This is a genomic window from Yinghuangia seranimata (genome assembly GCF_029953285.1).
Taxonomy (GTDB): Bacteria; Actinomycetota; Actinomycetes; order Streptomycetales; family Streptomycetaceae; genus Yinghuangia; species Yinghuangia seranimata.
In genome coordinates, this window is sequence record NZ_JASAOI010000050.1 from 1 (window position 1) to 57,671 (window position 57,671).

48 protein-coding genes and 2 tRNA genes are annotated in these 57,671 nt (G+C 72.5%); 19 read left to right on the forward strand and 31 right to left on the reverse strand.

The window, feature by feature from the left end:
* The 7 genes from QI554_RS29885 to QI554_RS29915 all read left to right on the forward strand — a co-directional run.
* Positions 1-2,510 (forward strand): vWA domain-containing protein (locus QI554_RS29885; RefSeq protein ID WP_281474216.1); only part of this gene is annotated, 2,510 nt, incomplete at its 5' end.
* A 48-nt stretch (positions 2,511-2,558) separates the two neighbouring features.
* The gene (locus QI554_RS29890; RefSeq protein WP_281474218.1) at positions 2,559-5,777 is read left to right on the forward strand and encodes a tubulin-like doman-containing protein; all 3,219 of its coding nucleotides are present in this window, start codon (positions 2,559-2,561) and stop codon (positions 5,775-5,777) included.
* Positions 5,771-8,209, forward strand: a complete 2,439-nt coding sequence (locus QI554_RS29895; RefSeq protein ID WP_281474220.1) for a hypothetical protein — start codon at positions 5,771-5,773, stop codon at positions 8,207-8,209. The genes QI554_RS29890 and QI554_RS29895 overlap by 7 nt, the downstream gene beginning before the upstream one ends.
* Positions 8,206-9,246 carry a protein kinase family protein gene (locus QI554_RS29900; RefSeq protein WP_281474221.1) on the forward strand — a complete coding sequence of 347 codons (1,041 nt, stop codon included), beginning with the start codon at positions 8,206-8,208 and terminating at the stop codon, positions 9,244-9,246. Before QI554_RS29895 ends, QI554_RS29900 begins: the two co-directional genes overlap by 4 nt.
* Positions 9,243-10,343, forward strand: a complete 1,101-nt coding sequence (locus QI554_RS29905; protein WP_343230824.1) for a hypothetical protein — start codon at positions 9,243-9,245, stop codon at positions 10,341-10,343. The genes QI554_RS29900 and QI554_RS29905 overlap by 4 nt, the downstream gene beginning before the upstream one ends.
* A 5-nt stretch (positions 10,344-10,348) precedes the next feature.
* On the forward strand, positions 10,349-12,457 hold the full coding sequence (locus tag QI554_RS29910) for a hypothetical protein (protein WP_281474223.1): 2,109 nt from the start codon (positions 10,349-10,351) through the stop codon (positions 12,455-12,457).
* Between the two features lie 114 nt (positions 12,458-12,571).
* Positions 12,572-13,072 (forward strand): nuclear transport factor 2 family protein, encoded by a 501-nt coding sequence (locus tag QI554_RS29915; protein ID WP_281474225.1) that lies wholly within the window; start codon positions 12,572-12,574, stop codon positions 13,070-13,072.
* A 387-nt stretch (positions 13,073-13,459) separates the two neighbouring features.
* On the opposite strand, the gene QI554_RS29920 is transcribed toward QI554_RS29915, so the two are convergent.
* The 6 genes from QI554_RS29920 to QI554_RS29945 form a co-directional block, all read right to left on the reverse strand.
* Positions 13,460-15,673 carry a LuxR family transcriptional regulator gene (locus tag QI554_RS29920; RefSeq protein ID WP_281474227.1) on the reverse strand — a complete coding sequence of 738 codons (2,214 nt, stop codon included), beginning with the start codon at positions 15,671-15,673 and terminating at the stop codon, positions 13,460-13,462.
* A gap of 91 nt (positions 15,674-15,764) precedes the next feature.
* The gene (locus QI554_RS29925; RefSeq protein ID WP_281474460.1) at positions 15,765-16,751 is read right to left on the reverse strand and encodes a zinc-binding dehydrogenase; all 987 of its coding nucleotides are present in this window, start codon (positions 16,749-16,751) and stop codon (positions 15,765-15,767) included.
* A gap of 139 nt (positions 16,752-16,890) precedes the next feature.
* Positions 16,891-17,280: an SH3 domain-containing protein gene (locus QI554_RS29930; protein ID WP_281474229.1), complete on the reverse strand. Its 390-nt coding sequence runs from the start codon at positions 17,278-17,280 to the stop codon at positions 16,891-16,893.
* 166 nt (positions 17,281-17,446) lie between these two features.
* A complete protein-coding gene (locus tag QI554_RS29935) occupies positions 17,447-18,250 on the reverse strand; it encodes an ABC transporter permease (RefSeq protein WP_281474232.1) in 804 nt (267 codons plus the stop codon).
* Positions 18,243-19,094, reverse strand: coding sequence for an ABC transporter permease (locus QI554_RS29940; protein ID WP_281474234.1), 852 nt, complete (start codon positions 19,092-19,094; stop codon positions 18,243-18,245). Before QI554_RS29940 ends, QI554_RS29935 begins: the two co-directional genes overlap by 8 nt.
* The gene (locus tag QI554_RS29945) at positions 19,091-19,819 is read right to left on the reverse strand and encodes an ABC transporter ATP-binding protein (RefSeq protein ID WP_281474236.1); all 729 of its coding nucleotides are present in this window, start codon (positions 19,817-19,819) and stop codon (positions 19,091-19,093) included. Before QI554_RS29945 ends, QI554_RS29940 begins: the two co-directional genes overlap by 4 nt.
* Before the next feature lie 156 nt (positions 19,820-19,975).
* Between QI554_RS29945 and QI554_RS29950 the strand changes: the two genes are divergently transcribed.
* The 3 genes from QI554_RS29950 to QI554_RS29960 all read left to right on the forward strand — a co-directional run bounded on the left by QI554_RS29950 (position 19,976) and on the right by QI554_RS29960 (position 23,535).
* Positions 19,976-21,154, forward strand: a complete 1,179-nt coding sequence (locus tag QI554_RS29950; protein ID WP_281474238.1) for a sensor histidine kinase — start codon at positions 19,976-19,978, stop codon at positions 21,152-21,154.
* Entirely contained in the window at positions 21,151-21,933 is a 783-nt protein-coding gene (locus QI554_RS29955) for a response regulator (RefSeq protein WP_281474240.1), read from the forward strand. The genes QI554_RS29950 and QI554_RS29955 overlap by 4 nt, the downstream gene beginning before the upstream one ends.
* A gap of 75 nt (positions 21,934-22,008) precedes the next feature.
* Complete coding sequence (locus tag QI554_RS29960; protein WP_281474242.1) at positions 22,009-23,535, forward strand: cytochrome P450; 1,527 nt, start codon at positions 22,009-22,011, stop codon at positions 23,533-23,535.
* Here QI554_RS29960 and QI554_RS29965 read toward each other — a convergent pair.
* The 3 genes from QI554_RS29965 to QI554_RS29975 form a co-directional block, all read right to left on the reverse strand.
* Positions 23,532-24,047, reverse strand: a complete 516-nt coding sequence (locus tag QI554_RS29965) for a pyridoxamine 5'-phosphate oxidase family protein (protein WP_281474462.1) — start codon at positions 24,045-24,047, stop codon at positions 23,532-23,534. The genes QI554_RS29960 and QI554_RS29965 overlap by 4 nt on opposite strands.
* Complete coding sequence (locus QI554_RS29970; RefSeq protein ID WP_425528078.1) at positions 24,047-25,066, reverse strand: ADP-ribosylglycohydrolase family protein; 1,020 nt, start codon at positions 25,064-25,066, stop codon at positions 24,047-24,049. The genes QI554_RS29965 and QI554_RS29970 overlap by 1 nt, the downstream gene beginning before the upstream one ends.
* A 229-nt stretch (positions 25,067-25,295) precedes the next feature.
* Positions 25,296-25,523, reverse strand: a complete 228-nt coding sequence (locus QI554_RS29975) for a hypothetical protein (RefSeq protein ID WP_281474246.1) — start codon at positions 25,521-25,523, stop codon at positions 25,296-25,298.
* Positions 25,524-25,754: 231 nt separating this feature from the next.
* Between QI554_RS29975 and QI554_RS29980 the strand changes: the two genes are divergently transcribed.
* Positions 25,755-26,342 carry a histidine phosphatase family protein gene (locus QI554_RS29980; protein WP_281474248.1) on the forward strand — a complete coding sequence of 196 codons (588 nt, stop codon included), beginning with the start codon at positions 25,755-25,757 and terminating at the stop codon, positions 26,340-26,342.
* Positions 26,343-26,824: 482 nt separating this feature from the next.
* Here QI554_RS29980 and QI554_RS29985 read toward each other — a convergent pair whose 3' ends face one another.
* Positions 26,825-27,073, reverse strand: a complete 249-nt coding sequence (locus QI554_RS29985; protein WP_281474249.1) for a hypothetical protein — start codon at positions 27,071-27,073, stop codon at positions 26,825-26,827.
* A gap of 200 nt (positions 27,074-27,273) precedes the next feature.
* Between QI554_RS29985 and QI554_RS29990 the strand changes: the two genes are divergently transcribed.
* Positions 27,274-27,621, forward strand: coding sequence for a hypothetical protein (locus QI554_RS29990; RefSeq protein ID WP_281474250.1), 348 nt, complete (start codon positions 27,274-27,276; stop codon positions 27,619-27,621).
* Between the two features lie 529 nt (positions 27,622-28,150).
* On the opposite strand, the gene QI554_RS29995 is transcribed toward QI554_RS29990, so the two are convergent.
* The 6 genes from QI554_RS29995 to QI554_RS30020 form a co-directional block, all read right to left on the reverse strand.
* Positions 28,151-28,702: a tetratricopeptide repeat protein gene (locus QI554_RS29995; protein WP_281474252.1), complete on the reverse strand. Its 552-nt coding sequence runs from the start codon at positions 28,700-28,702 to the stop codon at positions 28,151-28,153.
* A 514-nt stretch (positions 28,703-29,216) separates the two neighbouring features.
* Complete coding sequence (locus tag QI554_RS30000; RefSeq protein WP_281474254.1) at positions 29,217-29,549, reverse strand: hypothetical protein; 333 nt, start codon at positions 29,547-29,549, stop codon at positions 29,217-29,219.
* Between the two features lie 53 nt (positions 29,550-29,602).
* Entirely contained in the window at positions 29,603-29,917 is a 315-nt protein-coding gene (locus tag QI554_RS30005; RefSeq protein ID WP_281474256.1) for a hypothetical protein, read from the reverse strand.
* A gap of 212 nt (positions 29,918-30,129) precedes the next feature.
* Complete coding sequence (locus QI554_RS30010) at positions 30,130-30,750, reverse strand: hypothetical protein (protein ID WP_281474258.1); 621 nt, start codon at positions 30,748-30,750, stop codon at positions 30,130-30,132.
* A 58-nt stretch (positions 30,751-30,808) separates the two neighbouring features.
* Positions 30,809-30,884, reverse strand: a tRNA-Arg gene (locus QI554_RS30015).
* 487 nt (positions 30,885-31,371) lie between these two features.
* Positions 31,372-31,462 (reverse strand) — tRNA-Ser (locus QI554_RS30020).
* 146 nt (positions 31,463-31,608) lie between these two features.
* On the opposite strand from QI554_RS30020, the gene QI554_RS30025 reads away from it, so the two are divergent.
* On the forward strand, positions 31,609-35,214 hold the full coding sequence (locus QI554_RS30025) for a PAS domain-containing protein (protein WP_281474260.1): 3,606 nt from the start codon (positions 31,609-31,611) through the stop codon (positions 35,212-35,214).
* A gap of 102 nt (positions 35,215-35,316) precedes the next feature.
* Here QI554_RS30025 and QI554_RS30030 read toward each other — a convergent pair whose 3' ends face one another.
* Both QI554_RS30030 and QI554_RS30035 read right to left on the reverse strand, forming a co-directional pair.
* Entirely contained in the window at positions 35,317-36,960 is a 1,644-nt protein-coding gene (locus QI554_RS30030; RefSeq protein WP_281474261.1) for a long-chain fatty acid--CoA ligase, read from the reverse strand.
* A 32-nt stretch (positions 36,961-36,992) separates the two neighbouring features.
* Positions 36,993-38,693, reverse strand: a complete 1,701-nt coding sequence (locus QI554_RS30035) for an MDR family MFS transporter (RefSeq protein ID WP_281474263.1) — start codon at positions 38,691-38,693, stop codon at positions 36,993-36,995.
* A 204-nt stretch (positions 38,694-38,897) separates the two neighbouring features.
* Between QI554_RS30035 and QI554_RS30040 the strand changes: the two genes are divergently transcribed.
* Complete coding sequence (locus QI554_RS30040; protein WP_281474264.1) at positions 38,898-39,275, forward strand: hypothetical protein; 378 nt, start codon at positions 38,898-38,900, stop codon at positions 39,273-39,275.
* Here QI554_RS30040 and QI554_RS30045 read toward each other — a convergent pair.
* The 6 genes from QI554_RS30045 to QI554_RS30070 all read right to left on the reverse strand — a co-directional run bounded on the left by QI554_RS30045 (position 39,212) and on the right by QI554_RS30070 (position 45,097).
* Positions 39,212-40,009 (reverse strand): glycoside hydrolase domain-containing protein, encoded by a 798-nt coding sequence (locus tag QI554_RS30045; RefSeq protein ID WP_281474265.1) that lies wholly within the window; start codon positions 40,007-40,009, stop codon positions 39,212-39,214. The two genes, QI554_RS30040 and QI554_RS30045, sit on opposite strands and share 64 nt — an antisense overlap.
* A 189-nt stretch (positions 40,010-40,198) precedes the next feature.
* Entirely contained in the window at positions 40,199-41,380 is a 1,182-nt protein-coding gene (locus QI554_RS30050; protein WP_281474267.1) for a lipid-transfer protein, read from the reverse strand.
* Positions 41,377-41,799: a MaoC family dehydratase gene (locus tag QI554_RS30055; RefSeq protein WP_281474270.1), complete on the reverse strand. Its 423-nt coding sequence runs from the start codon at positions 41,797-41,799 to the stop codon at positions 41,377-41,379. The genes QI554_RS30050 and QI554_RS30055 overlap by 4 nt, the downstream gene beginning before the upstream one ends.
* Positions 41,796-42,926: an acyl-CoA dehydrogenase family protein gene (locus QI554_RS30060; RefSeq protein WP_281474271.1), complete on the reverse strand. Its 1,131-nt coding sequence runs from the start codon at positions 42,924-42,926 to the stop codon at positions 41,796-41,798. The genes QI554_RS30055 and QI554_RS30060 overlap by 4 nt, the downstream gene beginning before the upstream one ends.
* Before the next feature lie 3 nt (positions 42,927-42,929).
* On the reverse strand, positions 42,930-43,919 hold the full coding sequence (locus QI554_RS30065; protein WP_281474273.1) for a bifunctional MaoC family dehydratase N-terminal/OB-fold nucleic acid binding domain-containing protein: 990 nt from the start codon (positions 43,917-43,919) through the stop codon (positions 42,930-42,932).
* On the reverse strand, positions 43,916-45,097 hold the full coding sequence (locus tag QI554_RS30070; protein ID WP_281474275.1) for an acyl-CoA dehydrogenase family protein: 1,182 nt from the start codon (positions 45,095-45,097) through the stop codon (positions 43,916-43,918). The genes QI554_RS30065 and QI554_RS30070 overlap by 4 nt, the downstream gene beginning before the upstream one ends.
* Positions 45,098-45,324: 227 nt before the next feature.
* Here QI554_RS30070 and QI554_RS30075 point away from each other — a divergent pair, with 227 nt between their 5' ends.
* Together QI554_RS30075 and QI554_RS30080 are read left to right on the forward strand one after the other, a co-directional pair.
* Entirely contained in the window at positions 45,325-46,503 is a 1,179-nt protein-coding gene (locus tag QI554_RS30075; RefSeq protein WP_281474277.1) for a hypothetical protein, read from the forward strand.
* 104 nt (positions 46,504-46,607) lie between these two features.
* Entirely contained in the window at positions 46,608-47,435 is an 828-nt protein-coding gene (locus tag QI554_RS30080) for a hypothetical protein (RefSeq protein WP_281474279.1), read from the forward strand.
* Between the two features lie 3 nt (positions 47,436-47,438).
* Here QI554_RS30080 and QI554_RS30085 read toward each other — a convergent pair whose 3' ends face one another.
* On the reverse strand, positions 47,439-48,089 hold the full coding sequence (locus tag QI554_RS30085; RefSeq protein WP_281474281.1) for a DUF4291 domain-containing protein: 651 nt from the start codon (positions 48,087-48,089) through the stop codon (positions 47,439-47,441).
* Between the two features lie 289 nt (positions 48,090-48,378).
* Here QI554_RS30085 and QI554_RS30090 point away from each other — a divergent pair, with 289 nt between their 5' ends.
* Positions 48,379-49,224, forward strand: coding sequence for a phosphotransferase (locus tag QI554_RS30090; RefSeq protein WP_281474282.1), 846 nt, complete (start codon positions 48,379-48,381; stop codon positions 49,222-49,224).
* 12 nt (positions 49,225-49,236) lie between these two features.
* Here QI554_RS30090 and QI554_RS30095 read toward each other — a convergent pair whose 3' ends face one another.
* Complete coding sequence (locus QI554_RS30095) at positions 49,237-50,736, reverse strand: DUF2079 domain-containing protein (protein ID WP_281474284.1); 1,500 nt, start codon at positions 50,734-50,736, stop codon at positions 49,237-49,239.
* 14 nt (positions 50,737-50,750) lie between these two features.
* Positions 50,751-51,575 (reverse strand): DUF1838 family protein, encoded by an 825-nt coding sequence (locus QI554_RS30100; protein WP_281474286.1) that lies wholly within the window; start codon positions 51,573-51,575, stop codon positions 50,751-50,753.
* A gap of 232 nt (positions 51,576-51,807) precedes the next feature.
* Here QI554_RS30100 and QI554_RS30105 point away from each other — a divergent pair, with 232 nt between their 5' ends.
* Positions 51,808-52,617 carry a cyclase family protein gene (locus QI554_RS30105; protein WP_281474287.1) on the forward strand — a complete coding sequence of 270 codons (810 nt, stop codon included), beginning with the start codon at positions 51,808-51,810 and terminating at the stop codon, positions 52,615-52,617.
* Positions 52,618-52,632: 15 nt separating this feature from the next.
* Here the strand turns inward: QI554_RS30105 and QI554_RS30110 are convergent, their stop codons facing one another.
* From QI554_RS30110 to QI554_RS30120, 3 genes are read right to left on the reverse strand one after another with little or no spacing between them, the layout of a single operon-like run.
* Positions 52,633-53,514 (reverse strand): 1-aminocyclopropane-1-carboxylate deaminase/D-cysteine desulfhydrase, encoded by an 882-nt coding sequence (locus tag QI554_RS30110; RefSeq protein WP_281474464.1) that lies wholly within the window; start codon positions 53,512-53,514, stop codon positions 52,633-52,635.
* Between the two features lie 44 nt (positions 53,515-53,558).
* Positions 53,559-54,440 (reverse strand): RNA polymerase sigma-70 factor, encoded by an 882-nt coding sequence (locus tag QI554_RS30115; RefSeq protein ID WP_281474290.1) that lies wholly within the window; start codon positions 54,438-54,440, stop codon positions 53,559-53,561.
* Between the two features lie 23 nt (positions 54,441-54,463).
* On the reverse strand, positions 54,464-55,378 hold the full coding sequence (locus tag QI554_RS30120) for an NAD-dependent epimerase/dehydratase family protein (protein ID WP_281474292.1): 915 nt from the start codon (positions 55,376-55,378) through the stop codon (positions 54,464-54,466).
* A gap of 214 nt (positions 55,379-55,592) precedes the next feature.
* On the opposite strand from QI554_RS30120, the gene QI554_RS30125 reads away from it, so the two are divergent.
* A complete protein-coding gene (locus tag QI554_RS30125; protein WP_281474294.1) occupies positions 55,593-55,805 on the forward strand; it encodes a hypothetical protein in 213 nt (70 codons plus the stop codon).
* A gap of 106 nt (positions 55,806-55,911) precedes the next feature.
* Here the strand turns inward: QI554_RS30125 and QI554_RS30130 are convergent, their stop codons facing one another.
* Positions 55,912-57,411: an SPFH domain-containing protein gene (locus QI554_RS30130; RefSeq protein ID WP_281474296.1), complete on the reverse strand. Its 1,500-nt coding sequence runs from the start codon at positions 57,409-57,411 to the stop codon at positions 55,912-55,914.
* Positions 57,412-57,671: the final 260 nt, after the last annotated feature.

The window sequence follows — 57,671 nt, forward strand, 5'->3', positions numbered from 1 at the left end:
GGCGCGGGGACGGCCCGGCCCGCGCGCCCGGCGCCGGACGGAGGGCGCGTGCGGTGTCCCGCGCGGGGGCGCCCCGGCCCCGCGCGGGAGGCCCCACGCGCCGACGTGTCGCGGCACGGGCCGCCGGACGCGCGAGCGTCGCGGCGGCCGCCGTGCTGGCCCTGCTCGCGGCGGCCGCCCCCGGCTCGGCCGCCGCGTACCAGGCCGCGGACGGCACGTCGGCGGCACGTTCGGCGTACGAAACGGCGGCGCGACGCGCGCCCAGCGACAAGAACTCCCCGATCGACATCGCCGTCGTCGTCGACGAGTCCGGCAGCCTGAGCGCGGACGACGTGGTGCGCGAGCGCCAGGCCGCCAAGCTCGTCGTGCAGGGCGAGATCGCCGACGAGTCACGGGCGTTGATCCTCGGGTTCGGCAGCGCCGACCGCGACGGCAACACCGCCGTCCACGAGGTGTGTCCGCTGACCGTGCTCAACGGCGCGGGCCGCGAGGCGATCAGCGCCTGCGCGGGGCGCGCGGACGGCCCCGACGCGATCCACAAGCGCGCCGAGACCGAGGGCAACGGCACGGACATCCCGAACGCGATCGGCGAAGCGGTGTCCCGGCTGCGGAACGCCGGTGGAAACGAGCGGCCCAGGCTGGTCTTCCTGCTCACCGACGGCGTCACCGACGTCAGCGACAGCCCCGGCTACGGCCCGCCCGGCACGGACCGCACCGCGGCCGCGCTGCGGCGGCTCAACGACCTGGTGCTTCCCGACGCGGTGAAGGCGCACGTGCAGATCTGGCCGCTCGGCTTCGGCCAGGCGGACCTGAACGCGCTGTCCGCGATCGCCGCGGGCGGTTACCAGCAGCCGTGTTCGCAGCGCCCCGACTCCAAGCCGCACGCCAGCGTGGTGCGGACCGCTGTGGAGGCGACCACCGCGCTGGAGCAGGCGCTCGCGGTCGCCCGGTGCGCGGACGTCGTCATCGGCGACTCCGGCACCGTGCCGACCGAACTGAGCGTCACCATCCCCTCGGTGGCCACCGACGGCACCATCCAGGTGCTCAAGCCGGACGACGCCCGGGTCACCTACATCGACCCCGACAACAAGGAGATCCCCGCCGACAAGCTCGACAAGGGCGACTTCGAGGGATCGCACTTCGAGGTGACGGGGAAGATCGGCTCGGTCGAGTCGCTGCGTGTCCGCGACCCCAAGCCGGGCACCTGGCGGGTCCGCATCGCACCGGCGCCGGGCACGAACGGCGGCGGCCAGGCGAGCGTGACGGCGATCTGGCAGGGCGTCCTGCAGTCGCAGGTGTACGTGAACCCGACCGCGCCGACCGCCGGCGAGGACGTGCTCGTCCGCGTCGCGCTGCTCACCCGCCGCGGCGTGTCGGTGCGCGGCGCCAAGGAGTTGCGCGCGATCCAGGTCGCGGTGAAGCTCACCGGCGGCTTCCAGACCGTGTCGGCCCCGGCCGCCGACGACGGCAAAGATCCCGACGACGAGGCCTCGGACGGCACCTTCACCGCCAAGCTGACGGTTCCCGTCGGGGCGTCCGGCGCGTACACCGCGACCGCGGACGTGAGCGCGCCGGGCATCGTCGGCGACGTCCGCACCGCCCCGGGGCAGATCTCCGCGGACCGCGCGGTCGTACGGGCCGTCGGCGTGACCCGGTACCTCAGTGGCGAGCAGGGCGACTCGGTGTCCGGCCAGGTCGCCGTCACGAACGGCACCGACCAGCCGCACCGCGTCCGCGCGGAGGTCGTGAACCCTCGCGACAACCAGCATGTCCGGGTCACCGCCGCGGAGTTCGACGCGCAGCCCGGCAACAGCACACACAAGGTCACGCTCGAGCTCGACGGCGACGCACGCACGGGCGACTGGCAGTTCACCCTCAAGTACGTGGACGCCGCGAACGGGCAGCAGATCGGCAGCGCGCCGGTCACGATCCACATCGACGCGCGGCCGTCCGCCTTCACGCTCTGGTGGCGCGACTGGGGCACGCTCGTGATCATCGGCGTCGTCGCGCTGTTCGTCGCCGTGATCGTCGTCGCGATCGCGACCCGCAGGCGGCGCGACGCGCGTGACCCGCGCGGGCACGACCTGGTGCTGCGCCGCGAGGGCCGCGAGGTCGAGCGGGTGACCATCCGGCGGTCGGTCAACGGCGAGGCGACGTTCCGTATCGACGGGGTGCGCACCCCGCGGCCGCGGGTGGTGCTGTCGGCGACGGCGCCGTGCTACCGGATCAGTCGGCTGCAGGACGGCGGGTTCGCCGTCCGCACGCCGGAGGGCCGGACCGAGAACCTGCGGCGCGGCGGCGCGTTCCCGGTCGGCGAGGACTGCGAACTGCTGGTGGACAAGGGCCGCTCGCGGCTGTTCGGCGGCCGCGCGCCCGGCGGTCAGGGCCGGACGACACGGCGGCAGGCGCCCGGCGCCGACGCCCCGGGACGCGGCCGACCGGTCGGCGGCCCCACCGCCGCGCCGGTCGACGTCGAGGCCCCGCCGACCCCGTACGACTCCGAATGGTGAGCCCGGTGACGCACCGCCGACCGCCGACGGCGGAAGGGAACGAGTGAGATGAAGATCTACCAGCCCATGATGTTCGTCGGACTCGGCGGCACCGGCTGCCTGGTCGGCACCGAGCTGGAACGGCGGCTCCGCGAGGAGCTGTGCGGCCCGGACGGCAAGGCGCTGACCGAGCGGGGCGACAAGCAGCCGTTCCAGCTGCCCGGGTTCCTCCAGTTCGTGTACGCCGACTTCGACGAGACCTCGCTCAAGAGGCTGCCGCACCTGAGCGCGAAGGACCCGCAGCGCGCCGCGCTGCGGGAGACCGCGCGCGCGACGCACGACCTGCTGCCGCGGTTCGACAGCTCGCCCGAGGTAAGCCGCATGCTCCGGGTCGAGACCGATCCCGAGCTGCGCTCGTGGCTGCCCGAGCGGGCCGGCGAGCCGAAGGTCGCGCCGCTCAGCGACGGCGCCGGCCAACTGCCCACGGTGGGTCGGGCGGCGCTGTTCCAGACCCTCACCAACGGGCTCAGTCCGGTCGTCGACCCGATCCGCGAGGCGATCGGGCGCCTCAACCGCTCCAACGCCGACCTGATGAACCACAGCGGCCAGCACATCCACGGCTGCGATGTTTTCGTCGCGTTCTCGATCGCGGGCGGCACGGGCACCGGCATCTTCTACGACTACCTGCACCTGATCGGCCAGGAGTTCCAGCAGGCGGACTACCAGGGCGTGAAGATCTATCCGCTCGTGGTCATGCCGTCCGCGTTCCCGGAGGGCCGCGGCGGCGGCCGTGACGCGCGGCTGAACGCGGGCCGCGCCGTGGTGGACCTGTTCCGCCTCGTCGACGACCAGAACGTCCCCGACGCCGACGCCGAGCTCGGCGAGGGCAGCCGGCAGGGCAAGCTGTCCGTCACCTACCCGGGGGTGTCCCGCACCCCCGTGCGGCTGCGCACCTCGACGGTGCAGACCGGCTTCCTGTTCAGCGGCCGGGCCGGTGTCGAGCAGGAGGACCTGCGGCGCTCCATGGTGTCGCTGATCATCTCGCTGATCGGCACCGAACTCAGCGGCGACCGCTACCAGAACGACGACTACCAGACCTTCGCGGCCAGCTTCGTGAACAAGGGCACCGCGCGCGCGGCGCGCGCCCCGTCCGGCATCGGGCACTGCGGCGTCTCCACGAGTCTGGTCGCGTCGATGACCGTGCCGGTCGACGAGCTCGCCGAGCTCATCGCCGGACGCCTGCTGCGCCGGGCGATCGGCCGGCTCACCGATCCGCGGCGGCCACGCGGGCAGGACGACCGGCTGCTCGTGCAGCGGCTGTTCGAGGACTCCGGGATCGGCCGCATCTGGACGCGCGACCCGGAGGAGCCCACTCCCGGCGAGCCGTCGCAGGTCCCGCGCGGCGGAGCGGAGATCGTCCAGGCGCTGTCGGACCGGATCGAGGAGATCCGGCACCTGGTGCACCGCATGGACGGCTTCCTCGGCGTCACCTGCGCGCAACTGACCAAGGGCTTCCAGCCGCGCCGCGGCGCCGAACAGTCGCTGCGCGCGATGGACCTGTTCCGGCTCGCGCGCCTGGTCGTGGGCTCCCCCGAGGACCCGGACCCGGTGGTCCGCGAGGGCTTCGCGGGCATGGTCGGGCGGCGCGCGGTGCCGCCGCCTCCACCGCCGGGCCTCGACCCGAACCCGCCGCGCATCCCCGACATCCGCAACCGGATGCTCGGGATGAGCAAGGCGCGCTGGGGCGACGGAGCCGTGCTCGGCGTCCTGGAGCACCAGGACGAGTGGTACCGGTGGCAGGCGCGGGTCAAGTGGGCCGAGGCCTGGCGCGAGCAGCAGAACCAGTGGCGGCCGCCGGTCACCCGGTTCGCGAACGAGATAGCGGCGCTCGTCGAGGAGTTCGCGTCGTTCGCGGACAGCGAGGCGGTCGAGTTCAAGAACCGCACCGAGGCGCTCTATCGCGAGCGCACCGGGGTGTCGTACCTGCTGCCCGCGCGCCGGTCGCTGAAGGACTTCTACAACGACGTCGTGCGCAGGCTGCTCCAGGACGAGGCGCTCAGCGACCAGAACGACGAGTCCGACCTGCTGTTGCGCCTGATGGGCGCGGACGGCTGGCGGCAGGTCTACGAAGGCGGCCGCCAGCAGAGCGGGTTCGCCGTCACGCACGTCAAGCGGATCATCAAGGAGCGTGTCAAGCTGCTGTTCGTGGCCAGCGGCCCGCACGGAGAGAAGCCGCTGCTGCCGTCGCTGGCCGACGTGCTCGCGGTGGCCGCGGGCGGCGAGCAGTCCGGGCTCGCCGTCGACGAACGCACCAGCGAGGTCTTCCAGTCCGCGCTGGCCGGCCTGCTCCCGCGCGGCTTCGTCCCGGAGGGCTCGGGACGGCTGCACATCCTGATCGTCTACCCGGCCGACAGCCGCGACGAGGGCATCGAGGACTTCCTCGAGCACGAGCTGCTGCTGCCGCGCGAGGACGGCGTGATCCGCGAGTTCCGTGCGGTGCCCGCCGAGTCGCTGGCCGTCGTGCAGCTGCGCAGCTCGATGAGCCTGGCCGAGGTCCCCGAGGTGCGCTCGGTCATGCAGGAGTGGGTGCAGGCGCAGGACGAGGACCGGATCGAGGACCACCTGACGTGGCGGCAGCGGCTCGGCTACCGGGAGGACTGGCTGGCCAGCACGCCCGACGACCGCGGGTACATCCTGTTCCGGCTGCTGTGCGCGCTCTACAACGGGCAGATCGACGTACTCGGCGACCCGTCGTCGCCCGACGAGGTGCGGCTGCGGATCCGGGACGCGGACGCCGCGGTGCTGACGCTGCGGCTGCCCGAGTACCCCGAGGGCGTCTCGTCGTGGGGCGGGCTTGTGCAGGCGTACGAGCGGCGCATGCTGCTCGGCACCGACGCCACCACCAAGGCGTTCGCCGCACAGCTGATGAACACCCACCCCACCGGACCGCCGTCGCCGCAGTTCCGCGCGCTGTTCGCGGACGTGTACGAGGACCAGCGCGGCCTGCTCGACGAGCTCGAGCGCGAGCTGACGTCCGGCTCGGACGCCTGGCTGCGCGTGCCCCGCGAGTTCTGGGGCGAGACGTGGAACGCCGCCGTGCACCGCCCGGTCGGGCGGCAGGGCACGCGGGCCGGCGGCACGCTCGCGGAGATCGCGCGCAACGCGCTCGGCTCGGGCGGGTTCGCCGACGACATGGGCGACGACCCCGACCCGGTCAGCCCGTTCCGCCGCCGGACGCGCAAGCCGCGCGGCACCGCCCGGCCGACCCCGGAGGAGGAGACGTGGTGACCGCGGGCCTCGCGCCGGTCGTCCTCGACCTGCGGCCGGAGGGCCGGCCGCACGCCGTCGCGGACGACCCCGACGCGGGCGGGACACCGGCCGACGCGACCGCGCAGCTGCGCGCCCCGGAGGACCCCCGCGCGCGGGTGCTGCGCTACCTGGTGATCGACACGCCGACCGGCGTCCTGAAGCACGCGGACGTGTACCAGCGCATCAGGACGATCACGGCCGGCGGCGCCGCCAACGTCGAACTGGTCTGCCTGGTCGTGCCGTCCGGCGACGACCCCGCGCCCGACCCCGTCGCGAAGGGCGACGACGCACCCGTTCTGGCGCTGCCCGCGGTACTGAAGCCGCCGGGCAGCGGCGTGCTGTGGGTGCGCGACCTGTCCGGCGGCGCGGGCGGCCGCCCCGACGATCCGCTCGCCCTCCAGCAGCTGGTCGAACTCCTCTGCACACCTGAGGTGTTCGACGCGGTCTTCGAGGAACTCATCACCATGCCGTACGCGGTCGCCTGCCCGGGGCTGCGCGTGCTGCGCTTCGGATTGGCCGACGGCGTCCTGGCACAGGCCAAGCGGTCCGCGCTGGCGGCGGTCTCGGGCGACACGGCGACGGCGGGCCGCGGGGCACCCCCGGCGCTCACCGGAGTCCTCGCCGACCTCGCCGCGCTCGCTTCCGGTCAGGCCGGCCCCGGGCCGCGCGCGAGCTGCCGGGCGGCCGGCGGCCCGCTCGACGTCGCGCACCGCAGGTGCGACGACCTCCTGGCCCGCGCCGCCGACGCCCAGGTCGGCGTCGCGGGCGTACGCGGGCTCATCGGGCAGGCCGACTCCACCGTGCTCCCCGGCATGCTGCGCTCGGTCGCCGACGCCCTCCACGACTACCGCAACGCCGTCGAGCAGGCGCTGGACGAGCGCGTCGAACCGGGCGACGACGGCATGCAGCGCGCCGTCGCACTGGAGGCCGTCGGCGTGGTGCTCCCCACCGAGCACTCCGTCACCAACGCGCGCATCGACCGCGAACTGCACGTGTCCGTCCGCGAACTGTGCGAGGCCCGCAAGGCGTTGCGGGAGACCGCGGCGATGCTGGACGACTACGCGGGCCGGGTGGGACCGTCCGCGAGCTCCGAACGGTTCGCGCGGCTGGCCCAGTTGTGCCCGAAGCCGCTGCTCGCCGCGCTGCGCACGCCGCAGCCGTTCCTGCTGCGCACCGCGGCCCCCGGGCGGGTGGCCGGCACCGCGGTCGGCGTCGCGCTGGCCGCGTTGTGGCCGCTGGTCGGGCTGGTGCTGGGCCCGCTCGTCATGCTTGCCGCGCTGGCCGGCGCCTGGCTCGCGCAGAGCAACCGCCCGGGCCGGTTCGACGGCGAGCGCGTCGACATCGGCTTCCCCGGCCTGATCGTCGCGGGCGTCGCGGGCGCCGCGGCGGGCACGGGCGTCGCGCTGTCGCTGGAACCACCCGCCCTGGTCGGCGCGTTCGGCGCCGTCGTCGGGCTCGGGCTCGTCGCGGCGCTCAGCGTGCGCCAGTGGCGGGCCGCCGTGGACCGCTGGTGGATCGCCACCCAGGCGCCTACCGCGCTGGGCGTCCCGCAGCGGCTGGACGCCCTGGTCACCGACGTCGTGATCAACGAGTGGTACCTCATCGACGAGCGCACGCACGCGAGCAACGTCGCGCGCCGCGCCGCGCTGCTGCTGCGCCTCGTTGCGGACAGCCTCGACGAGACCTCGCGCGCTATCGGCGTCGCGAACGCCGAGGGCGCGGCCGGGGACGAGACCGCGCCGCGTCGCCCGCTGTGGCTCACCCGCCAGGTGGCGCACGGCAGTCCGGCGCTGGCGGGGACGCTCACGCAGACGGTGTCGGCCACCGTCGTCCGCGTCGTCCTCGACCTGTGGGACGGCGCCGTGTACACCCGGACCGGCGCACTCCCCGACCTGGTCGCGGAGTACACGGGAGAGCTGGTCTCCGAGACCCTCGCGGAAGCCGGGGACCGCGACATCGGCGGGCTGTCCGCGACCGACACCGCCGACGCCCGCGATCTGTCGTACGACCTGCTCGGCGCCCGCGCCGACCTGGTCCGGCGGCTGCTGGGCGGCGACGAGGGACCGGGCGACGACCGCCCGGTGCTGCTGACCGACATGCTGGGCCGACGCGCCCTGTCGCGCGACCCCGTCGCGGCGCGGACCGTGCGGTTCGCGCCGGCCGCGTGCGCGGGCATCCAACTGCGCCTGCCCGAGGAACGGCGGCGGCTGGTGTGGAGCGCGGCCGGATCGTTCGTCGGCGTCGTCCAGCTCACACCGTGCGGGTCGGGCGCGGTGGAGCTGTTCCGCGACACCCTGCCCCCCGAGGAGGACGAGCTCGGCGACCGCCGCGACGGCGGGCAGGACCAAGGGCGCGGCGAAGACACCCGGGGCGGACGGGACTTCCGGAACCGGCAGCGGAGGACCCCGTGAGCTCTCCCTCGTGGCTCGGCTACAAGCAGTCCCTGTCGTTCTGGGGCACCGACGGCGTGCGCGTCGACTCGCTCGCGGAGATGGGCACCGACGTCGCGACCGTCGGCGCGTGGCGGCGGCGTGCGGCCACCGTCACCGTCGCGGACGGCTCGCAGCGGCGCTGCGTCTACCACCAGCTGTCGGCGGAACAGGGCGACGCCCAGCAGCGCACCGCGCTGGAACGCGAGGTCGCGGCGGCGATGCTCATCGCGCGCTCCTTCGACGGCACCGTGTGGGAGCGCTCGTTCACCTCGCTGATCGGCTACAACACCGTCGCCCGCGAGCCGTTCGTGATCTACGCCGCCGCGGACGCGCCCGCGCTGGCCGGCCTCAACGCCCTCGCGATCCGCGAACAGAACGCCGTCGCCGCGGCGCTGGTGCGCCTGGTCCGGCTCCTGGAGGCCGTCGGCATCGCGCACCGGGGCATCGACCCGCACACCACCACGTGGGACGGCGCGACCGTCACGCTCGGCCGCCCGTCCGCCGCCGACCGCATCGGCCGCAGGCGCCGCCCGTCCGGGCTCGGCCCGTGGGCGTCGCCGGAACAGCGGGCCGGGTCCGGGCGGGTCGACGCGCGCGACGACCTGTGGAGCGTCGGCCGGATCCTGTACCGGCTCGACACCGGCCAGGACGGGCCCGCCGACCGCGCGCCGCACGACCTCGAGCGGCGCGGCCAGCTCAGCGGGCCGCTCAGCAGGCTCTTCGAGGTGCGCGCCGAGCACCGGCCGGGCACCGCCGAACTGCTGCGCGCACTACGGGTCTCCGATCCGGTGGACGAGTACCGGCGGCCGTTCGACCCGCTGGACGAGGGCCGCAAGGCGTACGACGACCTGGTCGCGCAACGGCTCGGAGGGCGGTCGGGCGGGCACCGCGCGCACCGGCCGGGAGGCACGCCGCCGACGGGGACGCCGATCCCGCCGAGGCCGGCCGATCCACCGGCCGCCGACCCGCCGACGCAGGGCACTGGCCTGTTCAAGTGGATGAGGCGGGACGGGTGACGGACATGAACCACGACGGCGGCGGCGAGCGCTTGCGGATCACCTGCCCGCACTGCCTCGACCCGGTGGCCTACGACGAGAGCGCGCTCTACGAGATCACCGGCAAGGGCGAGCACAAACCCCTCGACATCAGCCGCGAGTTCAACCCCAAGCGGCGCGACGACACACTGCGTCGCGCCTATCAGCGCTGCCCCGACACCGGTGGGGTCGGCACGCACTACCTGCCGGTCCCCTACCTGCGGCACGGCCCCGGCCTCACGATCGCCATGGTGGGCGGGTCCAGCGCCGGGAAGACGCACCTGCTGACCGCCATGGTCTCCGCCGTCGACGGCGGAGACCTCGACGCGTTCGGCATCAAGTGGCGCTCCGCCAACCCGGAATGGCACCGCCGCTTCCTCGACGACGCGATCCTGCCGCTGCGCCGCGGCGCAACGCTGCGGCGCACCGACCCGCTCGGCGGCGACGGCGTCGTCGAGTTCGCGGACGCCCTGCTCCTGACCGGCCCGCGCGGGCAGCGCCGCTCGGTGACCTTCTTCGACCTCGCCGGTGAGGACCTGGTGACCGACTCGCGGACCACCACGTTCCTGGTCGGCGTCGACGCGTTGATCTTCGTCGTCGACCCGCTGACCGCCTTCAACCTGCCGCAGCTCGACGAGCCCCGCAAACGGGCCGGAGTGCCCGGCACGCTGACCGCCGACCCGGCGTTCGCCAGCATCCTCGACCGCATGCCCCAGGCCGACGGGGCACTCGACGCCGCCGTCGCCGTGGTCGTCAACAAATGCGACCTGATGCCCTACGAACCGCCGGTGGACCGCTGGCTGTGGGAGGAGGACGGCACCGTCCTCGACCCGGTCATGCGGCACGCCGAGAACCGCGACGTCTACGCGTTCCTGCACCGCCACGCCGAACCGTCCTGGCTGCGCCCGGTCAAGGACGCCCGGCGCTGCTCGCTGCACTTCGTCTCGACGACGGGGGCCCCGCCGGGCCCGGACACCTCGGACGGCATCCGGCCGCGCCGGGTCCTCGAACCGCTCCTGTCCGTCTTCGGGATGTGCGGGCTCATCGACGGCTCACCGTCCGCCGCGGGAGGTGGCTGACCGCCATGCCGGAATCCGAGTTCCCGTACCACCATGGCGATCCGCCGGATCCGGGCGGGCCGGGCCACGAGCCGCCGGAGTGGGTGCCGGTCGACCAGATCGTGTTCCGGTGGGACCCGCGCAACGCGGCCCGGACCACGGGCTTCGGGCCGGTCGCGTACTCGACCGACGCGCAGTACGCGGCCGACCTGTACCAGGAGCTCAAGGGCATCGTCCGGCACCCGGGCACCGAGCCGCGGGCCAGCCTCGCGCGGGTGCGGCTGGAGGGGGAGAAGGGACGTGCCGCGATCCTGCACCGGCGGCTGCTGCCCGGCGGCGACACATCCCACGAGACCCACGCGCTCATCGGGCCGTCGGCCGAACTGTCCGCGCACGCGGGGCTCGGTCTGTTCACCGCCGGGTGGCCCAGCCTCGACGACACCGCGGACGGTTCGCCGCATCTGCCGGTCCTCAACGGCCGCGAGATCACCGAGGGCTGGCACCAGTCGTTCCAGCCGCACCGCGACGCCGTCCCGGAACGGACGTCGCTCGTCACCAACATGATCGCGCAGGTACTGCGCACCCCGAGGCGCCGGCTGCTGGTGCGTACGGCGAACGCTGGCGACGTGTTCCCCGTGCTCGCCGTCCTCATCGACATCTTCGGTGCGACGGGCACCGTGGTCGACCAGTACTGCACCCACACCACGGTGGAGTCGGCCTCGTTCGGCCTGGCGTTCGTGCGGCGCTGGCCGCCTTCCGGCGCGTCCGGGAGCAAGTCCCTGCACGTCGATCCGACGCACGCGATCGCGGGCCCGGAGGACCGGCTCGCCCACGCGATGATGGAGTCTTGGGTCCACCAGAAGTTCCTGGCCTACGACCGCCTTTACGAGTGCCTCAAAGAACAGACCGACCTGTGGTCGATGCCGGCGCCCGACCGCATGGCGGTGCTGGCGCCGTTGTTCGGGCTCGCGACGTCCGCCCCCATCGTGTCGGCGCCGACGCGGTCGCCCCAGGCGCCGACGCGTTCTTCGGAATCGCGGGCCGCCGCCGGACCGGCCTCGGGCGGCGTCCTGCCGCCGCATCCGCAGAGCCCGCCGGCGGGCACGCCGCCAGTGCCGCCTGCCCACCGGCCTCCGGCGCAACGGATGCACCCTCCGACTTCCGTGCAGCCGGCCGTGGTTCCGGACGCGGAGGGGCCCGAGGGGAAGGTCGTACCGCTGCCTCCCCCGAAGGACGCGGCCGCGAGTGCGGCGGACGCGGACCAGGTCCTCGACAACGCCGTCGTGTGGTGGCGGGCCTGCGCCGCAGACCTCCACCAGCCGCCGCGGCCGCGTTCCGCCGTCACCGCCGGCATGACCGCGTTCCGGCACAGCGTGGCCCGCGGCGTCCGCGGCCAGCGGGTCGGACGCTCCGTGCCGCCGGACCCGCAGACCGTCCGCGAGGTCTACCGCGACCTGGAGGAGTGGACCGCCCACGGCTACGCCACCAAGCTGTGGGCCCAAGCCCGGCACGCGATGCGGCGGATCGACACGGCGACGCTGCGGAGCTGGCTCGCCTTCCAGGAGCTCCCGTTGCCCGTCGCCGCCGTCGTCCTGCGCGAACTGCGTGCGCGGTGGCCGCGCTTGATTATTCCGGAACGCGACGAACTGTGCGTCGAGACCATTTCGGCGGGGTTGTACTACGAGCGCTGGGAGCTGCGGAACGCGGCGCCCGACGAGGTCGCGTACGACGTGTACCGCAGCCTCGTCGCGCCGCACCTGCGCCTCGTGCCCGACGGCCACGCGGAACAGGTGGTCGCGTGGCTGTGGGAGCGCGACCCGGTCGGACACCACGTACTGCGCCGGGTCGTCGCGCGCGAACCCGACTCCGGGCTGCCCGAAGCGGGGTGGCGACGGCTCGTCGAACGGGCCACCGGGTGGCCACCCCTCGACGAGCAGCGCGGCGCCGCGTCGCTGGCCAGCCTCGCCCTGTCGGTCGCCGACGCGGCCGCGCCCGAACCGGCGTCCCGGACCCGGCGGAAGCCCCAACGCCCCCAGCCCGGAACACTCCACGGCATGGTGTGGGGTGTCGTCCTGCTGCTGGCGCTCGCCGCGCTGGTGGTGTTCTTCCTGACGGTGCTGAAGAGCATGGGCTAGCTCATCCGGATCACCCCTCTCACCCCCTGCTCTCACCCCTCCCCACGACGGACGCTTGACGGGACGGCGGCCGCACCCGCGGCCGCCGGAAGCCCACTCCACCGGGAGCCCGCCATGCACGTCACCCGCCCCAACGCCCTCGCCGCCACCGAGTCCGACGCCGTCGTCCGCGAACTGCGCGACCGGGCCGAAGTCCTGGACGCGCTCCTGCGCTTCGGCCTCGGCTTCGACATCCAGGACCGCGACCTCTTCCAGTCCGCCTTCGCCCCCGGCGCCGAGTTCGACTTCCGGCCCGCGGCGTCCGCGATCGGCCTCGAGGTGCCGGTCATGGTCGGCCTCGACGTCATCACCGCCGTGCACTTCAACCCCGACGTGCGGCTGGACACGACGCACACCGTCACCAACGCCCGCATCCGTATCGACGGCGACCTCGCCGGGCTCACGGCGCTGGTCGAGGCCCAGCACCTCCCGCACGGCGACCACTCCCGGCACCTGCTGCTCAAGAACCGCTACGCCGTCGCGGCGGTCCGGGACGGCGACCGGTGGGTCATGGACCGGCTGTATGTGGAGAACATCTGGCACACGGGCGACCCGAAGGTGCTCATCGGCGAGTGAGTCGTCTGGGGCCTGTCCGGGGGGATCGTGTCGGCGCCGGGCCCGGAGCCGTCTTGCAGCCATCCCGCGCCGTCTCCGGCGTCGAGTGATCGTTTGGCGTCGACCGCGTGGTGTCTGCCGGTTGCCGGCTCGTACACCGCGACCTCAAGCCGTCGCCCGGATACATGTCGCCGGACCAGGCACGAGGGAGCGAGGTCGGCCCGGCGTCCGACGTGTCCGCGCTCGGGGCCGTGCCGGCGTACGCCGCGACCGGCCGCGAGTCGTTCGGCGGCGGTTCGGGACCTGACGTGTTGTACCGCGTCGTGCACGAGGAACCGGATATCGACGGCGTGCCGGACGAGTTGGCCGCGATCGTGGCGCAGAGCACGCTCGCGGGCTCGGCCACGTTCACCCCCCGGGCGCGTCGACCGCTGCCAGCTCCGTGCGGTTCGCGACGCCCAGCTTCCGGTACACGTGCCTTGCGTGCGTCTTGACCGTGTTGACCGAGATATACAGGTCGGCGGCGATCTCCGGCAGGGTCAGGCCGCTGCGCAGGTAGCGCAGGATCGTGACCTCCCGCGCGCTGAGGCCCGCGTCGGCGGGCGACGGCTCCGCGGCCGTTCCGCCCGTCAGACCTGCCGCGACCTCGTTGCGCAGATCGGTCAGGCCCAGCGGGCTTGGGCAGCGCGCCAGGCGGGTGTCGGCCTCGGCCAACCGGGCTCGGGCGTCCTGGTGTTCGCCGCGTGCGGCGTGTGCGCCCGCGAGCAGGAGTGCCGCGAAGGCGGCCATGGAGTGGTCGTCGCCGACGCCGGGTGAGACGTCGAGGAACGCGGCGGCCCGGGCGTGGGCGTCGCCGTCGCGCTCGTTCTCCAGCAGTGCGGCGAGCAGGACGTACTCCGGCATCGCGCGTGCGTTCGGCGGGTGCACGGACGCGGCCAGCCGGCGTCCGGCGGCCGCCGCGTGGTGCTCGGCCTTGCCGTCGTCGCCGGCGAGCCGGGCCGCGAGCCCAGCGATGCCGTGCGCGAGGACGGCCAGCTCCGGCGGCAGGTCGTCGGCGTGCCGCAGCACCGCGCCGGCCTGTGCCAGGGCGGTGTCCGGCTCGCCCGCGACCAGCAGGGTGCGGGCGAGCGCGATGCGGCTCGGCGCGGTCGCCGTCGCCGGCAGCGCCTCGGTGCGGGCCGCGAACGCTCGGGCGCCGCGTACCGCCGCGACCAGGTCGCCGCGTTCGCGCGGCAGGCACAGGCGCCAGGCCTCGCCGAGCGTGCGGACCCGTCCGTCGGGGGCGGTGCGGTGCAGCCGTGACCAGCGGTCCCGCTCGTCGAACCGGCCTAGGGCGCACCACAGTTGCAGGGCGCGTTCGGCGAGCCTCGGGGCCTCGCGCACGCCGTCGTCCGGCAGTGCGGACAGCCAGCGTTCGAGTGTGGTGAGCCGGCCCGACGCCAGGTGGTCGTCGTAGACGGTGTCCAACAGACGTACTGCGAGCCCGTTTTCGCCCGCGGTGAGGGCGTGCTCGATGGCGTCCTCGGCCGTGCCGTGGGCGCTGTGCCAGTGCGCCGCCGCGGCGTGGAGGCGGCGGGCGCGGTCGCCGCCCTGCGCGTCGAGGCGGTCGAGGAGGGCGCGGCGGAACAGCCGCTGGTAGCGGTACCTGCCCGCGGTGGGGCCGTCCGGGGTAAGGAAGAGCCCGTCGCGGCGGAGCCGGTCGAGGTGGCCGAGCGAATCGGTGCGGCCGCGGATCGCATCCGCGACGTCGGCGTGCACGGTGTCCAGGACGGCGGTGTCGAGCAGGAACTCGCGTATTTCCCTGTCGAGTTCCTGCCATACGTGGTCCAGGAGCCTCTCGGACAGCACGTGGTCGTCGTGCCACGGCGCGGCGGTCGGCCCGGTGGGCCCGACCGGGTCCGCGCCGAGCGTCTGCCGGAGTGCCGCGGAGGCCAGCGCGGCCGCCCAGCCGTCGGCGGCGGCGTTCAGGGCGGCCGCCTCCTCCGGAGCGCTCGGGGCACCGGTGTCGGCGGCGAGCAGGACGGCCGCCTCGTCGTCGGTGAACCGCAGGTCGCGCCAGCCGATTTCGGCGGTTCGCCCCGACAGCAGCAGCCTCCCGAGCGAGTCCGGCGCCGGGGCGGATCGTGTGCCGACCACCAGGGTCAGGCCGGGTCCGGCGGTGCGGACGAGGAGTTCCAACTGCTCGTGGATCCTGGGCTCGACGACGCGCTCCAGCTCGTCGACGACCAGGACCGCCGCCGGACCGCCCTGCCCGCGGTCGGCGAGGTACTCCCCCAGGTCGGCGACCCACGCGTCACTGGCGACCGGCAGCCCGTCGGACGCCGTCCACGGCCGCTCGGCGGTCCCGCTGAGCGCGGCGACCGCGTGCGCCCAGAACCGCACCGGGTCGTTGTCGCGCCGGTCGGCCGTCAGCCAGGCGACGCCGCCGCGCGCCTCGGCCCAGCGCGCGAGGGCGACGGTCTTGCCGATGCCGCCGGGGCCGAGCACGAGCACGGCCGAAGCCCGTTCCGCCGCGCGGTCGAGCAACGCGTCCACGCGTGGGCGCGCGACCACCGGTCCCGGCGCGGCGGGCGGCCGCAGCTTGGCCGGGACCAGTGGTTCGTGCCTGTCGTCGCCGCGCATGTGCCCCGCCTCGCCGGTCTCGTGCCCGTTCGTCCTCGGGGGCACAACCCGCGCGGTGGGCCGGTGCTTCCCGGACTCCGGTGCGTCCGGTTCAGCGGCCGGTCAGGCCGACCAGCTTCCCGAGCGCGCGGCCCTCTTCCATGTCGGCGTGCGCCTGGCGGATGTCGTCGAGCCGGTAGGTGGTGACCGGGCCGAGGCGCACCGTGCCGTCGGCGATCTTGTCGAGGTAGCCCTGCAGCACTGCGGCGGGCAGGTCGTCGGCCTCGCCGCCGTAGGCCGTCAGGCGCACGCCGTTGGGCAGGTAGCCGATCGGGTAGAAGTCCGGGACGGTCCACTCGTTCGAGAGCATGCCGGTGAAGCAGACCGTGCCGTGCACGCGGGTGGCGGCGAGTGTGTCGGGCAGCGTGGGCGTGCCGACGAGTTCGAGTGCGGCGTCGACGCCGGCGGGGAACAGCTCGCGGACCTGCGGGGCGATCCGGCCGTCGTCCACCAGCACGTGGTCGACACCTTGGGCGCGCAACGCGTCCGCGCGTTCGGGCCGGCGGGTGGTGGCCAGCACGGTCGCGCCGATGTCCTTGGCGAGAGCGGTGGCGGCGAAGCCGAGTGCGGAGGTACCGCCGCGGACGAGGAACGACTGGCCGGCGGCCAGGTCCAGCCCGGTGGTCAGCGAGCCGTACGCGGTCTGCAGCGTCTCGGGCACGGCGCCGAGCACGTCCCACGGCAGCTCCGAGTCGAACGGGACGACCTGGCCGACGGGGACGAGCGTGAACTCGGCGTAGCCGCCGTCGTACTCGCGGCCCATGTTGCCCATCATGGTGGCGGCGCGCTGACCGGGGACCAGGCCGCTCGCGGCGTCGGCGGGGTCGACGGCGTCCACCACGCCGACCGCCTCGATGCCCGGCACGCGCGGGAACGTGACGCCGACCGCGAGCCCGAGGCGGGTGTGCAGCTCGGAGCGGTTGAGGCCGAACGCCTTGACGGCGATCCGCACCCAACCCGGCCGCGGCTCGGGGACCGGCAGTTCGGTGACCGCCAGGTTCTCCACCGGGCCCGGTCCGCTCAGCACGACCGCCCGCATCGTCTCCGCCACTCGGCCCTCCTCATGAAGATCGGAGGCCGAGCGTACGCCGTGTGTGGTGGCACAGGGCGGGGAGCGGAGTCGACGCGGGCGGCGTCAGGTGGGCCGTGGCAGGCCTTCAAGCGGGGTGCCGGTCAGGTCACGGGCACCACGGGATGTTGGTCTCGTTGACCACGTAGCGCGCGGAGATCCAGCCGGCGGGGCCGTTGGTGCGGCTCTCCATCGCGTACCAGATCTTGTTGCCCTTGATGTTCTGGCCCTTCACCTTGCAGGCGATCTCGACGTGGTAGCCGTTGGCCAGCGAACCGAGCTTCTTGGAGCCGGCGTTGGGCTTGCTGCGGATGTTGAGGCCCTTCGGCGCGTTGACGACGTGGCCGAACATGCCGAGGCCCGAGGCAGGCAGCATGCTCGGAGCCGCGGCGGGCGCGCTCGCGGGGGCGGCGCCGGCGGTCCCGGCGGCACCGACGGTGAGCCCGGCGAGGAGCAGGCCGGAGGCGGTGAGGACGGCGGCGGTGCGCTTGGCGTTCATGATGACCTCCACGGGGTGGGCTGCCGGGCCACCTGCGGTCCGGCTGCTGACACCAAGGTGGCGCCCCCGACGGGTCCGGCGCGCGTCCGCCGGGCCTTCGTTACGGCTCGCGGACATGCGTGGTTCCCCGCCGTGAAGGATCACGCGGCCTCGTGACACGACGGGGTCACTGATCGCGGCGCACGACCGCCCCGACCGCGACGGCGAGCGCACCGGCGGCCCATGCCGCGAGCACGACCGCCGCGACCGTGGGTGTCGGGTAACTGCCGTTTTCCGGTGGCCTGATGCGCGCCAGGCCGAGCCACGCGTGGGTGGGCATGGCCGTGCTGAGTGCCCCTGACCAGCCGTGGTTGTCCGACGGGAGGAACGACGGCAGCAGCACCAGCACACCGCAGGCAGTCGCCACCGCGCCCGCGAGATGCCGCACCACAGCCCCGACCGCGATACCGATGAGCCCGCACACGGCCGGGAAGACGGCAGAGACGACGACCGCGCGCGCCGCCCCGGCGTCGCGTATCGACACGCCGAGCCCCACGTTGGACAGCTGGGCCTGGCTCGTCGCGAAGGCGGTCACCGATGTCACGCTCCCCGCGATCAGCGCGACAACGGCGACCACCGCCGCCTTGGCCGCGACGACACGGCCGCGTGCGGGGACGGCGACGAACGTGGTGCGCAACGACCCGGACGCGTACTCGCCGGCCACGGTCAGCACGCCGAGCACGGCGGCTCCCGCACACACCAGCGACCAGGCGCCCGCGTCGAACGCCTTGTGCAGGGGGTCGAAGTCGGCCCTGCCAAGCGGTGTCAGCAATACGCGGCGGCTGAAGTACCACGCGGACGCGACCGTCACCGCGGATCCGCAGGCCAGCAGGAGCAGGGCCCACCGCGCCGCGGCGATCCTGATCCACTCGGCGGCGAACAGGTCCCCGAAGCCGCCGCGTTCGGGCCCTCGAAGCGCCGACTCAGACATCGCGCACACGCATCGCCACGACGGCGACCGCCACCGCGGCCACCGGCCACGCCGCCATCGCGGTCCACGCCGCGGTGAACGACGGGACGCTGCCGACGATATGGCCGTTGCCCGTGCCGGTCAGCCGACCCCACGCGAACCAAGGATGAGCGTTCACCACCGGGTCGAGCCACTGCCGCCCGGTCACTCTGAGCCCCGGCGGCAGCAGGACGAACAGCGCGCACACCGCGAACACGCTGCCCGCCGTGACCCGGATCACGGCCGCCAGGCCCATGCCGACGAGTGCGCACAGTGGCAGCAGCAGCGTGGTCGCCGCCACGGCCCGCATCGCGTCTGGCTGCGTGACGGCGTGGTGCGGGATACGGTCGCCGAGCGCGGCCTGGCTCAACGTGTAGGAGCCGACCGCGACCGCGAACCCGAGCACCGTCATCACGCCGGTCAGCACTATGGCCTTCGCCAGCACGACGCGGCCGCGTGCCGGCACGGCAGTGAACGTCGTGCGGATCAGGCCGCCCGCGTGCTCGCCCGCGACCGTCAGCGCGCCGACCGTGCCCGCGCCGACCATCATCGCGAACCACTCCGGGCCGGGGAACGCCGTGTGCCCGGCATCGAACCCGTCGCGCATCTCCGGTGTGTAGTGCGGCCACGAGCGGTACTCCTGACCTCCGGAACGCCACGCGAGGTACAGGTACAGCGCCGCGAGCACGCCGAGGGTCACGGGTGTCGAGCGCAGCGACCAGAACTTGATCCACTCCGCCCCCACCAGATCGCGCCAGCGCGCCCGGTCGGCGGTGCCCGAGCGACCCGGCGGGCGCGGGACGGGTGTGTGGGTGACCAGGCTCATCGGACCTCCCCCGCGCGGTAGCGGACGCGATCGCCGGTCAGCTTCATGAAGGCCTCCTCAAGGCCGCCGCCCGCGCGGGCCGCGAAGTCCGCGAGCGGCTCGTCGGCAACCAACGTGCCGTCGGCGATGACGACCAGGTGGTCGGCGGTGTTCTCCATCTCGCTCATCAGATGGCTGGACACGAACACCGTCCGGCCCTCCGCCGCGAGCCCGCGGAACAGCTCACGGGCCCAGCGGACGCCTTCCGGGTCGAGGCCGTTGACCGGTTCGTCGAAGAGCAGCACCGGCGGATCGCCGAGCAGGGCCGCGGCTATGCCGAGCCGCTGCTTCATACCGAGTGAGAACGTGCCGACCCGGCGCTTGGCGACCTCGGTCAGACCGACGTCGCGCAGCACCTCGCCGACCCGGCCGCGCGGCAGGCCGTTGGCCCGTGCCAGGGCCGCCAGATGGGCCCGCGCCGTGCGGCCCGGGTGGACGTCGTCCGCGCTCAGCAACGCGCCGACGTGCCGCAGCGCGACGCCGCGGGCGCGGAACGGCCGCCCGTCGATCAGGGCGGTGCCGCTGGTCGGCGCGCACAGGCCGAGCAGCATGCGCAGGGTCGTGGACTTGCCGGATCCGTTCGGGCCGAGGAAGCCGGTCACCCGGCCCGGGCGCACGGTGAACGTCAGGGCGTCCACGGCGACCGTGTGCCCGTATCGCTTGGTGAGTTCGTTGACTTCGATCACGCGGACAACGCTGCCGCCCGGGGCCCGGCCGCAGCGTCGGACCGCGGGGCGAACCTTTCGGAGTGGTGCACATCCCCGGCAGGACGCCGATCGGCCCCCGGATGTACGCCCGCGGGCCGACGCGCACCACCGGGCCCGCTGTCTACGATCCCGAATGTGGATCACGTCCTGCCTCGCGCACCGCTGCTGCGCCGCCTGCCCCCGCTGGGGTGGACGGCGCTGCTGGGCTGCGCGGTGGGCGGGTTCACCGCGCTCATGTTCAGCACACTCCCGCTGCGGATCTCGCCGCACCTGCTGCCCTATCGGCTCGCGTCCGTCCCCCCGCCGGTCTGGCTCGGTGTATCCGTGCTGCTCGCGCTGCCGCTGACCCTGAGCCGGCAACGTCCCGCGCTCACACTCGCGCTGCTGCTGGCCGAGACCGCGGCCGCGTCGGTGCTGACCATCGCCACCTGGCCGTCGCTGGTCGCCGCCGCGGTGCTCGTCGGCTACCTCGCCGCGACGCGCACGCGCCGTGCGGGCCTGCTCGGTGCGGCCGCCGCGATCGCCGTCGCGACGACCGAGCGCGCGGTGTCATGGGCCGCCGATCCGCCCGGGTCGATGGAGTTCAGCGACGTGCTGAGCGAGGCGTCGCTGTACGCGCTCGCGGTGGCCGTCATGTGGCTGGCCGGCAACGCGGTGGCGCGCAACCGCGAGTACGCGGCCGCGGTGCAGGACCACGCCACCGCCCGCGCCGTCGTCGCCGAACGCCTGCGGATCGCACGGGAACTGCACGACATGGTCGCGCACAGCGTCGGCATCATCGCCATCCAGGCGGGCGCCGCACGCCGCGTCATCGACGTGCAGCCCGGCGACGCGCGCGAGGCGCTCGGCGCCATCGAGACCACCAGCCGCGAGACCCTGGCCGGCATGCGCCGGATGCTCGTCGCGCTGCGCCAGGCCGATCCCGGCGACACGGGCCCGGCCGCACCCGGACTCGCCGACCTCGACCGGTTGGCCGAGACGGCGCGCGGCGGCGGCGTCCGGGTCGAGCTCGAACGGTGCGGCGAACCGCGGCCGCTACCCGCGGAGATCGAGCTCGCCGCGTACCGGATCGTCCAGGAGTCCCTGACGAACGTGGTGCGGCACGCCGCGTCGCCGGGCTGCCGGGTCACGGTCACGTACGCGCCGGGCGAACTCGTCGTCGAGGTGGCCGACAACGGGCGCGCGGCCGAGGCCGTCGTCCCCGGTTACGGCATCACCGGCATGCGCGAGCGCGTCCACCTCCTCGACGGCGAGTTCTCCGCCGGGCCACGCCCTGAGGGCGGGTTCCGGGTGGCCGCGAGGCTTCCGGCATGACCGGCCCCGACGCGGCGTACGACGGTGCGTCCGACGGCATGTCGGGCGGTGTGTCCGGCAGCGCACCGGACGTCGGGCACGACGGCGCGCCTGCCCCCGCCGCCCCACCGCTCGCCCCGGTGCGTGTCGTGCTCGCCGACGACCAGCCGCTCGTGCGCTCGGGGTTGCGCATGCTCATCACCGCGGCGCCGGACCTCGTGGTCGTCGGCGAAGCGGCGAACGGCGCCGAGGCCGTTGCGCTCGCCGCGCGGCTGCGGCCCGACGTCGTGGTGATGGACATCCGTATGCCGGGCGTGGACGGCATCGAGGCCACCCGGCGGATCACGGCGGAGTCGACCGCGCGGGTCGTCGTGCTGACGACGTTCGACGACGACGAGAACGTGTACGCGGCGCTCCGCGCGGGGTCGAGCGGATTCCTGGTCAAGGACATGGCGCTGGACGACATCCTGGCGGCGATCCGGGTCGTCGCCGCGGGCGACGCACTCATCGCCCCGGGCGTGACCCGACGCCTCATCGCGGACTTCACGGCGCCGCACGCTCCTGTGTCCCCCGCCGCAGCGCCTGTACGCCGCACGCTCGACGGCGTCACGGACCGCGAGCGCGAGGTCCTGGCGTTGGTCGCGCGGGGGCTGTCCAACAGCGAGATCGCCGCGCACCTGATCATCAGCACCGCCACCGCGAAGACGCATGTGGCACGCCTGTTCACCAAGCTGGACGCACGCGACCGCGTGCACCTGGTGATCCTCGCCTACGAAGCGGGACTTGGTCCGGCCTCCTGACCAGTGCGGGGTGCACGCGGGTAGCGTTGTCGCAACAGGCATGCCCGGTGCACATATCGCCGCGAGGAGCAGCGAATGAAGCCCACGGAGCGCACCGCCGAAAGCAGCGCCGCCGCGAACACGGCCGCCGCGTCGACCGCCCCCGCAGCGCCGACCGACCCCGCGCCGACCGCACCCTCCGCGGCAACCGAAACCACATCGACCGCACCCGATGCGCCCACGGACGCCCAGACCCCGCCACCCCTGCCGCCGCCGCCCGGGCCGCGCCTCCCCGCAGTCGTGCAGACCGCCGCGTACCTGGCCGCCCCCACCCGTGTCCTGGACGCGGCACGTCGCCGCTACGGCCCGGTGTTCCGCTTCAACTTCGTCGGGTTTCCGCCGGAAGTCTTCCTCACCACACCCGAGTCGGCCGCCGCGGCGTACGCCCTCGACGCGGGCGGCGGCCGGGCCGGCGAGGTCCGCCGTATGGCGCTCGAACCGCTCGTCGGCCGCAACTCGCTGCTGAGCCTCGACGGCGACCCATGGGCCCGGCACCGCAAACTGCTCACCCCGCCGCTGCGTGCGAAAGCCATCGCCGACTACCGCGACGAGATCGCCCGGATCGCCGCGGAGGACGTCGAACGCTGGCCGCACGGCACACCGTTCGCGCTACGCGACCGCATGCAGGACATCACGCTCGAGGTCATCCTGCGCCTGGTCTTCGGCATCCGCGAGCGCGAACGCCTCGACGCACTCAGGGCGTTGCTCCCGGCCCTGGCGGAGACCGGCGGGCCCGCGGTGATGATCCTGGCGTCGTCGAAGGCGATGGGCTGGATCGAGCGCGTCGGGCCGCTCCACCGTGCGGTGTCCCGTCCGTTCACCCGGTTCCTCGCGACCCGCGCCGCCGTCGACGAACTGCTGTACGACGAGATCGCCCGGCGCCGCGCGGACGCGGACCCCGACGCGACGGATGTGCTGTCCCGGCTGCTTCGCGCCCGCGACGAGCACGGCGAGCCGATGAGCGACCAGGAGCTGCGCGACGAGCTGATCACCCTCCTCGAAGCCGGCCACGAGACCACCGCCACCGCACTGGCCTGGGGCGTCGAACGCCTGGTCCGCACCCCCGAGGTGCTCGCCAAGCTGCGCGCCGAGCTCGACGGCACCACGGGCGGCGGCGAGGAGCGCTACCTCGAGGCCGTGGTGAAGGAGACCCTGCGGGCCAGGCCGGTGGTGTACGACGTACCGCGGCTGGTCGACACCCCGCTGCGGGTCGGCGGCGTCGAGATCCCCGCGGGCTGGTACGCCGCGCCGATGATCGCCCTCATCCACCGCGACCCGGCCGTCTACCCCGACCCCGACGCGTTCCGCCCCGAACGCTTCCTGGACGGCGACACGACCGCCGCCCACAGGTCGTGGATGCCCTTCGGCGGCGGCCGCCGCTACTGCGTCGGCGCGCAACTCGCCTTGCTGGAAATGCGGGTGATCCTCCGCGAGGTCCTCCAACGGGTCGACCTCACGGCAGTCCGGGCGGCCGACGAGAAGCCGCGCATGCGCCACGTCACCTTCGTCCCCTCCCGCGCCGCCCGCGTAATCGCCCGCCCGCGCGCCACGAGGAGCGCCTAAGTTGCCGGACCCGCCGACGTGAAGCGCCACCGCGTCGGTGACCCCGTGAAGTCGCCCTCCCGCAGGCCGAACACCTGCACGGGACGCACGCGGAAGGTCCCGTTCACGTCCGGATCCAGAAAATCGATGCCGTACGACGTCTCGTACTTGCCGTTGAGCGCATCCAGAAAGGCCGCGATCCCCGCCCGATCCGCAACCACCTCCGCGCGCCCCTCCACCACGACCGGGTTGAGCGCGTCATCGGTCGTCACCACACAGTCCGCACGCCCGGCGATGTTGCGGGCCTTACGCGACCCGAGGCTGCTGCTGAACCACAGGCACGCGTCCAGCCACACACCCCACACCGGCATGGCGTGCGGCCGACCATCCGGACGCACGGTCGACACCCAGTAGTCGTGCGAGGCCGCCAAGCGCTCCCGCGCCCACGACCACGGCAACAGCCCGGTGCCCTCCTCAGGCGGCAGGACGCCGTAACCCGGCATATAAGGACGACTCGCCTGGGGCTCCACCATCACGCCCCGCCACCGCCATCCCCCGCCACAGCCAGCCGATATGTCCGTTCCGCCAAGTCGCTGATCCGAACACCGTCGAAACCGAAGACCGCACTGCGCAGCCGGTCCTCAAGCGGCTCGGTCCACTGCCGCGGAATCGCAGCGGCACCACACAACACGCCCGCAACCGATCCCGCCGTCGCACCGTTCGAGTCGGTGTCCAGCCCACCGCGCACGGTCAACGCGATCGTGCGAGTGAAGTCCCCGTCCCCGTACAGCAACCCGGCCGCGATGACCGCCACGTTCGGCACGACGTGGATCCAGTGCAGCTGCCCGGTCTCCCGCTCCATCGCGTCGAGCGCGTCCTCCCAGCTGACCCCGGACGCGTGCAGCTCAAGCACCTGCCCGACCGTCCGCGCGACCCGGCAGTCACCGGGAATGTGCCCGACCGCCTCAGTAACCGCGTCCCGCGGACCATCAGCTGTGAACGCAGAGGCGATCAACGCGGCCGCCCACATCGCCCCGTACACACCCTCGTTCGTATGCGACAACACCGCATCACGCCGAACGGACTCCGCGGCCGCGGCCGGATCGCCGGGGTTGACCCACCCGTGCACATCGGCACGAATGAGCGCGCCGATCCAGTCCTGATACGGGTTGTCGACCCGGGCACACAGCGGCGGCACCAGTCCCGCCACCAGGTTGCGGTACGCGGCCCGCTCCGCGGTGAACGTCTGCAAATAGGGCAACCCCAACAGCCACAGCTCACCCACCTGCTGCGTCGTGAAACCACGACCGTAGGTCTCCAACAGGTGCAGCCCGAGCACCGCATAGTCCACATCGTCGTCCCGGCAGCTCCCATGGATCCGGCCCCGCGTGCACTCAGGCCACTCCGGCCGCAACGCGAACTCCACAGGATCCAGCGGCGGATCCGGCACGGGAATGTAGTCGGTCAGCGGCAGCGCCCCCGTGAGCCGCAGATACCGATCGATGCGCTCGCGGGTCCAGTGGTCCCCGTCCTCGACGGGCTTCCCGAGCATGTTCCCGGCAACCCGCCCGAGCCATCCCCCATAGATCCGCCCAGCAAGCCCCGCCCCGCCGCCACCGTCCCCGGACCCAAGGCCGCCCATATTTCAGGTCTACCCCACCCGGCCCCTCCGCCAGCGGCTAGCCACGCCGCCCGTAACCCACCCGAGGGACCGTCCGCCACGAGTCCACCGGCCCGTGGGCCGACGCCTACCCCGCGGGGTAGGCGCCTCCCGTCATACCTCAGGCGCGCTGGCTCGGAACGATGACCCAGTCCTTGGGGTCCCCCTCCGGCTGCCCCGTGCCGACGATCTCCTGGAACCCCGCGAGCCGGTTCCGGACGGAGTCGGCCACGTAGTGCTCCAGCGACGCCGCAAGGCCCAGGCCCATCAGCTCCTGGACACGATGAACAGCCGCAGGAGAGAGCCGAACGGAGACTTCAACACCTGCGGACGATGCTTCGATGCTCATCCGCCGCACGCTACCGGTGCCCACTGACACAACACGCTCACCACGCAGGACCACGACGCCGTCCTGCGTACGGCGCAAGCACCACGAGCGGCCACCGCCGTCGTGGAAGAGAGTCCCAAGCCCGCCAACTCGCCCTCGACGGATGTCTGGTGAGCTGCGGGGAGCCTCCGGTCGTACTCTGCGCGAAGTGGCCACGACAAACCGATGCAAGATCAACTACCGTGCCCAGCCATGGGTGAGCTGATAGTGATCCGGCACGGCCAGACCGCATGGAGCGTGTCGGGCCGGCACGCCGGCCGAACCGACGTTCCGCTGACCGCGGCAGGTGAGGACTCGGCCAGAGCCCTGGCTCCGAGGTTGGCTGAACGTCGCCTGGCCGCGGTGTTCAGCAGCCCGCTCAGCCGAGCGATGCGAACGGCAGAATTGGCGGGCCTCACCGACGTGAGGCCCGACCCCGACCTGCTGGAGTGGGACTACGGCGGCTACGAGGGCCTGACCGCGGAGCAGATCCACGAGACGAGGCCGGGCTGGGACCTGTGGCGGGACGGCGTCGTTCCCGGCGACGCCCACCATCCCGGCGAACAACTGCCCCAGGTCGCCGCACGCACCGACGCCGTACTGACCCGGGTCCGCCCGCTCCTGGCCGACGGCGACGTCGCGCTCGTGGCACACGGCCACCTGGCGCGCATACTCGCGGTCCGCTGGCTCGGCCTCGACCCGTCCGCCAGCCGACTCCTCGGCCATCCCCACCCGGGCACCCTCAGCGTCTTGACCACCGAGCACGGGCAGCCGTGCATCGCGGCGTGGAACGTCCCCTAGCCACATACCCGTTGCGGCGCTGACACCAGGCCGAACGGAACGTACCGGCATCGTCGTTGCCGCCCAACCTGGGAATCAGCAGCGCCGATCAAACCGATCTAGGCGCGCCTGCGTCACAGTGGCGGATCGTGGGGCCTGTTGGCCGCGGAAGGGGGGTGAGGTGTGGATTGCAAGTGCCGTCGGCGTCCCCGAAGCCTCGGGGTTCCTGCCGTTGTTGAGTTGTCACCGGGACTCGCCTACGCCCACCCCCCATGACCGCGGACCTCGAAGGGTGCTCTGACCGGCCCATCTCCGGCGACCCTAACGCTGACCTCCGACACACCGTGGTCTTGCGGGGAGGTGTGCGTTGACGGGGTATTCGAACCTGCGACCTTTTGATCCGTAGCTGATCAAGCCTCGTCCGACGTCGTCCGCCACAGTCCCGCTGACCAACCAGAACACCGCTCCTGCGTCTCAGGCCGTCCGAGCCGGTCCACCGCCGTTCAGCCCTGTTGACTCCCAATCCGGCTCCCAACCCACCGCCCCCAGCAACGCCGCTCCCCCTGGCCGGCCGGGCTGAACGTCTCCCCCGTCGCCGTCGTGACGATGACGGCACTCCACGCGAACGTCACGCGATCATCAGCACGCAGAAACAACGGCTCGTCCAACACGAACGCGCGGTCCCCACTCACCAACTCGTTCGCGAGCACCATCCGCCCAACCACCGCCGAGCCGTCCGCCACGATCCGCATACCTGCGAGCGTGACACACAGCCACCCGACGGACGACAGCATTTGGTCCGTAGCTCGCGCCCCTCCGGGCGCAACCGGTCAATACGGACTGACGGACACCGCTGCCCGCCACAGCGAGCCGAACTCGACCAAGTGCGTTGCTGCAGTAGAGCGCTGTACAGCGCGGCCCGCCCCATCGCCTTCACCGGCATGATCGCCACATGGACCGTGACACGCTCTCCGCCCTCCTGGGCAGCCTGGCGACACGACACGCGCTGGAAGCAAAGCACGCCCTCGACGCTGGCGCACACTTCGAGTTCCAGGCCACGGCCGACCCTGTCGGCTACTTCGTGAGCATGTGGGAGCTCCGCATCGAGATGGCCGCCGAGCGCGGTGACACCCTCCAGGGCGTGGGCGATGCCGTGGAGGCCCTCACCTCATACATCCCCGGACATGTCTGCGGCGGCTTCATCCGTAACGAGCGACAGCGGTTCCTCTACTGGCTAACCGCCGACCAGAGCGCCGCAGTCCACGAGCCGTCTCTACTCGTAGATGACCCCAGGCCGTAGATGACCCCAGGCCGGGTGTCGGCGCCGGGACCTAGGCTTGCCGGCGCGCGGCCGGCATCCAAGGCACCCAGCTCTGTAGTGCAGTTGCATCCCTGGATCTGTCCGGGGGCGGTCCTCGGCTGAGTCCGGAGGCCTAACCGACGTCCAGGCCCTGTTGATGGCCAAGAGTGAAGCCTGCTAGCGCCGGCCGCGCGCCTACCGCCCCCGCCTTCCCGCCCTCGACTTCGCTCCAGGTTCCGCAGCGGCGAACGGCTCCGGAGGCACACGGCCGCCGTGTGGGTTTCAGGGCTCTGACCTGCGGCGTAACCGTAGTTCGGGGAAGTTTCGCAGGGTGCCGTTTCGTGCCAGTTTCACGATCTTGCTAGGCCGTGGGATCTCGGGACGTTCGGGTGCCCGTACGAACTGGGTGCACCGCTCGGCGCATGCGCCCATGTTGACGAAGTTCGGTGGGGCCGAGACTGCTATTAGGCCCGCGAACGGGTCGGTGTTGTGGTGGTCCTGGCCGGCGTCCTCCCGGAAGCTGGATGGCTCAGCCTGCCGGTGGCAGGAAGGCATCCGGAGGGCCGGCGCGGGCGATCCATTCCATGCCGCCGATCACGTCGCCGTTGCGCATGAGTATCTGGCCGAGAAAGTGCATGGCTGCGTGGTGGCCTGCCTCGGCGGCCTTGCGGAACCAGGGTTCGGCTTCCTGCGGCTGAGATATCAGGGACATCCCGAGAGAGAACGCTGCGAGGACGTCGCCTGCTTCTGCGGCTTGCTTGAGCCACGGCACGGCGGCGGTCCACTCCCCGCGCTTCTTGAGCAGCAGGCCGTACCAGAGGCAACCTTTGACGTGCCCGGCCAGGGCGGCTCGCTGCAGCCAGGCCTCTCCGTCGTCCTCGGCGCCGCGCTGGAACAGCATCATGCCGAGCAGAGCGGCCCCGTCGGCGTCGCCCGCGTCGGCCGCGCGGCGGAGAAGGCTGATGGCTTCGTCCTCGCGGCCCTGCGCGTCAAGTCTGCCTGCGGCGTTGATCCAGCCGATGATTTCCTCGGGGCTCGGTTTGGCGGGCTCCCCGCCCTCGCGGCGTCGGTCCCATGGCATGTGCCCCACTGAAGCCCTCCCCGTAGGCGAGCATCCGACGGTAGTACGGCTAATGATTCGCGACCAGAGCGAGCGACGGCCGACACTACAAGCCCAGCCGTCGCCCGGGCGGGCCGCGCCGGGACCGGCGGCCACGCCGCACGCCCGGTGCGGACCGCACGGCGCGGCGGCGGGGGGGGGGGGGGGGGGGGGGGGGGGGGGGGGGGGGCGCGGCCGCCCCCCCCCCGGGGGGGGGCCGCCCCCCACGGCGCGGCGGCGGCGCGCCCGCTCGCGGGCGCGCTCTTGATCCAGTAGAGATTAATTCGGCAGTCGATCGTCCGAGCGCCGATCACACGCGGGCGAGTGGCACCCAAGCCGCGACCGGGGGCACCCAAGTCGGGGACGCGTGGTGAGTGGCAGGCGTCGTCACGGACCGCGAAGGGGGGCGGGGGAAGGACGGAACTTCCCCCGGAGCGGCCGACAGGCCGGTCGGCGCGGTACGCGTCCACGGACCGGCACCACGCGCGGCGGTATGTCAGTGGCGCTCTTGTGCTGCTCGCAACGCTGCCCCTGCGGAGGCCACATCCACGTCGACGATGAGTTCGTCGTTCTCCCAGCGACCGCGCTCTGAGATCGCGAGGCCGATCAACGCCAGTTCCGCAGCGTCGTTGCGCAGGGCGCGCTGCTCGTGGGTCTCTTCGCCGATCGGGTCCAGCTCGTCGCGGTCCCAGGCGGCAACTGCGGCTTCGGCTACTGCCTTCGGGAGACGTACGGTGACCCGACCGATCTGAGCCTCGACAGAGTCTCCGATGGCTGCCAGCACCTTTGAGTCCCCGTCGTACCTGAGGTACGGCTCTTGAGTGTTCACAGGGTGAGGGTACGTACGGCGACTCGGTGCGTCCTCGGAGATTTGCCTGATGGCTATCGCCGGTAGAAGGCCGCGGTGGCGTCGTCTTTGGCTTTGCCTCGGGGCCAGCGGGTGGAGCGGGGATCGTCGTCTTCGGCGGCGCGGACGCGTTCGATGAGGTGGGCGGGGCCGGCTTCCTGGATGAGTTTGAAGGCGCCGGGCCAGTCGGTGAGTTCGAAGCGGTCGACCAGGCGGGACGCGCCGTCGCTCAGGGCCATGAAGGAGCGGACGTCGGCGAGTGGGGTGCGGCCGGTGAGGGCCTCGGCGGCAGCGTCGGGGTTGGTGGCGGCTACCCAGAAGCCGCCGGGCTGGTTGCGGTGGGCGCGCATGGCCTCGACGTAGGCGCGGTGAGCCGCGACGTGTTCGGCAGTGCCGGTCGGGGTGTTGTCCGTGGGAGCGCGTTAGCGGGCGCCGGTCTGGGCTTCGCGGTCGTCGGTGATGACCTGGGGCTGTGGCGTCGACGGCCTCGGCCAGGCAGTCGGTCAGCGAGAGATCTGGGCGGCCGGCGGCGCGGGGTGGCGAACTCCACTCGCAGCACGGGCTACTCCTCGTCGTGGTTGTAGAACGGCGTCCGGACGCGGACGTTGACAGGCTCGTTCGATTCGGGGTCGTACTCGACGTCGACCAGGCACGAGAAGCGGCCGGTGCCGACGCGCTTGTAGAGGTCTTCAAAGTCGTGGGTGATCAGGTGGATCACGCCGAGCGACCCTTGCGGGTGGATGCCGGTGAGGACGAGCAGCAGGCCGTTGCCGTCCGGGCGGGGCAGGCGTGCGAAGTACGCGACGTCGCTGTTCGTCGCAGGGTCAGAGTCCATGCCCGCACGGTGGACCTCGTCGGTAGTGAGGTCGCGGAGCGTCCACGGGCCATCGGCGGCTTTCTCGAACCGGAAGCGCGGGTCGGTGGCGAGGACTCCGGCGACGTCCTGGGACAGCCGGGGTCCGCAGACCACGATCAGGCCGTCGCGGTTCAGGTCGATGGCGCCGCTGAGCGGGATGTGCTCGAACGTCGGTTCCAGTCGGTAGGCGCGCGCTAGTTCGGCAAGTCGGTTCGCACCCGCGAAATCCTCGGCGGCGAGGACGGGCCGAGCGTTGCCGGCCTCCTGCTCCCAAGAAGGCAGCGGGCGAACTGCCCCGGGAGCCCAACTCCTGAGCGTGGCTCCCAAGTTGGCTCCCAACGCAAAGCAAGAGGCCCTCCCGATCATCTCGGGAGGGCCTCTGAGCTGGTGCGCTCGGCAGGATTCGAACCTGCAACCTTTTGATCCGTAGTCAAATGCTCTATCCGTTGAGCTACGAGCGCTTGTCGTTGCGACGAGAAGAACAATACAGGATCCGCGCCCGGGGCTGAAATCGATTGTGTGACCGGTCGAGGGGAGGGGGTCTGAGCTGGGGGTCCGGGGTTGTGGGAGCGGGGTGGAAAGGGGGATGGAGGGGGATCTGGCGGGGTGGCTGGGGAGGGCCGGGTCACGGCGGGAGCGCATCAGAGCCGGGCGGTGTTCGCTGTGAGCGAAATGCCGGGGTGGAGGGGTGCGTGGGGCTTGGGGGTGGGATGCGGCATAGATCACATCGGGGGTGGGGCGCGGAAGGTCGACCGTGGAGGGGGGTGGCGGCGATTTGGGTGCCGGGGGGCGGCGCGGGTGGGTTCGCGATCGGGCCGTGGTGGGGGCGGGATCGGGCCGAGACGGGGCCGGGAGCCGCGGGTGGTGGGGGGCCGGAAGGGCGTGGGGAGGCGCTGGAAACGACGTACGGCCCGCCCGGTGGGGACCGGGCGGGCCGTACGTGAGCTGCGGAGGCTCCGGGATTTGAACCCGGGATGGGGTTGGTTACCCAAACCGCATTAGCAGTGCGGCGCCATAGACCAGACTAGGCGAAGCCTCCATCGGTGTTCCCCGACGCCGGATAGATTACCCGCCCGGTCAACACGTAGGCAAAAACAATGGGATAGTCGTCGTGACATGCCTCGGGGGGGCGGGCAAGATGGGCCGTCGGCGCAGTCCAGGGGACGTTGAGGAGGTACGCGCTTCGTGAGCAGCAGGCCATCCAGAGGCGCTGCTCGCCTCGCCGCCATACTCGACGCCCTGCCGGACGCGCTCCTGCTCGTGAACCGCAACGGCACGGTCGTCAACGCGAACGCGATGGCGCTGGAGGCGTTGGAAGCACCCGGCACTCCGATCGTCGGCCGCGGCCTGCTCGATCTTCTGCCGACGTTCGACCGCAGCCGGATCCCCGGGTCCGTGCGCGCGATGGACGTCGAGCCGCGTACGAAGCCGACCCGCATGACCGCGCGGCGCACCGACGGCTCGCTCATGCCGGTCGAGGTGACGAGCGCGAACCTGCCCGGCGCGTACGACGACGAGCTCCTCATGATCGTGGTGCGGGACCTGACCGGTTCCGTGGACGTCGAGGCCGAGCTCCAGCGCCAGCAGCGCCAGACCGAGATGATCCTGCGCGCGGCGACCGAGGGGATCATCGGCATCGACTCCGAGGGGTCGATCGTCCTGGCGAACCCGGCGGCGGCGCGCATCCTGCGGCACCGCGCGAGCGATCTGGGCGGCCGGTCGCTGCACGAGCTGCTGCAGTCGAAGCGTGCGGACGGTTCGCCGATGCCCGCCGACGAGTGCCCCCCGCTGGTCACCCTGAACTCCGGTCGCAAGCAGCGGCTGCGCGACCAGGTGCTGTGGCGTGGCGACGGCGAGCCCGTGCACGTCGAGATGACGACGGCGCCGATCCTGTTGGGCGAGGCGGTCGTCGGCGCGGTGATGACGTTCACCGACCTGACGCGCGAGCGCGGTCTGGCCGAGCACCGCGAGCAGTTGGCGGAGCTGCTGGACGGCGAGCTGCTCGCCCGCATCGAGGCCTCCCGGGCCCGTCTGAAGACGCTCGCGGACGGCAGCATCGGCGAACTGGGCCCGAGTGCCCGGCGCGTGGTGCGCCAGGTGGCCGGCGAGCTCGAGGAGATGGCCGGCCTGACCACCGAGGTGCTGGACCACCAGCGCGGCGGTGCGGAGCCGGGCACGGAGGACAAGGACCGCGCCGCGGCGACGGTGGACGACCTGCTGGACCGCGCGCTGGAGACGGTGACGTACCCGGCGCGGGCGGCGGGCGTCGAGTTCACGGTGACGGCCGCCCCGGTCGGCGTGCGTGTGGACGTCGACGCGATGACGCGCGCGCTCGGCCACCTGATCGCCGACACCGTCGCGGCCGGCCCGAAGGGTTCGACGGTCGTGGTCGCGGCGGCGCAGCGCGGCGAGGTGGCCCGGATCGAGGTGCGCGGCCCCGCGAGCCGCGGCAGTTCGGTGCATGTGCCGCTGGCCCGCTCGGTGATCGAGGCGCACGGCGGCACGGTCGAGTCGCACACCGTCGAGGGACGCGGCAGTACGTACGTCGTCGAGCTGCCCGCCGACGAGGAGGCCGCCAAGGAGCGGCCCGGCGAGGCCGTCGAGGGCCCCCGTGCGCGCAAGCGGGCCCGCACCGGCCCCGCGGTCCGCCCGGGCACGGCCGCGAAGGACGCCGCCGAAAAGAAGGACCCCAAGGAGTCGAAGGGCGGGAAGGACGCCGACGACGCCAAAGACACGGCGGACGGCAAGGACGAAAAGGACGCCGAGGAGTCGAAGGACTCGAAGGGCGCCGCGGCCGACAAGGACGCCGACGCCTCGAAGGACGCGAAGGACTCCGCGGACAAGAAGGACGACGGGGACAAGCCGTCGTCCGGCGCGTCCCACCTGCCCGCGATCAGGGGTGCGGCCGAGGTCGTCCCCGCGAACGGACGCAGGGGGTCGGCCGGTTCGCCGGGCGCCCAGGCGCCCGGAAACGGCTCGGACGACAACGCCGACGGCGCGCGCGGCCGCCTCGCGCCCGCGACTCCGGTGGTGCCGCCTCTCCCGACCGTCCCGCCGCTGCCCGCGCCGACGAAGCCGATCGCGCTGCCCGCCGGCGAATCGGCGGCGGAGACCCCGGAATCCGCCGGCCCGGTGCCGCTGGTGCCCGCCGCGGGCGGTCGTCGTGGCGCGCGCCGCGGTCTGCCCGCCGCCGAGGAGCCGGAGGCGGCCGCGCCCGAAGCGGCCGCGGAGGCCGCACCGGTGCCGCGAGTGCCCTCCGTGCCCGCCAAGGCGAACGGCCACCACACCCGCCATATGGCGCGGGCCCGGCACCACCTGTCGACGCCGCCCGCGTCGATACCGTCCCAGTCGCACGCGAGCGCGCACCGCCGTTCGACGAGCGTGCAGGACCGTCCGGACGCGCCGTTCCCGCAGCAGGAGACGCCGCAGCAGTCGCAGGACGGCGCGGAGGCCGGCCCGGTCCCGGGCATACCCGGGACCCCCGGGTCCCCCGACGCCACCCCCGACGCCACGCCCCCGGCCCTGCCGGGACCCCCTGTCCCGCCCGCGTTCGACGCCGACGCGCCGACCGCGCTCATGCCGCAGATACCGTCCGCGCCCACCCCGCCGTTCGGCCCGGCGGACCCCGGTATGCCGGGCGACACCGCGGACCCGGCCGCGCCGGGCGGTTTCCCGGCCCTTCCGCCGATGCCGAGCACGCCGCCGCCGCCGCTGCTGCCCGGAGGCGTCAGCTCGGCACAGCAGTTCGGGCTTCCCCCAGCCGACCCGCAGGCGCTGCAGGGTCGTCGCCGCCGTTCGGTGGTCCCGCAGCCGCAGCAGCCGGGCCGGCAACAGCACGCGCCCCAGCCGCCGTTCCCGGGTCACCCGGAACAACCGGGACACCCCGGTCAACCGGGTCACCCGATGCAGCCAGGGCAGCTGAACCACCTCGGACAGCCGGACCAACAGCCGTACCCCGGGCACCTCGGCCACCCCGGATACCCCGGATACCCCGGCGCCGTCGACGTCGACACGCCCCCGCCGGGCGAACTCGCCGCGCTGGACCCGGACTACCCCGCGATGGTCGCCCCCACGCCGGACGGCCGCCCGCGCCGTCTCCTGGTGTGGCCCGCCCCCGACGGCCCGACCGCGGGCGCTCTGTCGGCGCGCGGCTGGGACCCGGTGCTGGTGCGGTCGCGTGAGGAGGTCGACGCGAGCGCGTCCGCGCATCCCGCGGCGTTGTTCGTCGACCCGCTGACCGGGCCGATCACCCGGACCGCGTTGCAGAGTCTGCGCACCGCCGCGACCGCCGCCGAGATCCCGGTGCTGGTCACCGCGGGCCTGATGCAGGCGACGCGCGATGCCGCGTTCGGCGCCGACCCGGCCGTGCTCCTGCGTTCCCTCGCACCCGCCGACAGCCCGGCGCACGCGTCACGGGTACTGCTGGTGGAGGGCGACGCGGACATCGCGGCGGCCTTCACGGGCTCGCTCGCGCGGCGCGGCATGGACGTCGTGCACGTGACCTCGGAGAGCGAGGCGGTGTCGAAGGCGTCGAGCGTCGAGCCGAACCTCGTCGTCCTCGACCTGATGCTGGTACGCCGACGCCGGCTCGGCATTGTCGACTGGCTGCGCAACAACCAGCGGCTGCACTCGACTCCGATCGTCGTCTACACGACGGTGGACATCGCTCCCGAGGAGGTGCACCGCCTCCGCACCGGCGAGACGGTGCTCTTCCTCGCCGAGCGTTCGACGCGGGACGACGTGCAGCAGCGGGTCGTCGACCTGCTCGGCAAGATCGCCTCGGTGGTCTGACAGACGCACACGCACACGAAGGGCCCGGCCGCTCGGCCGGGCCCTTCGCCGTGTCAGGGCACCACGATGTCAACGGACGTCAGACGCCGGCACGTCACAGCGTCACAGCGTCACGACGTCCAGCTCGTCCTCGCCGTACTGCCGCCGGATCACCTTCTTGTCGAACTTCCCGACGCTCGTCTTCGGCACCGACGCGACGATGCTCCACCGCTCCGGCACCTGCCAGCGCGCGACCCGCCCCGCCAGGAACTCCTTGAGCTCCTCGAGCCCGGTCGTCGCGCCGGGCCGCAGCACGACGGTGGCGAGCGGCCGTTCGCCCCACCGCTCGTCGGGCACGCCGACGACGGCCGCCTCGGCGACGTCCGGGTGCGCCATGAGGTGGTTCTCCAGCTCGACCGACGAGATCCACTCGCCGCCGGACTTGATGACGTCCTTGGCCCGGTCGGTCAGCTGCAGGAATCCGTCCGGGGTGAGCGTGCCGACGTCGCCGGTGCGCAGCCACCCGTCGTGGAACCGGTCGCCCTCGACCGAGTCGGTGCCGGTCTCGCCGCCCACGTAGCCGCCGGCGATCCACGGCCCGCGGACCTCGAGTTCGCCGACCGCGACGCCGTCGTGCGGCATGAACGCCCCGTCAGGGCCGACCAGGCGCGCCTGCACCGACGCGGGCAGCCGGCCCTGCGTCACGCGGTACGCCATCTCCTCCTCGCCGCTGAGCCCGATCGGCGGGCGCGCCACCGTGCCGAGCGGCGACGTCTCGGTCATGCCCCACGCGTGGATGACGCGGACGCTGTGCCGCTTCTCGAACGCCTCCATCAGCGCGGGCGGGCACGCCGACCCGCCGACGATGACCTCGCGCAGCGACGACACGTCGGTGTGGTGCTCGTCGAGGTGGTCGAGCAGCGCGGTCCAGATGGTCGGCACGGCCGCGGCGATGGTCGGCTTGACCTGGCCGATCATCGCGGCGAGCGGCTCGGCCTGCAGGAAGCGGTCGGGCATCAGGATCGAGGCGCCGGACAGCATCGCGGCGTACGGCAGGCCCCACGCGTTGACGTGGAACATCGGCACGACGGGCAGCACGGTGTCGCCGGGCCCGAGCCCGAAGCCCTCGACCATGCACACCTGCATGCTGTGCAGGTAGGTCGAGCGGTGGCTGTAGACGACGCCCTTGGGGTTGCCGGTGGTGCCGCTGGTGTAACACATGGCGGCGGCGCTGCGCTCGTCCATGTCCTCGACCCACGGGAACTCGGTGGGCTGCCCGGCGATGAGCTCGTCGTAGCGGTGGATCTGCTTGTCGCCGCCCTCGAGCGGGGCGAGGTCGGCGTTGCCGGTGACGACGACGTGCTCGACGGTCTTGAGGTGCGGCAGGGCGGGCGCGAAGAGCGGGACCAGGCTGCCGTCGACGACGAGGACCTTGTCGTCGGCGTGGTTGGCGATGTAGATGAGCTGGTCGGCGGGGAGCCGCAGGTTGAGGGTGTGGAGGACGGCGCCCATCGAGGGGATGGCCAGGTAGCACTCGAGGTGCTCCTGGTTGTTCCACAGGAAGGTGGCGACGCGCTGGTCGCCGGTGACGCCGAGGCCGCGCAGCGCGTGGGCGAGCTGTGCCGTGCGGCGCCCGACCTCGGCGTACGTGGCGCGCCGCGGTTCGGCACCGGTCCAGGTCACCACCTCGGCCTTGCCGTGCACGGTGGTTCCGTGCTGCATGATCCTGGTGATCGTCAGCGGCACGTCCTGCATCGTGCTCAGCATCCAGTCCTCCTGGGGGCGTCCTTCGCGGTTACTTACCGGCGGGTACCCAGGATTGTGCTGCGAACCCGGGGCGTTGTCAGCCCCGTGTCCGAGGCTTTCGCGGGCTCGGAGCCGCGCAGCGACACCTCGCGGATCGCCAGCACGGCGAGAAAGCCCAGCAGGGTGACGGGCGCGGCGACGAGGAAGACGGTGTGCAGGCCGCGGGTGAACGCGTCGAGCACCACACCGCGCAGCGGCGCGTCGAGGCCGTGGATAGCGGACGGGCTGCCCAGCAGCCGGTCGAGGCCGCCGCCCGCGGGCGGGGCGACGTGCCGCTCGCGCATCAGCTCGGGCAGCGCCGCGCCGAGCCGGTTGCTGAGGATCGCACCGAGCACCGCGACGCCGACCGCGCCGCCCATCGAGCGGAAGAAGGACGCCGCGGACGTCGCGATGCCGATGTCGGACTTGTCGACGTCGTTCTGGATGGCCAGGACCAGCACCTGCGACGACAGCCCGAGCCCGACGCCGAGCACCAGCATGTACGCACCGGCCAGTGCCAGCGGCGTGCCCACGGTCAGCGTCGAGAGCAGGAACAGACCGGTCGCGATGAGCGGCAGCCCGACCATCGGGAAGCCCTTCCACCGTCCGAACCGGGTGATCAGCCGCCCGGAGACGATCGAGGCGCCGAGCATGCCGACGACCATCGGCAGCGTCATCAGGCCGGAGCGGGTGGGGCTCATGCCGCGCACGATCTGCAGGTACTGCGGCAGGTAGATCATCGCGCCGAACATCGCGAAGCCCACGAAGAACGACCCGGCGCCGGCGAGCCGGAAGGTGCGGCTGCGGAACAGGTGCGGCGGGAGGATCGGCTGCGTCGCGCGGCGCTCCTGCCACACCGCACCCAGCGCGAGCACCAGGGTGAGCGTGGCGAGCGTGTAGGTGGTGCCGGAGTTCCACGACCACTTCTGGCCGCCGAGCGAGAGCGCGAGGAGCACGGACGTGACGGCGCCGGTGATGAGGGCCGCGCCGAGGTAGTCGACGTGCGCTTCGCGGCGCACGAACGGCAGTTTCAGGACGCGTTCGACCATGACGAGCGCGGCGACCGCGAAGGGGATGCCGACGTAGAAGCACCAGCGCCAGCCGAGCGCCTCTGAGCCGACGAGGAACCCGCCGATCAGCGGGCCGGCGACGGTCGCGACGCCGAACGCCGAGCCGATCCAGCCGGAGTAGCGGCCGCGGGTGCGCGGCGTGGTGACGTCGGCCATGATCGCCTGGGTCAGCGCGGTGATGCCGCCGACGCCGACGCCCTGCGCGGCACGGGCGGCGATGAGCTGGCTCATGGACTGCGAGAGTCCGGCGAGCGCGGAGGACGCGGCGAACAGGATGAGCGCGACGCGGAACAGCCGCTTGCGGCCGTACAGGTCGGAGAGCTTGCCCCACAGCGGGGTCGACGCGGTGGTGGTGAGCAGGCCTGCGCTGGCGACCCAGGCGAGCTGGTTCTGGCCGCCGAGGTCGCCGACGATGGTCGGGAGGGCGGTGCTGATGACGGTGCCGGAGATGCAGGCCACGAACAGCGAGACGAGCAGGACGCTCATCACGCGCATGATCTGACGGTGCGTGAACTCCCCCGCGGCGGCCGTCTCGTCCGACTCCGGGTCGAGCGGCTCGACCGTGTCGGTCGACTCGGCCGGCCCGGCCAGGTCGACCGCCTGGGATCTGCCGCCTGACGTGGTGTCGCTTTCCGTGATCGCCATGGTTCCCGCCCCGCACTCGACGTGCCACCAGCATTGCTTCGCGCAACTAACGATAGCCTGCGTTAGTTGCAGCAAGCAACAGAATTACCCGGCGGCGGGTGTGAGCCGGGACTCGCGCCCTGCAAGTCCCCAAAAGGACCACGTACGGGTGAAATCCATGTGTAATTCCACCTTTTGGAGTAATACGCACGGAGAATGATCCGCATGTATGACGTGGTCATCCGCGACGCACTCGGCCACCCCGTGCTCGGCTTCCGCGACGGCACCTGGTTCCATCTGCCTCGCGACCTGCCGCCCCGAGCCGTCGGCGCGCGCACCGCGATCCTCGGCCACCCCGAGGCGGCGGGCCCCATCGTCCAGGTCATGTGCTGGTGGATGCGCGAGCACCCCGCGCACGGGCACGCCGTCGACCTGGCCACCGAGCTGGCGCTGCTGGTCGGCGACATGAGCCGCGGGCTCACGGCGCCCCCGGCCGTCCGGGCCCTGCTCCCCGGCCCGCGGCACGCCGCGGCGCTGGCTCAGAGCACGCCGACCGGGCCGTCCAGCGCGTTCCGGTCGATGTTGACCGTCACGCCGCCGTAGGTCTCCTGCACGTTGCCGTGGTGCTGGTGCACCCGGCGGCCGCGCCACAGCTGGTCCGGAATGTCGTCGGTTGCGGTGCTCGCGCGGTCGTCCCAGCGCGCGTACCAGATCGCGTCCGGCATCGCGCGCGTCCCGGCGAACCGCACGAGGTCGGCGATGCCGGAGCTGAGGCTGCTGTAGTAGCCCGCCGTGTAGCCGCGCGCCCGGACCCGCTCGCTCCACGCCGACACGAAGTTGAGCACGTCGCGGCGGCAGTCCGCGTTGCGGTTGTCGTAGTGCTCCATGTCGAAGTAGATCGCGCTGCCCCGGGCGAACCCGACGGCCGCGGCCCGGTCCACCGCGTCGTCGGCGTCCGCCCTGCCCATGTCCCACGAGCGGGCCGGGTCGATGCGGACCGACTTGCGCGAGGTCGAGCACGACGCCTGGGCGCCGACGTAGATCGGCAGGAACTCCCAGCCCTGCGCGTGCACCCGGCGCACCCACTCGCGGGTCAGACCCCGGTTGGCGCACCCGCGGTTCACGCCGCCCACGTAGATGCCGACCGCCTTGTACGGGGACGCCCGCCACGCCTGCATGGCGTCCACCGGCTGGGCCTCGCACGTGTCGAACGCCGCACCGGCAACGGTGCGCATGCCCCGGGGCCTGGCCCGGGCGGCGTCCGCGGAGGGCACTGCGTAGGCGAGCAGCAGGACGGTCAGCGCCACAGTGGTGCCGACGCGGAGGATGCGGCGCACGGCCGGCCCCTTTCTCTCCACACACGTGCGTCCACGGTGCGCGGGAGAAAGACGGACAATCCGACTAATCCGCCGTGACACGCCGCGGTGTCACGCGGACAGCGCAAAGGCGCCGGGGCCAAAGGCCCCGGCGCCTCGCTGCCGGTGGATGCCGGTTGGTGCCGGCGAACGGCAGTGGATACCGGTGGATCAGGCCTGGCCGAGCACCAGCCCCGACGTCGGCACGCCCGTGCCGGCCGTCACGAGCACGTTGTGCACGTCCTCGACCTGGTTGACCGACGTGCCGCGGATCTGCCGCACCGCCTCGGCGATGCCGTTCATACCGTGCAGGTACGCCTCGCCCAGCTGCCCGCCGTGCGTGTTCGTCGGCAGCTTGCCGCCCATCAGCAGGTTGTCGTCGGCCACGAACCCGGGCGCCTCGCCGCGCCCGCAGAAGCCGAACTCCTCCAGCTGCATCAGCACGAACGGCGTGAAGTGGTCGTACAGCACCGCCGTCTGGATGTCGTCCGGCGTCAGGCCCGAGGTCTGCCACAGCTGCTTGGCGACCACCTGCATCTCGGGCAGGCCGGTCATGTCGTCGCGGTAGAAGCTGGACATCTGCTCCTGGTTGCGGCCCGCGCCCTGCGCCGCCGCGTTGATGACCGCGGGCTTCTGCTTCAGGTCCTTGGCGCGCTCCGCGCTCACGATCACCAGGGCCTGGCCGCCGTCGGTCTCCTGGCAGCAGTCGAGCAGGCGCATCGGCTCGACGATCGGCCGGGAGTTCTGGTGGTCCTCCATGGTGATCGGCTTGCCGTAGAAGTACGCGTTGGGGTTGTTCGCCGCGTGCGCGCGGTCCGCGATGGCGACGTGCCCGAACGCCTCGGTGGTCGCACCGTAGGTGTACAGGTAGCGCTGCGCGAACATGGCGACCCACGACGCGGGGGTGAGCAGGCCGTACGGCATGTTCCAGCCCAGCTCGACGCCTTCGGCGGTGGGCGTGCGCTCCAGCACGCCGGATCCGAAGCGGCGGCCCGAGCGCTCGTTGAACGCGCGGTAGCAGACCACGACGTCGGCGATGCCGGTGGCGACCGCCATGGCCGCGTGGGCGACCGTGCCGCACGCCGCGCCGCCGCCGTAGTGGACCCGGCTGAAGAACGTGAGGTCCCCGATGCCGGCCGCGCGCGCGACGCTGATCTCGGGGTTGTTGTCCATCGTGAAGGTCACCATGCCGTCGACCTCGGACGGCGCGATGCCGGCGTCGTCGAGCGCGGCCTTGACCGCCTCGGCGGCGAGCCGCAGTTCGCTGCGCCCCGAGTCCTTCGAGAACTCGGTCGCGCCGATGCCCGCGATCGCGGTCTTCCCCTTGAGGGAGTCGGCGTGCTTCAGGCTCACTTGGATCCTCCCAGCGCGACGGTGACGGTGCCCGTCACGTGGTTGCCGAGCTTGTTCGCGCCGACCACGGCCACCTCGACGAGGCCGTCGGTCTTGGCGGTGACCTTGCCGGTCAGCGTCATGGTGTCGCCCGGGTAGTTCGGGGCGCCGAGCCGGATCGCGACCTTGCGCAGCTCCGTCTCCGGGCCGGCCCAGTCGGTCACGAACCGGCCCACCAGGCCGTTGCTGGTGAGGATGTTCATGAAGATGTCCGGCGAGCCCTTGGCCTGCGCCAGCTCGCGGTCGTGGTGCACGTCCTGGTAGTCGCGCGTGGCGATCGCCGTCGCGGTGATCAGCGTCGCGGTCAGCGGGATCGCCAGCTCGGGCAGCTCGTCGCCGACGTTGACGTCGTCGTACGTCAGGCTGGTGCGGTCGGTCATGCCCCTGCTCCCTTGCCGGTTGCCCCCTGCGCGAACAGCGCGCCGAGCGCCGCGAGTTGCTGGATTCCGCTGCCGAGCGTCACATCGATCTGACGGCCCCACAGGAAGTGCCGGTGGATCGGGTGGTCGATGTCCGACCCCATGCCGCCGTGCAGGTGCTGGCACGCGTGGACGGCGCGCTTGCCGCCCTCCGACGCCCACCAGCGCGCCACGAGCGCCTGCTCGGTCGCCGCCTCGCCATGGTCCATGCGCCAGGCCGCTTCGAGCGCGGTGACGCGGATCGCCTCGGTGTCCATGTACGCGTCCGCGGCGCGCAGCATGACGCCCTGCTTCGTGGACAGCGGCTTGCCGAACTGCTCGCGGGTGGTGACGTATTCGACGGTACGGGTGAGCGCCTGCGCGCACACGCCGACCTGGAGCGCGGCGAGCGCGACGCGCGCCCGGTCCACGATCCACGCCGCCGTCGCCGGGCCGTCCGCGACGTCCCCGACGGGGACCGCGGGGGCGTTCTCCAGGATCACGTTGCCGGATGCCCACGGCGCCGTCGTCGGCGCGGCCTCGACGGTGACGCCGTCGTCCGCCGGGTCGACCACGAACACCGCGACACGTCCGGCCAGGTTCGCCGTCACCAGCACACCGGAGGCGATCTGCGCCCACGGCACCGACCGCTTCACGCCGTCCAGCACGTAGCCGCCGTCGGTCTCGCGCGCCGTGACCTTCGGCGTGCCGGGCAGGCCCGCGCCGGTCTCGGCGAGCGCGCCCACGACGATGCGCGAGCCGTCCAGCAGCGCGGGCAGCTGCGCCTCGACCACCGGCTCGGGGGCGAACTCGAGCAGCGGCAGGACGCCGTACACGAGCGTGTCGAGCAGCGGCACCTGCGCGGTGAAGCGGCCCTGCTGCTCGAGCAGCAGCGCCAGGCCGACCGTGCCGAGGCCGCCGCCGTCGTGCTTCTCGTCGATGACCGCGCCCATGAGGCCGGCGGCGACGACGTCGCGCCACAGGTCGGCGTCGAACTCCTGGCCGGCCGCCTTGAGCTGCTTCATGCGGTCGTGCGTCGACCGCGCCTCGAAGATCTCCCCGGCCAGTCCGGCGAGCGCCTGCTGGTCCTCGGTGAGGTTGAAGTCCATGGGTCAGGCCTCCTGGTCCACCGGGCGGAAGGCCGGCAGCTTCAGATCGGCGTCGTGCTGCACGAACTCCAAGGCGACGCGCATGCCGATGCGCACCTCGTCGTGCGGGATACCGACGATGTTGGACAGCGTGCGGACGCCCTCGTCCAGCTCGATCAGCGCGACCGCGTAGGGCATGTCGAACGCGGGGAACTTCGGGTAGTGCATCGTCACGTGCGAGTAGATCGTGCCCAGGCCGCCGGCCTCGACGGTGTCCCACTCGAGCGACGCGCAGTTGTTGCAGCCCGGGCCGAACGGCAGGCGCAGCGTGCCGCACTCGGTGCAGCGCTGGATGAGGAGCTTCTCCTCGTCGACGCCGTCCCAGAACGGCTTGCTGTCGCGGTTCACCACGCGGCGCGGACGCGGCTTGAACTCCTGCTTCGGCTTCCGCTTGTGCGGCGTGTAGCGCAGGATGCGGAACCGGTGGGTGCCGACGAGCTCGCGCTCCTCGGCCCCTTCTCCGGTGCGCACGAAGATGTTGACCAGCGTGGTGATGAAGTGCCCGGTGCCGAGGCCCGTGGTCTTCTCCTCCGACACCGTCTCGATCAGCTGGTCGTACTCGACCGTCTCGCCCAGCCTGAGCGGGCGCATGTACTCCTGCTCGCAGTTGGTCGCGACGACCGAGCCGAAGCCGGCCTCCACGACCAGGTCGTACAGCCGCTGCACGGGGCTGTCGCCGCCGGGCTGGCCGGCGTGCAGGCCGCGCATGATCCACACCTGGAGCATGGTGGCCGGCGCGACGATCTCGCCGAAGTGCGTCGTCTTGGCGAACTCGGCGTCGGTGTAGACCGGGTTGGTGTCCCCCATGGCCTCGGCCCAGTGCCGGATCATCGGGCCGTTGACCGGGTCCAGCGCGAGGACGCCCGACTCGCAGTGCAGCCCCTCGAACTCCTTGAGGCGCGCCAGGAACTCCGCCTTGGCGGCCTGCGCGTCCGTCTCTTCCACTGTGGTCACCGCTTCACCTTCGTCATCCCGAGCCGCACCATGGCGACGATCTCGCGCTGGACCTCACTGACGCCGCCGCCGAACGTGTTGATCTGCGCCCGCCGGTTCATCGCCTCCAGGTGGCCGCCGCTGAACGCGCCCGGCGACTTGGGCCGCAGCAGGGCGTCCGGGCCGACGATCTCCATGAGGTTGCGGTACACCTCGATGGCGCCCTCGGTGCCGAAGAACTTCACGCCCGAGGCGTCGCCCGCGTTGAGGGTGTTGTTGCCGACGTCGTGCACCAGGCGCCAGCTGAACATGCGGACGGCCGACAGGCGCGCGTACGTCTCGGCGAACTTCAGCTGCACCCACGGCTGGTCGATGACGCGTACGCCGTCCTCGATCTCCGTGGCGCGCGCCCACTCCAGGACCTCGTTGAAGAAGTCCTCGGCCTGCATGCCGAGCGCGGCGAGCGCGACCCGCTCGTGGTTGAGCTGGTTGGTGATGAGGTTCCAGCCGCGGTTCTCCTCGTACACGAGGTTCCCGTACGGGACGCGGATGTTGTCGTAGTACGTCGCGGTGGTGGTCATGCCGCCGACCGTGACGATCGGCGTCCACGCGAAGCCCGGGTCGTTCGTCGGCACCAGGATCATCGTGATGCCCTTGTGCTTGGGCGCCTCGGTGTCGGTGCGGCAGGCGAGCCAGATCCAGTCGGCGCCCTGCGCGGTGCTGGTGAAGATCTTCTGCCCGTTGATCACCCACTCGTCGCCCTCGCGGACCGCCTTGGTCTGGAGCGACGCGAGGTCGGTGCCGGCCGACGGCTCGCTGTAGCCGATCGCGAAGATGATCTCGCCGGAGACGATCTTCGGGAGGAAGTACTTCTTCTGCTCCTCGCTGCCGTACTTGATCAGCGTGGGGCCGACGGTGTTGAGCGTGACCATCGACACCGGGGCGCCGGCGCGGTACGCCTCGTCGAAGAAGATGAACTGCATCTCGGGGCCCTTGCCCTGGCCGCCGTACTCGACCGGCCAGCCGATCCCGAGCCAGCCGTCCGCCCCCATCTGCCGCCGGATGCGCTGGGTGGTCTCCCCACCCGACTCGCCCTCGGCCTCCAGGGCCTCCCGCACGTCGGGGGTGATCAGGCGGGTGAAATACTCCCGCAGCTCGGCGCGCAGGGCGTCCTGCGCAGGTGTTGGGGCGAGATGCACGTCATCGGCTCCTTACAACGGGCCCGGCCCGCGCGACCCGCCGGCCGAGCAGCCCGCGCACCACGCAGGTACTTGGCAGAGTCGAATTTCTCCCACCCGGCAAGAGCTTGTCAATATCAAGCATCTCCGGACGGGTGCGATCCTCGCCACCCCGCCGGTTGGATGGTCGGGGCCGGTCGGTAGTCTCAGCCGGCTCTGACCAGAAATCAGACCTTGGGGGAAACACCGTGCGCATACGTCTGTCCCACCGAGCGGTGGCCGCGCTCGCACTCGCACTCCCGATCGCCGTCACACCGGCCCTCACCTCGACGGCGGTGGCCGCCGCGGCGAAGCCCTTCGTCACCGTCGACGGCCTCGCCGACGTCATCACCTACAACGCCGCACCTGACGAGTTCACGGTGACGGTGAGCAACCCGGGCACCGGCCCCGTCTCCGGACGCGTCCTGGTGTCCGTCGAGGTCGACACACCCGGCGACATGGGCGCCTTCTTCGAGTACTACGACACGGCCAAGGGCGCCTGGACGTCCGCGGACATGATGTCCAACCTGATCCCGGAAGCCAGCCGCGTCGGCGGATGGCTCGGCGCCGACACCACGCTCGCCCCCGGCGAGACGCGCCAGATCAAGGCGCGCTTCGGCTACAAGCTCGCCAAGCCCGGCTACGCGGACATCACCAAGGGCGCGCTCAGCGCCTGGCTCGTCGCCCCGGAGTACGAGGCCACGCCGTGGCACCAGCAGATCGCCACCGGCCTCGCCTGGTACACGCCCAAGTCGGTCACGATGAAGGTCGAGGACTCCTCGGTCTTCCTGACCGCCGGCGGTCAACACGTCTCTTTCCGGGTCCACCTGACGTCGGACCCGGCCATGGACATCGGCTTCCGCTACCTGAACTCGGTGCTCTCCGCGGGGAAGACGCCGCTGAACACCTGCCAGGCCGCGTTGCAGATCCGCAACCCGAAGACCGACGAGTGGAAGACCGTCGACGCCACCACGAACTTCCAGGTGCTGTGGGAGGACTACCAGTCCGGCACGCCGCAGGACCGGGTGTTCGAGTACCGTGCCGCGATCGGCATGGACTTCCCCGTCGGCACCGACCTCACGCTGAACTTCGGCATCGAGACCACGGGTCCCGACACGCTGGTGAAGGGTGTCAAGACCTTCAAGACCTTCCCCAAGGCCGACCGCGACGCGGCCAAGCAGTGCGCGTCCTTCGACCACCCGCCGGCGGAGGGGGCGCCGCTCCCCGCGCCGGCCCCGCCCAGCCCCAAGCCCGACACCAACGCCCCGCACCTCGCGGAGACCGGCGGCTCCGACTCGGACATGACGCTGTACGGCGCCATCGGCGGCGCCGTCCTCGTCGCCGGCGCGGGCTCCGTGCTCTTCGCTCGGCGCCGCAACGGCGCCTGAGCCCGGCCCAGGGGGCGTGGACGGTCCGCCGTCCACGCCCGCGGGTATTTCGTGACAAAGGACTCGAAAGGCGCGGTTCGGCGGGCCGATTTAGCGTGGACGGTATGGATACCGATCGTCCGCAGGAGCCCGAGGAGCCCCAGCAGCCGCCGGAACCCGGTGGTGGTGGTGGTGCCGGCGGGGCACCGCAGCCGCCCGAGCCGCCCAAGCCGCCGACGGGTCCGCCGGCCGGTGGAGCGCCGCCGCCTCCCCCGCCCGGGGCCGGCGCACCGCCTGTGCCGCCTCCGCCGCCCGCTCCCGGAACGCCGCCGCACGGCACGCCCCCGCCGCCCGGTGCGTCCGGCCCGGTCGGCGGAGAGCCTCCCGGCCCGGTGGCCGGGGAGCCGTACGGGGCCGGCTACGGGGCGCCGCCCCGCAAGGAGTCCGTGGTCGACGTGGGCCGCGACTGGCCCGCCGCCGCGGTGCTGCTGCTGACGGTGCTCGCCTTCGTGATGATGTTCCTGGACTGGTCGGTGCTGCGCGCCCGCCGGGTGAAGGTGACCGACGACGGGTTCGACCGCAGCATCCTGCCCGCCGCGCCGGTCATCCTGGTGATCATGTTCGTCGCCGTCGCGGGCATCGCCGCCTACGCGCTGGCGTCGCGGCGGCCGAGATTCCTGGGCTTCGCGGCCATCCCGGCGTTCACCGCGATGCTCGTCGTGATCATCATCATGACCACGACCACCGAGGTCATCGAGAGCTTCACGCGCGGCCTGGCCACCTATGAACTGGGTGCGGGCGCCTGGCTGTGCCTGGTGTTCACGATCCTCGCGTTCCTCGTGACGCTCGTCCCGCTCGCGATGTGGGGCCGCGAGGCGATGGAGCAACGGCCCCCGAAGGCACCGCACGTGCCCGCCGCGCCGCCGGAGTTCCCGCACGCGGACGGCGACTGAGCGTCAGACCGGCTCGGCCGGGGTCGCGCCGATCGTCGCGGTCAGCTCCGCGCCGAGCGGGTAAGGCCGTTCGTCCGGCAGCAGCGCCGCCGCGCCGTCGAGGTCGCCGTTCCGCACCAGGTCGTGCATCTCATGCGCGAGGCCGGTCACGTCCGTGACGGAGACCAGCCACTCGTCGGCGTACGCGCGGGTCGCCCAGCCGGCGAGGCCGAGTTGGAGTGAGCGGTGCGCGAGCGGCCGCAGGTGCAGGTCGCGTTCGGGGTCCCACTGGATCCGCACGGTCGTGCGGTGCAGCCGGCTGCCCCACGTGTCGCGGTCGGGGTAGACGTCGCGGTCGTAGTGGCTCAGGCACGCGCCGGCGAGCGCCGACTCGAAGCCCTCGCGGGTGATCTCCAGCGCGAGCACGTGCTCCTGGAGCTTCTTGCTCGCCCAGCCGCAGCGGTACATCATCCACAGGAAGCTCGGCTTGACCCAGGTCATGCGCTCGCGGCTCCACGTGGTCGGGAACCGCCCGGTGCGCGCGGCGACGCCCGCGATCTGCGGCTTGTACGCCTGGTACACCGTGACGGTGTCGGAGGTGTGGAGCGCGCGGATCTGGCGGCGCGGCGGTTCCGTCGGGCCGGTCGTCTCTGCCGGTCGTTCGTTCTCGTTCATGGCGCCCCAGTGTCCGGCGGCGATTCGCCCCGGAGCCACCGGTTTTCCGACCACTCCGCGCGCCCTTGTTGCGCGCCCCCGGGGCCCGTCATGCTCGAATGGCCGAAAGCAGACGCGTAACCAGCCGCAGGGCCGGAACACAGGAGGGGGTGGTGCACGTGTCCGAGGCGACCTGTCCGCCGCATGACTGGGTCAACTGGAGCGGCAAGCAACGCTGCCGCCGGTGCGGGACGACGATGGCGCCGCTGCGCCCCGCTCCCCCGCCCCCGCCCGACGGGGACGACGAGCGGTGACCCTGCGGGTCCCGCCCCCTCCCCCGCCCGGCTTCCAGACCGCGCCGCGGGTCGCCTGGGCCGACCTGCATCCCAGGGTGCGCGCGTACGTTGAGGACACGGTCGGCGCGGTGGGCGACTCGGCGACCGTGTGGGCGGGCTTCAGCTGCGACTTCGCGGCGGCGCTCGGCACCGCGCTGGGCAGCTTCTTCGTGAAGGGCGTGCCGTCGGGGCATCCGGCGGTAGGGCAGCAGTGGATGGAGGCCGCGGTCGCGCCGTATGTCACGCGGTTCTCACCGCGGTTGATACGGCACATTCGCGAATGCGGTTGGGACGTCCTGGTGTTCGAGTACATCGACGCCGTGCACGCCGACCTGTCCCCCGGCTCGCGTGATCTGCCGCGGCTGGCCGCGCTGTTGACCGGGATCGGGGCCGCCGAGCCGCCCGGGGCGGACGTGCCGCTGGAGCCGGTGTCCGCGCGCTGGGCCGAGTACCTGGACCCGGCCGCGCTCCGGCTGCTGGCCGGCGAGAGCCTTCTGCACACCGATCTCAACCCGCACAACCTGCTGTCCGCCGGCGACCGGGCCTACGTGGTCGACTGGGCGACCCCGGCGCGCGGCCCGGCGTGGATCGACGTCGCGGACGCCGCGATGCGGCTGATGGAGCAGGGGCACACCGCGTCCGACGCCGAGACGTGGGCGCGGCAGATGCCGTGCTGGCGGCATGTGACGGTGGCCGAGATCGACGCGCTGGTGACGGCGTACGTGCGGACCTGGTGCGCGCGGGCCGCCCCGGACGTCGCGCGCCGGTGCACGGCGCCGTTGGTCGCGCTCGGCTCGGTCAAGCGCGAGGACTGCGCCTGAGGGCGGGGCTTTTCAGCCAACCCGCTTGAGGATCACGAAGACGTTGTCGTAGACGACCGTGTACCTCGCGCCGGGGTGGCGCTGCGCGGCGTCCGCCTCCAGCGTGCGCCGGGCCTCGGCGTCCCAGACGTCGGGCCGGTTCACCGCGACGTAGTCGGGGACCACCTTGCCGGTCGCGCCGATCCAGTACACGGTGGCGCGGGACGGCAGTTGGGATATCAGCCCGAGGTCGGTCTCGACCGTGGAACCCTTCTTCACCAGCCGCACCGCCTGGTTCGCGGCGGCGAGGCGCGGTGAGGCCTTGTACTCGTCGGGTTCGATGACGTGTGCGGCCGGCATGTAGGCGCACAGCGCGAGCGAGGCGGCGAGCACCGCGCCGGGCAGGTTGCGCGCGTACGTGCGCTGCCAGGGCGCGGGCGACTCGCCGGCGGCGCGGACGGCGTCCACGAGCGCGGCGAACACGATCGGCATGAGGACGGCGTTGTAGTGCCAGTCCTGGCCCCAGTGGTTCGGCGTGTCGGAGAGCATGCGCCAGGCCAGCGTCGGCACCGCGAGGATGACGATGGGCGAGCGCAGCGCGAGGAACCCGACGACGCCGAAGACCCACAGGTAGGTCTTGGTCTTGAGGAACGGCCAGAACAGGTCCTGCGGGAAACCGCCGAAGAGCCCGAACAGCGAGCCGCCGCCGGCTTTCTCGCCCTCCTCGTACACGCCGTCCGGGTTCATCCCGGGGATGACGACGTACACGGTCAGCGCCATCGCGAGCGCGCCGAGGACCATCAGCGCGGCGCCGAGCCGCCATCGGCGTTGCGTCAGAAGGTAGATGCCGAGCGCGCCGACCGTGAGGCCCATGTCCTCCTTGACCAGCAGCAGCGGCAGCGCCCACAACACCGCGGCGGTCCACCGGCGTTCGACGAGCTTCTCCATCGAGAACGCCAGCAGCGGCACGGCGAACGCGACCTCGTGGAAGTCGAACTCGACCGCGCGCTGCACGCCCCACGAGAGGCCGAACGCGATGCCGATCGCGGCGCCGCGCGCCGTACCGAGCGCGGTGGACGCCATGCGCGTGATCGGCACGACCGCGAGCGCGAACAGCGCGGCCTGCGCGATCAGCAGGGTGAGCGGGGACGGGAAGATCCGGTAGAACGGCGCGAGGACGGCCAGGATCGGGGAGAAGTGGTTGCCGAGCTGGTTCAGCCCCGGCGAGCGGACGTCGATGGTGGGCGCGTCCAGGTGCGCGTACCCCTTGACCGCCTGCTCGAAGATGGCGAGGTCCCACGAGGGGTTCTCGACGTGCCGGAAGCGCAGCAGCGAGATGAGCGCGTACAGGCCGAAGAACGCGATGCCGAGCAGGTAGGGCGTCGGGCGGGCGGCGAGCTCCCGCGTGACGCGGGAGGCGCCGGGTATGCGGGACCGGCGCGTGTCCCGGGGCGGGCCGGGATCACGCTCCCCGCGCTGCCCCGGGACGGGTATGGGTGCGACCTGAGACGACCGCTGCGACGGTTGCTGCACTGATCCTTGATCCCTTACGAAGGCGGCATCTGTCCAATTCCTCCGCAGTTTCTGTCCCGGAAATACGACCAACTCGTGACATTCGGGACAGACCACTCCTTGGGCGCGGACGCGAAGTGCGGCTCGTGCTCGGCGACGTACGCGCGCAGCCGCTCGGGCAGCTCGTCGTACCCGCCGAGCTTCTTGCCGTGGCAGTGGAAGACCAGTCCGCCGGGCCGCGCGCCCATCCGCATCCAGGGCAGCCACGGCGACAGGCGCGCCCACGAGAAGTGGCACGGCACCGACGGCAGGTCCGGGCGGTCCAGGTCGGAGCGGCGGCAGAAGAACTGGAAGAGCTCCATCGCCCGGTAGACGTCGTCCGCCGAGTTCTCCGGGAACTTCGCGACCGGCAGCGGCGACGGGTAGGCCAGCAGGATGTCCTGCGCCCACATGACGTCGTCGCCCAGCTCGGTGACCGGGGCCCGCCACGGGCCGCGCGGGCCGTCGAGCAGCAGCTCCATGTTCACGGGGTCGTTCCAGATGTGCAGGACCTCGACGTCCTCGCCGGTGAACGGGTTGGCCCAGCTGTCGAGGATCTCGCCGGTCGCCGGGTCCTGGTAGAACGCGGCCTCGCGGGCCAGGAAGCGGTGGCCGCCGTCGACGGCCACGGTGCGGCCGACGTTGAAGCCCTCGAAGCGGAACAGCGTGCGGTGGTTCTCCCCGGGCGCCTGCGTGTGGACGTGGCCCGTCCACCACACCACGGTGTCCTCGGGGCCGAGGCTCGCGCGGGCGCGCACGAACGACTCGAGGTTGTCGGCGGGGTCGCGCAGATCGGGACGGTGCTCGGACGCGTGCGGCATGCGGTCCTCCGAGGAATCGGCGTCGGCTCGAAGCGTATCGGCGCGCGACGCCCGGTGCCCGGGGCATTGCGCCGCGCAACGGAACGATGTTTCCATTCTGAGGCGGGTCGCGGTGTGCCGAACGGGCGAAGCCCCCAGGACACGCGGAAGCCCACGAAGCGCGCGGGGTGCCGGTTCCGTCAGTGTTTGTGGGTAAATTGCCGTTACCGCCGCGCTCGATGTGGAGGGGTACATGGCGTACATCGACGGGTACCGCCTGGCCGACTCACGGGTCCTCGACCTCGCTCAGCCGATGCGCCAGGGCATGCCGCAGTCGGCGAACCACCCCCCGTTCCGGATGGCGCTCGAACGCCGCCACGGCGACTACGTGCGCACCGACGGCGGCTCCGCGGCCAACGAGATCATCGTGACCGGCGGCCACGTGGGCACGCACGTCGACGCGCTCGGCCACGTCTCCCAGGACGGACGGGTGTACGGCGGTCTCGCCGCCGCCGACGTGCAGAGCAACCAGGGGCTGTCCGCGCTCGGCATCGACACCTTCCGCCCGTACGTAGGCCGGGCGGTCGTCCTCGACGTGCCCCGCCTGCACGGCCTCGACATCCTGCCGCCCGGCTACGAGGTGACCGCCGACGACCTGTCCCGCGCCGAGGCGCTGGCCGGCTCCGACGTCCGCCCCGGGCAGGCCGTCCTCATCGCCACCGGCTGGTCGCGCCTGTGGCACCAGTACGACGTCTTCACCGGCCTCCGCGACGGCGTCCCGGGCCCCGGCGCCGACGCCGCCCACTGGCTGGCCTCCCGCCGCGTCCGCGTGGTCGGCGGCGAAACCATCGCCTTCGAACGCATCGCCCCGGGCATGGGCCACGCGACCCTGCCGGTCCACCGCATCCTGCTCGTCGAGTCCGGCATCAACATCGTCGAAACGATGCGCCTCCACGAACTCCTGGACGCCCGCGTCGGCGAATGCCTCCTCATGCTCGCCCCGTTGCCCGTCGTCGGCGCCACGGGAGCCCCGGTCCGACCGCTGGCACTCATCCCGGGCTGACCGTGGCGCGGCGGGTCAGCCCGTCTTGACGGCGACGATGCCCGTGCCGGGGGCGAACACGCCGCGCTCGGCCAGGGTGGTGAGGGCGAAGAGGAGTTTGCCGACGTAGACCTCGTCGAGCGCGACGGCGTGTCGGTGTTCGAAGTCGGCGAGGAACGCCTGGAGTTCTTCGCTCGTGCGGGCGTAGCCGCCGTGGTGGAAGCCGTCGGCGACGTGCCAGTTCCCGCTGGGTGCGCCGTATGTTCGCCGTTGGAGCGCGGCGACCTCGGCGGGGAGGAAACCGCCTTTCAGGACCGCGATCCCGAGTGCGCGGCGTCCCGCTCCCAGGCCTGCGGCGATGCCGGCGAGGGTGCCGCCCGTCCCGCAGGCGACCGCGACGACGTCGTGCGGGACGTCGATCTCGGCGGGCAGCTCGGCGCAGCCGCGGACCGCGGCCGGGTTGCTGCCGCCTTCCGGGATCAGCAGGAACGGGCCCTGGGCGGCGGACAGTTCGGCCGCGAGGCCGGGGTCGGTGCGGCGCCGGTATGTCGTGCGGTCGACGAACACCAGGCGCATGCCGCGCTCGGCGCAGTAGGCCAGGGACGGGTTCAGCGGGCGCCCGGCCAGTTCCTCGCCGCGGACGACGCCGATCGTGGCGAAGCCGTACAGCGCCCCCGCGGCGGCCGTGGCGCGCAGGTGGTTCGAGTACGCGCCGCCGAACGTCAGCAGCGTGCCGTGTCCGCCGGCCCGCGCCGCGGCGAGGTTGTACTTCAGCTTGCGCCACTTGTTGCCGGGGAGTTCGGGGTGGATCAGGTCGTCGCGCTTCAGCCAGAGGCGCAGGCCCCGGGCCGCGAAGCGGTCGTCGCGCAGCTCGGTGAGCGGCGACGGCACCCGCGGCGGCGGGAGCGAAACGGGCATCACGGACACGCCCGCGACTATAGCCACGCCGTTCTCCCGCGGCGCTACGCCGGCGGCTCCGGCACGGCTCCCGGCGGCAGCAGACCGCTCAGCTTCTCCGGGTTGACCGCGTACCGCAGCGCCGTGATCCGGCCGTCGACCGCCTCGAAGGTGAGTGCGCCGACCGGCGTCCCGCCGAGGTGCATGAGAACGCCCGGCTCGCCGTTGATCTCGGCGACGCGCATCTCCAGGCCGGCCACCTCCGGCTTCCGGAGCACGCCCAGGATCCAGCGCGCCACGGGGTCGGGGCCGTGCAGCGGACGCCGCGCCGCCGTGACCACGCCGCCGCCGTCCGACCACGAGGTGACGTCCGGCGCGAGCAGCGCCATGACGCCGTTGAGGTCGCCGTTCGTACACGCGGACATGAACTTGTCGGCGATCCTGCGCTGCTCGGCCTCGTCGGTCCGGAACCGCGGGCGGCGCGCCTGCACATGCTCGCGGGCGCGGTGCGCGAGCTGGCGCACGGTCGCCTCCGGCTTGCCGATGGCCTCGCCGATCTCGGCGTGCGAGTAGCCGAAGACCTCGCGCAGCATGAACACCGCGCGCTCGGCCGGGGTCAGCGTCTCCAGCACGACCAGGAAGGCCATCGAGACGGTGTCGGCCAACTCCGCCTCCTCGGCGACGTCGGGCGAGGTGAGGATGGGCTCGGGGAGCCACGGGCCCACGTACGCCTCGCGGACGACCTGCGCCGACTTCAGCCGGTTCAGGCTCAGGTTGGTGACGGTGCGGACCAGGTACGCCTTGGGGTGCTCCACCGCGCCCTGGTCCGTTTGGTGCCACTTGAGCCACGCGTCCTGCACGATGTCCTCGGCGTCGGCGACGCTGCCCAGCATCCGGTAGGCGGTGCCGAACAGCAGTCGCCGGTGCTCTTCGAAGACGTCGGTCATGCCGGTCACCGTGGCAGCATCCGTCACGCCGTCGCAAGCGCGAGGTCCGCGAGGCCGGACACGCAGTCCGGGTAGAGGGGAGCCCAGCCCAACTCGTCCCTCGCCTTCGCGTTGGACACCCGCATGCTGGTGGTGGCCATCTTGTAGGCGTAGGAGTACGGGCGCATCAGCCACGTCGGCACGTTCATCGGCTTCGGGGTGTCGAACGCCTCCGCCACCGCCTTCACGTGCTCGCCGAACCCGAACGGCGTGTCGTCGACGATGTTGTACGCCTCGCCGGGGCGGCCGCCCTCGACCGCCAGCGCCACGGCCCGCGCCGCGTCCCGCAGTTCGATCCACGGCAGCACCCGGCCGTGCCCGGCGACCGCCGGGAGCTTGCGCTTGCGCAGCAGCTCGACGATGTTCTCCGTGCCGCCCGGGCCGTAGAACAGGCCGAACCGCAGGGCGACGCCCTCGACTCCGTCGGCGCCGAGCATCAGCGCCTCCTTCACGCGCATGGCGTCGACGTGGCGCTGGCACTCCTTGTCGGCGCCGGGCGCGCCGAACGGATCGGCCTCGGTCAGGACCTGCTCGCCGTGGTCGCCGTAGCCGTATCCGAACGCCATGGACTCGGCGACCAGGCGACGGGCTCCGACCGCCCGGGCCGCCTCGACGAGGTTGGCGGTGCCGTCGACGCGCAGGGCGTCCGTGGCGTACATGTCCTTGTGCCGCATCGGCGCCTCGCGCAGCGCCGTCGCGGCGTGCACGACCACATCCGCCCGCACGCCCTCGACGGCGCGCAGCAGACGCTCGCGGTCCATCAGGTCGGCCCGGACGTCGTTCTCGACGCCGCGCCCCAGCGCCAGGACGGTGTACCCGGCGCTCGTGAGTTCCTCGGCGACGTGACGCCCGAAGACGCCGGTCGCCCCTGCCAGCAGCACGTTCTTGGTGTCGGTCATGCCCATAGGACAAGCCGCCTCCCCCGAACGTGACAAGGCTTCATGTGACCCCCGTCACATACTTTCGAGGCGCCGGGCTCCTCCGCCGTCCCTCGTTCCGGCCGGGTTGTGCGTGCGGCTGTTCCCGTTCTGGTCACGGTGCGTACGGCTCAGGTGAAAGGCATGGAGTCCTGTGGGTGCGTCGTGGCAGTGTGCGGGCATGGGAGTGGGCGCTGTGGATGACGACAGGTGGGTGCGGGATGCCGTGGAGCAGGCCCGTCCTGTCTGGGAAGGCGGGCACGATCACCAGGAGTTCGGGCGGTATGTGAACGGTCGGCCGTGGAGTCCGATTCAGGCGATCGCGGTGATCCGTGAGGTGCAGCAGTGCACGCTCAGGGAGGCGATCGACAGGTATCAGGCGTATCAGGATCGGATGGGCCGGGGGTAGGAGAGGCGCTTCGCGTCGCCGACGTGGCGGCGCGGTGGGTGTGCGAACGCGGCGCGGACCGAGGGTCCGCGCCGCGCTCGTTTTCCGGGCCGGGATGCCCGGAGGGCTACTTCTTGTCGGTGTCGACCTGGATCGGGATCGCCTGGGCCACGCCGTTCGCGGCGCCGGTGCCGTTCTCCGGGGTGGCGTTCATCGAGGAGAGGAGCTGGCGCGCCAGGCCGAGGCCGGTGCCGCCCAGGGTCAGGGCCTTGGCGAACATGTCGGCCATGCCGTCCGCGCCGTTGAGCAGGATCATGTGCTCGACGTTGCCGAACGCCTCGGCCCCGGCGCGGACGATGTCCGGCCAGTTCTCCGCGAGTTGCTGCGCGATGACGGCTTCCTGGTTCTCCCGCAGCGCCGACGCGCGGGCCTGGATGGCCTCGGCTTCCGCGAGACCCAGGGCCTTCGCGGCCTCCGCGGAGGCGAGGCCCTTCGCGCGGGCGGCCTCCGCTTCGGCGACGCCTCGGGCCTGGGCAGCGTCCGCGTCCGCCGAGCCGAGCGCGCGGGTGGCTTCCGCCTGGGCGAGGCCGCGCACCTTGTTGGACTCCGCCTCGGCGGCGGCCGCGGTTTTGACGCGGGTGGCCTCGGCGGCGGCCTTGAGCTCGGTCTCCCGGGCCTGGGCCTGCGCGGAGGAGATCCGCGCGTCGCGTTCGGCCTCGGCGATGGTGCGGGTCTGGTACGCCTGGGCGTCGGCCGGCTTGCGGACGTCGGCCTGGAGCTGCTGTTCGCGCCGCTGCGCCTCCAGTTCGGCGGCGCGGGTCTCCTGGACGATGACCTCCTGCCGTGCGGCGGCCTCGGCGAGCGGCCCGGCCTGCTTGGCCTGCGCCGCGGCCTTGTCCATCTCCGCCTGGTAGCCGGACTGCTGCACCCAGCTGTTGCGGGTGGCCTCGGCCTTGCGCGCCGCGGCCTCCTGCTCGGCCTCGGTGGCCTCGCGGTCGGCGAGCGCCTGCGCGATGCGCGCGTCGCGCTGGACGGCGGCGGCGTGCGGCCGGGCGAGGTTCTCGATGTACCCGGTCGGGTCGAGGATCTCCTGGATCTGCAGCGAGTCGATGATGAGCCCGAGCTTCTCCATCTCGGCACCGGACGAGGCGCGGGTCTGCTCGGTGAGCTTCTCGCGCTCGCGGATGAGCTCCTCGACGGTCAGCCCGCCGACGATGGACCGCAGGTGTCCGGCGAAGACGTTGTGCACCCGGTCGACCATCTTCTTCTGCTGGTCGAGGAAACGCCGTGCCGCGTTGGCGATCGAGATCAGGTCGTCGCCGACCTTGAAGATCACCACGCCGCGCAGGTGCACCGGGATGCCCTGCTTGGTGACGCAGTCGACGGCGAGGTCGGCGGCGTACAGGTCGAGCGACAGCTTGCGGACGGCCTGCACCCCCGGCAGCACCAGCGTCCCGCGACCCGTGACGATGCGGAACCCGAGGCCGTCGGCGACGCCTTCGGTCCTGTGCCGGGCACCCGAGATCAGCAGTGCCTCGTTGGGTTCCGCGACCCGCCACATGAGCTTGAACACGATGACGACCACGAGCAGCAGCAAGACCGCTGCCACGATGAGGCCGATGGTCATCGGACCTTCCCCCTTTACCCGCCACTGTGCGGCTGGCTGCTCGCAGACCATGTGGCGCGAGGGAAGTGTGCGCCTCCCCGACGCGGCGTTGACAGGGGGAAATCCCCATCTTGACGCGTCCTATACAGGCTCGATGGAAGTCCCTCATCCAGTACCGCGCGCGCGGCCGCGGGCGCGCGGGACGAACAACACCACCACAACTCGACCGCAGATCTCGTCGTTCTCATCATGGACGGAACACCAGGTGTGCCGTGGTGAGT

Bases quoted from the DNA above. Each gene is read 5' to 3' on its own strand.
- QI554_RS30130 (WP_281474296.1), bottom strand. From the start codon at position 57,411: ATGACCATCGGCCTCATCGTGGCAGCGGTCTTGCTGCTGCTCGTGGTC.
- QI554_RS29935 (WP_281474232.1), bottom strand. From the start codon at position 18,250: ATGTCTGAGTCGGCGCTTCGAGGGCCCGAACGCGGCGGCTTCGGGGAC.
- QI554_RS29925 (WP_281474460.1), bottom strand. From the start codon at position 16,751: ATGCGGGCGGTCGTGCTGAGCGGACCGGGCCCGGTGGAGAACCTGGCG.
- QI554_RS30035 (WP_281474263.1), bottom strand. From the start codon at position 38,693: ATGGCGATCACGGAAAGCGACACCACGTCAGGCGGCAGATCCCAGGCG.
- QI554_RS29930 (WP_281474229.1), bottom strand. From the start codon at position 17,280: ATGAACGCCAAGCGCACCGCCGCCGTCCTCACCGCCTCCGGCCTGCTC.
- QI554_RS29920 (WP_281474227.1), bottom strand. From the start codon at position 15,673: ATGCGCGGCGACGACAGGCACGAACCACTGGTCCCGGCCAAGCTGCGG.
- QI554_RS29940 (WP_281474234.1), bottom strand. From the start codon at position 19,094: ATGAGCCTGGTCACCCACACACCCGTCCCGCGCCCGCCGGGTCGCTCG.
- QI554_RS29990 (WP_281474250.1), top strand. From the start codon at position 27,274: ATGGACCGTGACACGCTCTCCGCCCTCCTGGGCAGCCTGGCGACACGA.
- QI554_RS29960 (WP_281474242.1), top strand. From the start codon at position 22,009: ATGAAGCCCACGGAGCGCACCGCCGAAAGCAGCGCCGCCGCGAACACG.
- QI554_RS30060 (WP_281474271.1), bottom strand. From the start codon at position 42,926: ATGGACTTCAACCTCACCGAGGACCAGCAGGCGCTCGCCGGACTGGCC.
- QI554_RS30005 (WP_281474256.1), bottom strand. From the start codon at position 29,917: ATGCGCGCCCACCGCAACCAGCCCGGCGGCTTCTGGGTAGCCGCCACC.
- QI554_RS29890 (WP_281474218.1), top strand. From the start codon at position 2,559: ATGAAGATCTACCAGCCCATGATGTTCGTCGGACTCGGCGGCACCGGC.
- QI554_RS29975 (WP_281474246.1), bottom strand. From the start codon at position 25,523: ATGAGCATCGAAGCATCGTCCGCAGGTGTTGAAGTCTCCGTTCGGCTC.
- QI554_RS29915 (WP_281474225.1), top strand. From the start codon at position 12,572: ATGCACGTCACCCGCCCCAACGCCCTCGCCGCCACCGAGTCCGACGCC.
- QI554_RS30110 (WP_281474464.1), bottom strand. From the start codon at position 53,514: ATGCCCGTTTCGCTCCCGCCGCCGCGGGTGCCGTCGCCGCTCACCGAG.
- QI554_RS29970 (WP_425528078.1), bottom strand. From the start codon at position 25,066: ATGCTCGGGAAGCCCGTCGAGGACGGGGACCACTGGACCCGCGAGCGC.
- QI554_RS30080 (WP_281474279.1), top strand. From the start codon at position 46,608: ATGGATACCGATCGTCCGCAGGAGCCCGAGGAGCCCCAGCAGCCGCCG.
- QI554_RS30030 (WP_281474261.1), bottom strand. From the start codon at position 36,960: ATGCTGAGCACGATGCAGGACGTGCCGCTGACGATCACCAGGATCATG.
- QI554_RS30100 (WP_281474286.1), bottom strand. From the start codon at position 51,575: ATGCCGCACGCGTCCGAGCACCGTCCCGATCTGCGCGACCCCGCCGAC.
- QI554_RS29995 (WP_281474252.1), bottom strand. From the start codon at position 28,702: ATGCCATGGGACCGACGCCGCGAGGGCGGGGAGCCCGCCAAACCGAGC.
- QI554_RS29985 (WP_281474249.1), bottom strand. From the start codon at position 27,073: ATGCGGATCGTGGCGGACGGCTCGGCGGTGGTTGGGCGGATGGTGCTC.
- QI554_RS29980 (WP_281474248.1), top strand. From the start codon at position 25,755: ATGGGTGAGCTGATAGTGATCCGGCACGGCCAGACCGCATGGAGCGTG.
- QI554_RS30120 (WP_281474292.1), bottom strand. From the start codon at position 55,378: ATGACCGACACCAAGAACGTGCTGCTGGCAGGGGCGACCGGCGTCTTC.
- QI554_RS30105 (WP_281474287.1), top strand. From the start codon at position 51,808: ATGGCGTACATCGACGGGTACCGCCTGGCCGACTCACGGGTCCTCGAC.
- QI554_RS30115 (WP_281474290.1), bottom strand. From the start codon at position 54,440: ATGACCGACGTCTTCGAAGAGCACCGGCGACTGCTGTTCGGCACCGCC.
- QI554_RS30085 (WP_281474281.1), bottom strand. From the start codon at position 48,089: ATGAACGAGAACGAACGACCGGCAGAGACGACCGGCCCGACGGAACCG.
- QI554_RS30055 (WP_281474270.1), bottom strand. From the start codon at position 41,799: ATGACCGACCGCACCAGCCTGACGTACGACGACGTCAACGTCGGCGAC.
- QI554_RS30040 (WP_281474264.1), top strand. From the start codon at position 38,898: ATGTATGACGTGGTCATCCGCGACGCACTCGGCCACCCCGTGCTCGGC.
- QI554_RS29910 (WP_281474223.1), top strand. From the start codon at position 10,349: ATGCCGGAATCCGAGTTCCCGTACCACCATGGCGATCCGCCGGATCCG.
- QI554_RS29965 (WP_281474462.1), bottom strand. From the start codon at position 24,047: ATGGTGGAGCCCCAGGCGAGTCGTCCTTATATGCCGGGTTACGGCGTC.
- QI554_RS29955 (WP_281474240.1), top strand. From the start codon at position 21,151: ATGACCGGCCCCGACGCGGCGTACGACGGTGCGTCCGACGGCATGTCG.